Source organism: Streptomyces pinistramenti, assembly GCF_020564935.1.
GTDB lineage: Bacteria > Actinomycetota > Actinomycetes > Streptomycetales > Streptomycetaceae > Streptomyces > Streptomyces pinistramenti.
The window spans coordinates 112,479-168,308 of the sequence record NZ_JAJCXB010000006.1; the positions used below are offsets into that span (position 1 = coordinate 112,479).

52 protein-coding genes, 1 other RNA gene and 1 pseudogene (2 of these 54 running past the window's edge) are annotated in these 55,830 nt (G+C 72.6%); 31 read left to right on the forward strand and 23 right to left on the reverse strand.

What is annotated here, in order from left to right; all coding sequences use genetic code 11:
• A protein-coding gene (locus LIU39_RS06675) for a Strvi_7410 family MBL fold metallo-hydrolase (RefSeq protein WP_227045625.1) crosses the window boundary here: on the reverse strand, positions 1-212 show its 5' end (the start). It extends 883 nt beyond the left edge of the window; only the first 212 of its 1,095 coding nucleotides appear in the window; its start codon is at positions 210-212; its stop codon lies beyond the left edge, outside the window.
• Positions 213-471: 259 nt separating this feature from the next.
• On the opposite strand from LIU39_RS06675, the gene LIU39_RS06680 reads away from it, so the two are divergent.
• Both LIU39_RS06680 and LIU39_RS06685 read left to right on the forward strand, forming a co-directional pair.
• Positions 472-1,923, forward strand: coding sequence for an aldehyde dehydrogenase (locus LIU39_RS06680; RefSeq protein WP_227045626.1), 1,452 nt, complete (start codon positions 472-474; stop codon positions 1,921-1,923).
• Positions 1,923-2,156: a ferredoxin gene (locus tag LIU39_RS06685; protein WP_227045627.1), complete on the forward strand. Its 234-nt coding sequence runs from the start codon at positions 1,923-1,925 to the stop codon at positions 2,154-2,156. Before LIU39_RS06680 ends, LIU39_RS06685 begins: the two co-directional genes overlap by 1 nt.
• A gap of 93 nt (positions 2,157-2,249) precedes the next feature.
• Here LIU39_RS06685 and LIU39_RS06690 read toward each other — a convergent pair whose 3' ends face one another.
• On the reverse strand, positions 2,250-3,032 hold the full coding sequence (locus tag LIU39_RS06690) for a TetR family transcriptional regulator (RefSeq protein WP_227045628.1): 783 nt from the start codon (positions 3,030-3,032) through the stop codon (positions 2,250-2,252).
• Between the two features lie 239 nt (positions 3,033-3,271).
• Between LIU39_RS06690 and LIU39_RS06695 the strand changes: the two genes are divergently transcribed.
• The 5 genes from LIU39_RS06695 (at position 3,272) to LIU39_RS06715 (ending at position 8,155) form a co-directional block, all read left to right on the forward strand.
• Entirely contained in the window at positions 3,272-4,642 is a 1,371-nt protein-coding gene (locus LIU39_RS06695; RefSeq protein ID WP_227045629.1) for a glycosyltransferase family 4 protein, read from the forward strand.
• A gap of 95 nt (positions 4,643-4,737) precedes the next feature.
• Positions 4,738-5,472, forward strand: a complete 735-nt coding sequence (locus tag LIU39_RS06700; RefSeq protein WP_227045630.1) for a class I SAM-dependent methyltransferase — start codon at positions 4,738-4,740, stop codon at positions 5,470-5,472.
• Positions 5,469-6,539, forward strand: coding sequence for a prenyltransferase/squalene oxidase repeat-containing protein (locus LIU39_RS06705; protein WP_227045631.1), 1,071 nt, complete (start codon positions 5,469-5,471; stop codon positions 6,537-6,539). The genes LIU39_RS06700 and LIU39_RS06705 overlap by 4 nt, the downstream gene beginning before the upstream one ends.
• A gap of 97 nt (positions 6,540-6,636) precedes the next feature.
• Positions 6,637-7,167, forward strand: coding sequence for a hypothetical protein (locus LIU39_RS06710; RefSeq protein WP_227045632.1), 531 nt, complete (start codon positions 6,637-6,639; stop codon positions 7,165-7,167).
• A 184-nt stretch (positions 7,168-7,351) separates the two neighbouring features.
• Positions 7,352-8,155: a maleylpyruvate isomerase family mycothiol-dependent enzyme gene (locus LIU39_RS06715; protein WP_227045633.1), complete on the forward strand. Its 804-nt coding sequence runs from the start codon at positions 7,352-7,354 to the stop codon at positions 8,153-8,155.
• Between the two features lie 29 nt (positions 8,156-8,184).
• On the opposite strand, the gene LIU39_RS06720 is transcribed toward LIU39_RS06715, so the two are convergent.
• The 4 genes from LIU39_RS06720 to LIU39_RS06735 all read right to left on the reverse strand — a co-directional run bounded on the left by LIU39_RS06720 (position 8,185) and on the right by LIU39_RS06735 (position 12,051).
• Positions 8,185-9,195, reverse strand: coding sequence for an LLM class F420-dependent oxidoreductase (locus tag LIU39_RS06720; RefSeq protein ID WP_227045634.1), 1,011 nt, complete (start codon positions 9,193-9,195; stop codon positions 8,185-8,187).
• Between the two features lie 171 nt (positions 9,196-9,366).
• On the reverse strand, positions 9,367-10,233 hold the full coding sequence (locus LIU39_RS06725) for a hypothetical protein (RefSeq protein WP_227045635.1): 867 nt from the start codon (positions 10,231-10,233) through the stop codon (positions 9,367-9,369).
• A gap of 188 nt (positions 10,234-10,421) precedes the next feature.
• Positions 10,422-11,348, reverse strand: coding sequence for an N-acetylmuramoyl-L-alanine amidase (locus LIU39_RS06730; protein ID WP_227045636.1), 927 nt, complete (start codon positions 11,346-11,348; stop codon positions 10,422-10,424).
• 19 nt (positions 11,349-11,367) lie between these two features.
• Entirely contained in the window at positions 11,368-12,051 is a 684-nt protein-coding gene (locus LIU39_RS06735; protein ID WP_227045637.1) for a class I SAM-dependent methyltransferase, read from the reverse strand.
• 609 nt (positions 12,052-12,660) lie between these two features.
• Here LIU39_RS06735 and LIU39_RS06740 point away from each other — a divergent pair.
• From LIU39_RS06740 to LIU39_RS06750, 3 genes are all read left to right on the forward strand, one after another.
• Entirely contained in the window at positions 12,661-14,895 is a 2,235-nt protein-coding gene (locus LIU39_RS06740) for an acyl-CoA dehydrogenase family protein (RefSeq protein WP_227045638.1), read from the forward strand.
• 47 nt (positions 14,896-14,942) lie between these two features.
• The gene (locus LIU39_RS06745) at positions 14,943-16,136 is read left to right on the forward strand and encodes a lipid-transfer protein (protein ID WP_227045639.1); all 1,194 of its coding nucleotides are present in this window, start codon (positions 14,943-14,945) and stop codon (positions 16,134-16,136) included.
• A gap of 132 nt (positions 16,137-16,268) precedes the next feature.
• Positions 16,269-17,714: an MFS transporter gene (locus LIU39_RS06750; protein ID WP_372463818.1), complete on the forward strand. Its 1,446-nt coding sequence runs from the start codon at positions 16,269-16,271 to the stop codon at positions 17,712-17,714.
• A 34-nt stretch (positions 17,715-17,748) separates the two neighbouring features.
• Here LIU39_RS06750 and LIU39_RS06755 read toward each other — a convergent pair whose 3' ends face one another.
• The gene (locus tag LIU39_RS06755) at positions 17,749-18,387 is read right to left on the reverse strand and encodes a response regulator transcription factor (RefSeq protein ID WP_227045641.1); all 639 of its coding nucleotides are present in this window, start codon (positions 18,385-18,387) and stop codon (positions 17,749-17,751) included.
• Positions 18,388-18,630: 243 nt separating this feature from the next.
• Entirely contained in the window at positions 18,631-18,801 is a 171-nt protein-coding gene (locus LIU39_RS06760) for a hypothetical protein (protein ID WP_227045642.1), read from the reverse strand.
• 1,644 nt (positions 18,802-20,445) lie between these two features.
• On the opposite strand from LIU39_RS06760, the gene LIU39_RS34840 reads away from it, so the two are divergent.
• From LIU39_RS34840 to LIU39_RS06770, 3 genes are all read left to right on the forward strand, one after another.
• A complete protein-coding gene (locus LIU39_RS34840; protein WP_264482470.1) occupies positions 20,446-20,568 on the forward strand; it encodes a hypothetical protein in 123 nt (40 codons plus the stop codon).
• A 563-nt stretch (positions 20,569-21,131) separates the two neighbouring features.
• Positions 21,132-21,476 (forward strand): hypothetical protein, encoded by a 345-nt coding sequence (locus LIU39_RS06765; RefSeq protein WP_227045643.1) that lies wholly within the window; start codon positions 21,132-21,134, stop codon positions 21,474-21,476.
• 527 nt (positions 21,477-22,003) lie between these two features.
• Positions 22,004-23,161 carry a Cmx/CmrA family chloramphenicol efflux MFS transporter gene (locus tag LIU39_RS06770; protein WP_227045644.1) on the forward strand — a complete coding sequence of 386 codons (1,158 nt, stop codon included), beginning with the start codon at positions 22,004-22,006 and terminating at the stop codon, positions 23,159-23,161.
• Between the two features lie 34 nt (positions 23,162-23,195).
• On the opposite strand, the gene LIU39_RS06775 is transcribed toward LIU39_RS06770, so the two are convergent.
• Positions 23,196-24,476, reverse strand: coding sequence for a sensor histidine kinase (locus LIU39_RS06775; protein WP_227045645.1), 1,281 nt, complete (start codon positions 24,474-24,476; stop codon positions 23,196-23,198).
• A 480-nt stretch (positions 24,477-24,956) separates the two neighbouring features.
• Between LIU39_RS06775 and chsH3 the strand changes: the two genes are divergently transcribed.
• The 3 genes from chsH3 to LIU39_RS06790 all read left to right on the forward strand — a co-directional run bounded on the left by chsH3 (position 24,957) and on the right by LIU39_RS06790 (position 28,003).
• Positions 24,957-25,841, forward strand: a complete 885-nt coding sequence (gene chsH3, locus LIU39_RS06780; RefSeq protein ID WP_227045646.1) for an enoyl-CoA hydratase ChsH3 — start codon at positions 24,957-24,959, stop codon at positions 25,839-25,841.
• A gap of 63 nt (positions 25,842-25,904) precedes the next feature.
• Complete coding sequence (locus LIU39_RS06785) at positions 25,905-26,981, forward strand: Zn-dependent alcohol dehydrogenase (protein WP_227045647.1); 1,077 nt, start codon at positions 25,905-25,907, stop codon at positions 26,979-26,981.
• 80 nt (positions 26,982-27,061) lie between these two features.
• Positions 27,062-28,003: a 3-oxoacyl-ACP reductase gene (locus LIU39_RS06790; RefSeq protein ID WP_227045648.1), complete on the forward strand. Its 942-nt coding sequence runs from the start codon at positions 27,062-27,064 to the stop codon at positions 28,001-28,003.
• Positions 28,004-28,180: 177 nt separating this feature from the next.
• On the opposite strand, the gene LIU39_RS06795 is transcribed toward LIU39_RS06790, so the two are convergent.
• Both LIU39_RS06795 and LIU39_RS06800 read right to left on the reverse strand, forming a co-directional pair.
• Entirely contained in the window at positions 28,181-28,348 is a 168-nt protein-coding gene (locus LIU39_RS06795) for a hypothetical protein (RefSeq protein WP_227045649.1), read from the reverse strand.
• Positions 28,349-28,500: 152 nt separating this feature from the next.
• Positions 28,501-30,042, reverse strand: coding sequence for a hypothetical protein (locus LIU39_RS06800; protein ID WP_308409351.1), 1,542 nt, complete (start codon positions 30,040-30,042; stop codon positions 28,501-28,503).
• Between the two features lie 247 nt (positions 30,043-30,289).
• Here LIU39_RS06800 and LIU39_RS06805 point away from each other — a divergent pair, with 247 nt between their 5' ends.
• The 4 genes from LIU39_RS06805 (at position 30,290) to LIU39_RS06820 (ending at position 34,233) form a co-directional block, all read left to right on the forward strand.
• The gene (locus LIU39_RS06805; protein WP_227045650.1) at positions 30,290-31,324 is read left to right on the forward strand and encodes an ABC transporter substrate-binding protein; all 1,035 of its coding nucleotides are present in this window, start codon (positions 30,290-30,292) and stop codon (positions 31,322-31,324) included.
• Positions 31,325-31,423: 99 nt separating this feature from the next.
• Positions 31,424-32,299, forward strand: a complete 876-nt coding sequence (locus LIU39_RS06810) for a Nif3-like dinuclear metal center hexameric protein (protein WP_227045651.1) — start codon at positions 31,424-31,426, stop codon at positions 32,297-32,299.
• Positions 32,296-33,039, forward strand: a complete 744-nt coding sequence (locus LIU39_RS35220; protein WP_308409352.1) for a zinc ribbon domain-containing protein — start codon at positions 32,296-32,298, stop codon at positions 33,037-33,039. Before LIU39_RS06810 ends, LIU39_RS35220 begins: the two co-directional genes overlap by 4 nt.
• Positions 33,040-33,042: 3 nt before the next feature.
• Positions 33,043-34,233 carry a bifunctional RNase H/acid phosphatase gene (locus LIU39_RS06820; protein WP_227045653.1) on the forward strand — a complete coding sequence of 397 codons (1,191 nt, stop codon included), beginning with the start codon at positions 33,043-33,045 and terminating at the stop codon, positions 34,231-34,233.
• Positions 34,234-34,328: 95 nt separating this feature from the next.
• Here LIU39_RS06820 and eda read toward each other — a convergent pair whose 3' ends face one another.
• The gene (gene eda, locus LIU39_RS06825) at positions 34,329-34,991 is read right to left on the reverse strand and encodes a bifunctional 4-hydroxy-2-oxoglutarate aldolase/2-dehydro-3-deoxy-phosphogluconate aldolase (protein ID WP_227045654.1); all 663 of its coding nucleotides are present in this window, start codon (positions 34,989-34,991) and stop codon (positions 34,329-34,331) included.
• Positions 34,992-35,069: 78 nt separating this feature from the next.
• The gene (yaaA, locus tag LIU39_RS06830) at positions 35,070-35,867 is read right to left on the reverse strand and encodes a peroxide stress protein YaaA (RefSeq protein WP_227045655.1); all 798 of its coding nucleotides are present in this window, start codon (positions 35,865-35,867) and stop codon (positions 35,070-35,072) included.
• Positions 35,868-36,042: 175 nt separating this feature from the next.
• On the opposite strand from yaaA, the gene LIU39_RS06835 reads away from it, so the two are divergent.
• From LIU39_RS06835 to LIU39_RS06845, 3 genes are all read left to right on the forward strand, one after another.
• A complete protein-coding gene (locus LIU39_RS06835) occupies positions 36,043-37,554 on the forward strand; it encodes an RNB domain-containing ribonuclease (protein WP_227045656.1) in 1,512 nt (503 codons plus the stop codon).
• Positions 37,555-37,616: 62 nt separating this feature from the next.
• Positions 37,617-38,043: RNase P RNA component class A (gene rnpB / locus LIU39_RS06840), an RNA gene on the forward strand.
• Positions 38,044-38,406: 363 nt separating this feature from the next.
• Complete coding sequence (locus LIU39_RS06845) at positions 38,407-38,730, forward strand: histone-like nucleoid-structuring protein Lsr2 (protein WP_227045657.1); 324 nt, start codon at positions 38,407-38,409, stop codon at positions 38,728-38,730.
• A gap of 278 nt (positions 38,731-39,008) precedes the next feature.
• Here the strand turns inward: LIU39_RS06845 and LIU39_RS06850 are convergent, their stop codons facing one another.
• From LIU39_RS06850 to LIU39_RS06860, 3 genes and pseudogenes are all read right to left on the reverse strand, one after another.
• On the reverse strand, positions 39,009-39,893 hold the full coding sequence (locus tag LIU39_RS06850; RefSeq protein WP_227045658.1) for a PhzF family phenazine biosynthesis protein: 885 nt from the start codon (positions 39,891-39,893) through the stop codon (positions 39,009-39,011).
• Between the two features lie 53 nt (positions 39,894-39,946).
• Positions 39,947-40,761, reverse strand: a pseudogene (locus LIU39_RS06855) (SDR family oxidoreductase).
• A gap of 43 nt (positions 40,762-40,804) precedes the next feature.
• Entirely contained in the window at positions 40,805-41,716 is a 912-nt protein-coding gene (locus tag LIU39_RS06860) for a DUF4429 domain-containing protein (RefSeq protein WP_227045659.1), read from the reverse strand.
• 170 nt (positions 41,717-41,886) lie between these two features.
• Here LIU39_RS06860 and LIU39_RS06865 point away from each other — a divergent pair, with 170 nt between their 5' ends.
• The 5 genes from LIU39_RS06865 to LIU39_RS06885 all read left to right on the forward strand — a co-directional run bounded on the left by LIU39_RS06865 (position 41,887) and on the right by LIU39_RS06885 (position 46,947).
• Positions 41,887-43,209 carry a multidrug effflux MFS transporter gene (locus tag LIU39_RS06865; RefSeq protein ID WP_227045660.1) on the forward strand — a complete coding sequence of 441 codons (1,323 nt, stop codon included), beginning with the start codon at positions 41,887-41,889 and terminating at the stop codon, positions 43,207-43,209.
• 50 nt (positions 43,210-43,259) lie between these two features.
• Positions 43,260-44,342 (forward strand): serine hydrolase domain-containing protein, encoded by a 1,083-nt coding sequence (locus LIU39_RS06870; protein WP_227045661.1) that lies wholly within the window; start codon positions 43,260-43,262, stop codon positions 44,340-44,342.
• A 73-nt stretch (positions 44,343-44,415) separates the two neighbouring features.
• Positions 44,416-45,366 carry a small ribosomal subunit Rsm22 family protein gene (locus tag LIU39_RS06875; protein ID WP_227045662.1) on the forward strand — a complete coding sequence of 317 codons (951 nt, stop codon included), beginning with the start codon at positions 44,416-44,418 and terminating at the stop codon, positions 45,364-45,366.
• Between the two features lie 75 nt (positions 45,367-45,441).
• The gene (locus LIU39_RS06880; protein ID WP_227045663.1) at positions 45,442-46,038 is read left to right on the forward strand and encodes a TetR/AcrR family transcriptional regulator; all 597 of its coding nucleotides are present in this window, start codon (positions 45,442-45,444) and stop codon (positions 46,036-46,038) included.
• Between the two features lie 165 nt (positions 46,039-46,203).
• Positions 46,204-46,947, forward strand: coding sequence for a bifunctional DNA primase/polymerase (locus tag LIU39_RS06885; RefSeq protein WP_227045664.1), 744 nt, complete (start codon positions 46,204-46,206; stop codon positions 46,945-46,947).
• A gap of 42 nt (positions 46,948-46,989) precedes the next feature.
• On the opposite strand, the gene LIU39_RS06890 is transcribed toward LIU39_RS06885, so the two are convergent.
• The 5 genes from LIU39_RS06890 to LIU39_RS06910 all read right to left on the reverse strand — a co-directional run bounded on the left by LIU39_RS06890 (position 46,990) and on the right by LIU39_RS06910 (position 52,244).
• Positions 46,990-47,925, reverse strand: a complete 936-nt coding sequence (locus LIU39_RS06890) for an SCO2278 family lipoprotein (protein WP_264482471.1) — start codon at positions 47,923-47,925, stop codon at positions 46,990-46,992.
• On the reverse strand, positions 47,855-48,847 hold the full coding sequence (efeU, locus tag LIU39_RS06895) for an iron uptake transporter permease EfeU (RefSeq protein ID WP_227045666.1): 993 nt from the start codon (positions 48,845-48,847) through the stop codon (positions 47,855-47,857). Before efeU ends, LIU39_RS06890 begins: the two co-directional genes overlap by 71 nt.
• A gap of 59 nt (positions 48,848-48,906) precedes the next feature.
• Positions 48,907-50,247 (reverse strand): iron uptake transporter deferrochelatase/peroxidase subunit, encoded by a 1,341-nt coding sequence (gene efeB / locus LIU39_RS06900; protein WP_372463820.1) that lies wholly within the window; start codon positions 50,245-50,247, stop codon positions 48,907-48,909.
• Positions 50,248-50,312: 65 nt separating this feature from the next.
• The gene (gene efeO, locus LIU39_RS06905; protein WP_227045668.1) at positions 50,313-51,464 is read right to left on the reverse strand and encodes an iron uptake system protein EfeO; all 1,152 of its coding nucleotides are present in this window, start codon (positions 51,462-51,464) and stop codon (positions 50,313-50,315) included.
• Between the two features lie 471 nt (positions 51,465-51,935).
• On the reverse strand, positions 51,936-52,244 hold the full coding sequence (locus LIU39_RS06910) for a hypothetical protein (RefSeq protein WP_227045669.1): 309 nt from the start codon (positions 52,242-52,244) through the stop codon (positions 51,936-51,938).
• 175 nt (positions 52,245-52,419) lie between these two features.
• On the opposite strand from LIU39_RS06910, the gene LIU39_RS06915 reads away from it, so the two are divergent.
• Positions 52,420-53,115, forward strand: coding sequence for a PhzF family phenazine biosynthesis protein (locus tag LIU39_RS06915; protein WP_227045670.1), 696 nt, complete (start codon positions 52,420-52,422; stop codon positions 53,113-53,115).
• Between the two features lie 60 nt (positions 53,116-53,175).
• Here LIU39_RS06915 and LIU39_RS06920 read toward each other — a convergent pair whose 3' ends face one another.
• Positions 53,176-53,847, reverse strand: a complete 672-nt coding sequence (locus LIU39_RS06920; protein WP_227045671.1) for a biliverdin-producing heme oxygenase — start codon at positions 53,845-53,847, stop codon at positions 53,176-53,178.
• Positions 53,848-53,974: 127 nt separating this feature from the next.
• Positions 53,975-54,832, reverse strand: coding sequence for a type I methionyl aminopeptidase (map, locus tag LIU39_RS06925; RefSeq protein WP_227045672.1), 858 nt, complete (start codon positions 54,830-54,832; stop codon positions 53,975-53,977).
• 67 nt (positions 54,833-54,899) lie between these two features.
• Between map and LIU39_RS06930 the strand changes: the two genes are divergently transcribed.
• Positions 54,900-55,157: a hypothetical protein gene (locus tag LIU39_RS06930; protein WP_227045673.1), complete on the forward strand. Its 258-nt coding sequence runs from the start codon at positions 54,900-54,902 to the stop codon at positions 55,155-55,157.
• Positions 55,158-55,338: 181 nt separating this feature from the next.
• Positions 55,339-55,830: the beginning of a sugar ABC transporter substrate-binding protein gene (locus LIU39_RS06935; RefSeq protein WP_227045674.1), read on the forward strand. 591 nt of this gene lie beyond the right edge of the window; 492 of the gene's 1,083 nt are visible here — the first part of the coding sequence; the start codon lies at positions 55,339-55,341; the stop codon falls past the right edge of the window.

Here is a 55,830-nt window from a genome sequence, read left to right on the forward strand (position 1 = left end):
AGGACGCCGTACAGGTCCGTGACGGCGAAGCCGCAGGCCGCGATGCCGGCGACGAGGGTGTCCCAGGAGTCCGGGTCGTCCCAGCCGGTGTCGATGAGGACCGGGCCGCGGCCGGTCTCCAGGAGGTGGACGAGGGTGTGCCCGAGCGGGTTGTCGGGGATGGGGACGGCGATGCTCCACACGCCGCCCTTGTGGTCGGTCACCTGCGTCATCCCGGTCCCCTCTCGGTGTGGCCCGCCGGCCACTATAACTAGAACCGGTTCCAGCGCGGAGTGAAGTGACCTTCCCCGGGGCGGCAGTTGGCGGCCGCGGGGTGGAACGGCCGGGCGGGGTGGAGGGATTCGGCCCTCGCCGTGGACTCCTCCCGGGGGAACTGGTATCAGTTTCTGATGCAGCGTCAGGAACCGGCGGGAGCGGCAGTTCCGGTCGGCCAAGGCGGCCAAGGCGGCCCATCCGCGGAAGGCGGCAGCGATGAGCGACCTCGTCGAGTACGGAAAGCTCTACATCGGTGGTGAGCTGGTCGATCCGGCAGGACGCGACACGATCGAGGTGGTCTCACCCCACACCGAACAGGTCATCGGCCGCGTCCCGCACGCCTCGCGGGCCGACGTCGACCGTGCGGTGACCGCGGCCCGCACCTCCTTCGACTCAGGAGTCTGGGCGCACACCCCGCTCGCCGACCGGATCGCCGTGGTGACCCGGATCAAGGACGCCTTCGCGGTCCGCAGCGAAGAGATCGCCAAGGTCATCAGCGCCGAGAACGGCACCCCCCTCACCTCCGGGATCATGGTGCAGTCGCTGGCCGCGATGCTGGTCTGGGACGCGGCCCTGAAGGTCGCCGCCGACCACCCCTTCGAGGAACGCCGCGACGGCATACTCGGGCCGCTGCTGATCCGCCGGGAGCCCGCCGGAGTGGTCGCCGCCGTGGTCCCCTGGAACGTCCCGCAGTTCACCGCCGCCGCCAAACTCGCGCCCGCCCTGCTGGCCGGCTGCTCGGTGATCCTCAAGGTCTCGCCCGAGACGCCGCTGGACGCCTACCTGCTCGCCGAGATCGCCACCGATGCCGGACTGCCGGACGGCGTGCTGTCGATCCTGCCCGCCGACCGCGAGGTCAGCGAATACCTGGTCGGGCACCCCGGCGTGGACAAGGTGTCCTTCACCGGGTCGGTCGCCGCCGGCCGCCGCGTCATGGAGGTCGCCGCCCGCAACCTCAGCCGCGTCACGCTGGAGCTGGGCGGCAAATCCGCCGCGGTGATCCTGCCGGACGCCGACCTGGACGCGGCGGTGTCCGGCATCGTGCCGTTCGCCTGGATGATCAACGGCCAGGCGTGCGTGGCCCAGACGCGGATCCTCGCGCCACGCTCCCGCTACGACGAGATCGCCGAACGGTTCGCCGCCGCCGCCGACGCGCTGACCGTCGGCGACCCGCTGGACCCGGCCACCGAACTCGGCCCGCTGGTCGCCCGCCGCCAGCAACAGCGCTCGCTGGACTACATCGCGCTCGGACAGCGGGAAGGCGCCAAAATCCTTGCGGGCGGCGGGAAACCGGCCGGACAGCCGACGGGCTGGTACGTCGAGCCGACGCTCTTCGGCGACGTCGCCAACTCCATGCGGATCGCCCGCGAGGAGATCTTCGGCCCGGTCATCTGCCTGCTGCCGTACGAGGACGAGGCGGAGGCGGTACGCATCGCCAACGACTCCGAATACGGCCTGTCGGGCTCGGTATGGACCGCCGACACCGAACGCGGCATCGACATCGCACGGCAGGTGCGCACCGGCACGTACTCGGTGAACACCTTCAGCATCGACATGCTCGGGCCCTTCGGCGGCTACAAGAACTCCGGGATCGGCCGGGAGTTCGGCCCCGAGGGCTTCGACGCGTACCTGGAACACAAGATGATCCACCTGCCGGCGGGCGCGTGATGGGGGACCGCTGGCGGGTGGAGGTGGACCGGAGCGTGTGCATCGGGTCCGGGATGTGCGCCGGGACGGCGCCGGACGGCTTCCGGCTGGACGCGGCCCGGCAGTCGCACCCCGTGGCACCGGAGACGGACGCGGCCGAGAACGTACTGGCGGCGGCCGAGAGCTGCCCCGTCGAGGCGATCACCCTGACCCTGGCCGACAGCGGGGAGGTGGTCTTTCCGCCGGAGGAATGAGCGGGGTGGGGGGTGCCGTAGGGGGTGGGGGAGGTGATCCCGTAGGGGACGTGCGGGCCCCTTGCGGGCCAACTACCCGGGGTGGGAGCGGAGTTAACGCTTCGCGCCCGGCTCCGTCGCCGCCTCCACCGTCTCCGCCTCCGTCTCCGAGGCCGGATTCACCCCCGAGGCCACCTCCGACGCCGGTTTCGCTCCCGACTCCGCACCCGCCACCGCCCCCGGAGCCGTCAGATCGATCAGCCGGCAGACCGTCTCGATGTCGATCTTCACCTGGGCGATCGACGCCCGGCCCGACAGCCAGGTGATCAGGGCCGAGTGCCAGGTGTGCTCGATGACCCGGACCGCGGAGAGCTGGGCGGGAGTGGGGGAGGCGGCGGTGCCCGCCTGGCCCTGGGGCCGACGGTGGGCGGCGGGCGGTCCCATCGCGTCCAGGATGATCGCCGTCGTCAGCCGCGAGACGGTGTCCACCTCGGGGCTCACGGACCGGTCGGCGAAGGTCAGCGCGCGCACCATCGCATCCGCCAGATGCGGCTCGCGCTGGAGGGCCCGGAACGCCCGCATCAGCGTCTGCGCCACCCGCGCGCCCGGGTCCTCCTCCGACGGCGGACGCTTGCGCAGCGTCTCGTGCATGTGCTGGAGCTGGTCCTGCATGGTCGCGACCAGCAGGTGAACCTTGGAGGGGAAGTAGCGGTAGAGCGTGCCGAGCGCGACGCCGGAGGACTCGGCGACCTCGCGCATCTGGACGGCGTCGAAGCCGCCGCGGCTCGCCAGCCGGGCGCTGGTGTGCAGGATGCGGCGGCGCCGCGCCTCCTGACGCTCGGTCAGGGGAGGACTCGCGGGAAGCGCCGGCCTGGCCGCCTTGGATTCCGTAGTCATATGTCCCATTCCGTGGCATCCCGTCCGCGATGCGGTGAGTACCGGTGGTGTGATCGGCACAGCATGGCAGGGGCTCCGGTCGTGGCGCGAATCACCTGATGCGGCTCTTCGCGCCCCGTCCTCGGCCGGTAGATTCGCAGCTCCGTGAACTGATGAGTAGCCCAGCAGTTCTGAAACTTGTTCTAGATTACCGCCAGCGGTTACGCTCCGGCGAAAGTCCAGTGAGAAGGGGGCCGCGCGTGACCGCAGAGGCCGTCCAGGCAGCCGCGCCTCGCTCCGCCGAGGCCCCCTCTGCCGCCGCCCAGCCACCTGGCGACCGCCCGCTGCGCATCGCGATGCTCACGTACAAGGGGAACCCGTTCTGCGGCGGGCAGGGCGTCTACGTACGCCACCTCTCGCGCGAACTCGCCCGCCTCGGGCACGCCGTCGAAGTGATCGGCGCCCAGCCCTACCCCGTACTCGACGAAGGCGTGCCGCTCACCGAACTCGCCAGCCTCGACCTCTACCGCCAGCCCGACCCGTTCCGCACCCCAGGGCGCGGCGAGTACCGCGACTGGATCGACGCACTCGAAGTCGCCACGATGTGGACCGGCGGCTTCCCCGAACCGCTGACCTTCTCGCTGCGGGCCCGGCGCCATCTCGCCGCCCGCCGCGGCCGGTTCGACGTCGTGCACGACAACCAGACGCTCGGCTACGGCCTGCTCGGCGGCCCCCGCGCCCTCGGCGCCCCGCTGGTCACCACCATCCACCACCCCATCACCGTCGACCGCCGCCTGGACCTCGCGGCGGCCGACGGCGTCAAGCGCCGCGCCTCGGTCCGCCGCTGGTACGGCTTCACCCGTATGCAGAAGCGCGTCGCCCGCCGGCTGCCCTCCGTGCTGACCGTCTCCGGCTCCTCCCGCCAGGAGATCTCCGACGACCTCGGCGTGCCCGACGACCGGATCCACGTCGTGCCCATCGGCGCCGACACCGACCTCTTCGCGCCCGACCCTTCCGTCCCCGAGGTGCCCGGCCGGATCGTCACCACCTCCAGCGCCGACGTGCCCCTCAAGGGCCTGATCCACCTCGTCGAAGCGCTCGCCAAGGTGCGCACCGAGAACCCCGAGGCGCATCTCGTCGTGGTCGGCAAGCGCGCCGACGACGGCCCGGTCGCCGCCGCCATCGAACGGCACGGCCTGTCCGGCGCCATCGAGTTCGTCAAGGGCATCAGCGACGCCGAACTCGTCGACCTCGTGCGCAGCGCCCAGATCGCCTGCGTCCCCTCGCTCTACGAGGGCTTCTCGCTGCCGGCCGCCGAGGCGATGGCCACCGGCACCCCGCTGCTCGCCACCACCGGCGGCGCCATCCCCGAGGTCGCGGGGCCCGACGGTGAGACCTGCCTCGCGGTGCCGCCGGGCGACGCGCAGGCGCTGGCCGCCGGACTTCTGCGGCTCCTGGGCGACGCCCCGCTGCGCGCCCGCCTCGGCGCGGCAGGCCGCGCCCGCGTGCTGGCCCGCTTCACCTGGCGGCAGGCCGCCATCGGCACCGCCGAGCGCTACCGCGAGGCCATCGCCCTCCAAGGGGACCGGGCCGCGGCCGCAGGACGCCGCACCGCACTCGCGCCGAGCTAGCCGCACCGGCCGCACCGCACACCCCCGCCACCACCCCAGCCCCACCCGCGACCACCATCGACCCGCCCCGACCCGCCGGACGAAAGCAGAACGCCGTGCTGACCGTCGACTTTTCCCGCTTCCCGCTCGCCCCGGGCGACCGCGTGCTCGACCTGGGCTGCGGCGCCGGCCGGCACGCCTTCGAGTGCTACCGGCGCGGCGCGCAGGTCGTCGCCCTCGACCAGAACGGCGAGGAGATCCGTGAGGTCGCCAAGTGGTTCGCCGCCATGAAGGAGGCCGGCGAGGCCCCGGAGGGCGCCACCGCCACCGCCATGGAGGGCGACGCGCTGGCCCTGCCCTTCCCCGACGACAGCTTCGACGTCGTCATCATCTCCGAGGTCATGGAGCACATCCCGGACGACAAGGGCGTACTCGCCGAAATGGTGCGGGTGCTGCGCCCCGGCGGACGGATAGCGGTCACCGTCCCGCGCTACGGCCCGGAGAAGGTCTGCTGGGCGCTGAGCGACGCCTACCACGAGGTCGAGGGCGGCCACATCCGCATCTACCGCGGCGACGAACTGCTCACCAAGATGCGCGCCGCGGGACTCAAGCCCTACGGCACCCACCACGCCCACGGACTGCACAGCCCCTACTGGTGGCTGAAGTGCGCCTTCGGCGTCGACAACGACCAGGCCCTGCCGGTCAAGGCGTACCACAAGCTGCTGGTCTGGGACATCATGAAGAAGCCGCTGGCCACCCGGCTCGCCGAGCAGGCGCTCAACCCCCTCATCGGCAAGAGCTTCGTCGCCTACGCCACCAAGCCGCACCTCCCCGAGGCGGCCGCCAAGTGACGAGTCCCGGACGTACCGAACGCCTCGTCCTGCCGGGCGTGCTCACCGCCGAGCAGGCGGCCCGCACCGTCGCCGGCATCATCGCCGCCCAGCGCGAGGACGGCGCCATCCCGTGGTTCCGCGGCCACCACCTCGACCCGTGGGACCACACCGAGGCCGCCATGGCCCTGGACGCGGCCGGCGAACACGAGCGCGCCGAGGCCGCGTACGACTGGCTCGTCCGCACCCAGAACTCCGACGGCTCCTGGTACGCGGCCTACGCCGACGGCGACGCCGACGCCCCCACCGACCGCGGCCGCGAGACCAACTTCTGCGCCTACATCGCCGTCGGCGTCTGGCACCACTTCCTGTCCACCGGCGACGAGACCTTCCTCGACCGGATGTGGCCCGCCGTCTACGCGGCCGTCGAGTTCGTACTCGAACTCCAGCAGCCCGGCGGTCAGATCGGCTGGAAGCGCGAGGACGACGGCACCCCCGTCGCCGACGCGCTGCTGACCGGCTCGTCCTCCGTCCACCAGGCACTGCGCTGCGCGCTGGCCCTCGCCGAACAGCGCGAGGAGCCGCAGCCCGACTGGGAACTGGCGCTCGGCCGCCTGGGCCACGCGATACGCAGCCACCCGGAACGGTTCCTGGACAAGTCCCGCTACTCGATGGACTGGTACTACCCGGTGCTCGGCGGCGCGCTGCGCGGCGCGGCAGCCAGGGCCAGGATCGACGACGCCTGGGAACAGTTCGTCGTGCCGGGGCTCGGCGTGCGCTGCGTGCTGCCCAACCCCTGGGTCACCGGCGGCGAGAGCGCCGAACTGGCCCTCGCCCTCTGGGCGATGGGCGAGTCCGACCGCGCGGTGCAGATCCTCAAGTGGATGCAGCACCTGCGGGCGGACGACGGCCTCTACTGGACCGGCTACGTCTTCGACGACGACGCGATCTGGCCCGCCGAACTGACCTCCTGGACCGCCGGATCGCTGCTCCTCGCGGTGGCCGCGCTGGGCGGCGACGAGGCGACCACCTCGGTCTTCGGCGGCGACCGGCTGCCGACCGGCCTCGCCCCGGACTGCTGCCGCTGACCCACGTCCCGGCACGTACGGCCTGCCGCCCCGCCTGCCCCGGGCGCACCCCGGATGCCCCGGAGGGTGCGCCCCGGCGGCACATACCATGACAGCCATGAGCAAAAGCCCCCTCGCCGCCGTTGTCCTCCTCAGCGCTGCCGCGGTCGGCGGGTGCGTCTCACCGGCGGATCAGGACCCGCGGGGCGGCGCGTCCGCCTCGACCGCCGACGACGACGCCTGGGGCAAGGGCGACCACGAGAAGGCGATGAAGCGCCTCTCCCGCGCCGCCCGCGACCCGGACGCCGAACTCGTCGACGACGGCTACGCGTACGGCAAGGAGGGCCTCGACCGGACCTTCCGCACCCCGGGCGAGCGGCCCTACCGCCTCGACATCGGCTGCGAAGCCCCCGGAACCCGCGAACTCACCCTCCGTCTACGGCGCGGCAGTACGACGCAGGAGTGGGCGGTGGCCTGCAACGACCGGCTGCCGGACGCGTTCAACATCCCCGCTGCCGACCAGCCGTTCACCGCCACCCTGCACACACCCGGCAGCATGACCAACGGCCTGATCCACTGGCGGCTGAGCACCCTCGGCAAGGAAGACGTCGAGGACTGCCCCGACGACATCGAGGGCTGCGACGCCTGAGCGGCAGCGATGACGGCCGGCGAAACGGGCGGCATTTCCCTGTCCGGGGCCCGATCAGGGAAACCGGAAAGAGGGCGGGACCATCCTGCCGATGGACGACCGGCGCCGTACGACGCGGCGGCCGGCCGGCTGCGCGGCACAAAGGACGAGCCGGCCGGCCGCCACCTGCATTACCGTGCGGCCCATGACTTTTGAGGGCTCGCTCACCCACGAGCGCTACTGCACCGAACTCCTCGCCGAGACCGCGGCGTTGCGCGCCATCCTGCACAAGAGCGACCTGTCGGCCACGGTGCCCACCTGTCCCGACTGGTCCCTGACCGACCTCGTCCTGCACGTCGGCGGCGCGCACCGCTGGGCGGGCGCCCTGGTAGCCGCCCGCGCCACCGAGAACATCGACATGGCGACCCTCCCCGGGATCGAAGGGCCTGCCGACGTCACCCCTGACACGCTCGACGCCTGGCTCGCCGAGGGAGTCGACGAGACCGTTCGGGAACTGCGCGCGGCGGGCCCCGACGCGGCGGTGTGGACGTGGTCGCCGGTGCAACGGGCCGGGTTCTGGGCGCGGCGGATGACCCACGAGACGCTGATCCACCGCGCCGACGCCGCACTGACCGCCGGCGTGGACTTCGCGGCGGATCCCGAGGTCGCCGCCGACTGCGTGGAGGAGTGGCTCCAGCTGTGCGCCATGCCGGCCCTCGCCGAACGCCTGGCGGCCAAGGGCGAGCCGCTGTTCGGGCCCGGCCGCAGCATCCATCTGCACGCCACCGATACGTCGCCCGAGCTGAACGCCGAGTGGTTCCTCGACCTGAGCGGCGACCGGCTGGTCCACCGCAGGGGGCACGAAAAGGCCGCCGTCGCCCTGCGCGGCCCGCTCACCGAGGTGCTGCGGGTCTTCTACCGCAGGCTGCCGGCCGACAGCGAACTGGTCGAGATCGTGGGCGACCGCGCGCTCCTCGACCTGTGGCTGGAGTACGCGACCTTCGGCTGAGGCGGAGGCCGGGCCGCGCGCACCGGCCGTCAGCTCGTCAGTTCGGCCAGGACCCGCAGGGTGTGCGGGTCCGGGGCCGTGACGAGCAGGTCGGTGACCGGGCCCGCGCGCCACAACTCCAGCCGCTCCGCGATCCGCTCCCGCGGCCCCACCAGCGAGATCTCATCGGCGAACGCGTCCGGCACGGCGTGCACCGCCTCCTGCCTGCGGCCCTGGAGGAACAGCTCCTGCACCCGCCCGGCCGCCTCCGCGAAGCCCATCCGCGCCATCAGGTCCGCGTGGAAATTCTTCGCCGCATGTCCCATCCCGCCGATGTAGAAGCCCAGCATCGCCTTGACCGGCAGCAGCCCTTCGGCGATGTCCTCGCAGACCACCGCCCGCGCCATCGGGGCGATGCGGAAGCCCTCGGGTGCGTCCTCAAGTGACGTCCGGTAGACGTCGGTACGCAGCGGCGACCAGTACAACGGCAGCCAGCCGTCCGCGATCCGGGTCGTCTGGGCGATGTTCCTGGGGCCCTCGGCGCCCAGCAGGACGGGCAGCTCGGACCGCAGCGGATGGGTGATCGGCTTGAGCGGCTTGCCGAGGCCGGTGCCGTCCGCGCCGCGGTAGGGGAGCGGATGGAAGCGTCCGTCCACCTCCACCGGGCCCTGCCGGCGCAGGACTTGGCGGATCGCGTCGACGTACTCGCGGGTCGCGGTCAGCGGGCTCTTCGGGAACGGCCGTCCGTACCAGCCCTCGACGACCTGCGGCCCCGACAGGCCGAGGCCGAGCAGCATCCGGCCGCCGGAGAGGTGGTCGAGGGTCAGCGCGTGCATCGCGGTGGCCGTCGGGGTGCGGGCGGCCATCTGGGCGATGCCGGTGCCCAGTTCGATGCGGGAGGTGTGCGCGGCGATCCAGGTGAGCGCGGTGAACGCGTCCGAGCCCCAGGCTTCCGCCGTCCACACAGATCCGTAGCCAAGGCGTTCCGCCTCGCGGGCGAGTTCGAGATGCCGGGGATCGGGGCCGCGCCCCCAGTAGCCGAGTGCCAGACCCAGTCGCATGCCCGCCCCTCCCGGATGCCCCGCAGCCCGTGCGCCTTCCGGCGGCCCGCCAGTCGCAAAACTGACGACGCGTCAGAATAACTGTCGGCGCACTGTACGGCCCGGCGCCCGGCAGCGCAACGGCCCCCCGCCCGAAGGCGAGGGGCCGTGCGGACCGCTGTGTGTGCCGGGTCAGCCGCGCTGGATCCCGGTGGTGTCCTGCAGGACGCCGCGACGGCCGTCCTGGGTCTGCGCGATCAGGGCCTGGCCGCGCTGCTCCACCGCGAGATACCAGGTGCCGGGCGCCAGTTCCGCGATCGGCGACGGCGAACCGTCCTCGCCGTACAGCGGGCGCGCGACGGGCACCGCGAACCAGAACGGCGCGAAGTCCGCGGGCGCACCGGCCGCCGGGGACGCGCCCTGCGGGCCGCCCGCGGTGGCATCCGCCGGGGCCTGCTGCCCGCCGAAGCTCTGCCCCTGCTGAGGCTGGCCGGGCTGCGGCTGCTGCTGGCCGCCGGGGTAGCCGTAGCCGTGCCCCTGCGGCTGCTGCTGCGCGCCCGGGTAGCCGTAACCGGGCTGCGGGCCCGCGCCGTACGGCGCCGCGGCCTGCGGCTTGGGCGCGCCGATCAGGGCGGCCTTCAGGGCGGGCACGAGCGGGGTGGCGATGGCGCCGCCGGCCAGCGCCAGGGAGGCGAGCAGGCCGAGGATCAGGCCGATCGACGGGCCGCCGCCATTGACGATCCACCAGAAGGCGGTCCAGACGACGAACGCCGACAGTGTGACACCCACCTGGTTCAGCTCCAGGCCGACGACCTTGGGCGGCTCCGGCAGGGCACGCGCGAGGACGATCAGGACCGCCGCGATCACACCTGCCAGGTACACGCTCATCAGCAGCGGCAGTGCGTCCCAGGCGATCGGGCTCGCGGCGGGCGCCGGGCAGAACTTGCCGACGCAGTTGGACGCGCTCGTCGAGTAGAGAGGCAGGAACGAGGCGATGAACAGCAACACCGCTGCTCCGATCACCACGCCGTCGCCTCGAGTGAGGGAGCGGATGTTCACGTAAAAGTCCTTTGTCGGTTTCGAGGTTCTGGTCGTCGCTGTCACTGGTGTGCGCGGTGCGAGGCACGGCGGTGGGCCCCCATCGTAAAGGGGAACCTGTCGCCCGGGTGGTCGGGTCGTCCTGCTGGTGGGGAACTGGTGGGGAAGCGGTATCGGCACGGTATCGAGCCCGCGACCCGCGCCCGTGTTCATCGCGTCAAGAAGTCCGTAATGCCCTCGGTGATCCCGCGCGCCGCCTTTTGCCGCCATTGCGGATCGGTCAATTGCGCCGCATCCTTCGGGTCGCGCATATTGCCGCACTCGATGAACACCTTCGGCACCTTCGAGAGGTTGAGACCGCCGAGATCGGAACGCACGTCGAGGCCCGTTCCCTTGCCGACGTAATTCGACGGTGCGCTGCCGGTCACCGCGACGAACCGGCCGGCCAGCCGCTTCCCCAGGTCCCTGGACGGTCCGACGATCGTGGAGGTGTCGGCGCCGCCCGCCGTGACCCGCGCGGGAAGGATGACGTGGAAACCGCGGTTGCCGGCCGCCGATCCGTCGGCATGGACGGAGACCGCGGCATCGGCGCCCGCCGCGTTGCCCGCCGCGGCCCGCTCGTCCACGCACGGCCCGAACGCCCGGTCACCGTCCTGCGTGAACACCACCTTCGCGCCCTCCTCCCGGAGCAGGGCGCGGGCCCGGCGGGCGACGTCCAGGGTGAAGGACGCCTCGGCGTAGCCGTCGTCCGTGGAGGTGCCGGTGGTGTCGCACTCCTTGCGGGCGTTGCCGACGTCCACCGTTCGGGCGATCTGCTCCGTGTGGTCGCGATTGCGCGGATTGTGGCCGGGGTCGATGACGACGACCTTGCCTCGCAACGTGCCGCGCCCGCCGTCATCCCGGCCTGCGCCGCCCCCCTGCCCGTCGCTCCCCTCGCCGCCGTGCGCGTCCGCGCCGGACGAGGCGCCGCCGGACGGTGTGCCGGACGCGGGCGGCGCGGCCCGCGGCGGCTCGCTCCTGCCCGCCGGGCGCCAGATCAGCCAGCTCGCGACCCCGGCGGCGACCAGGGCCACCAGCGTGACGACGAGGGCGCCGCGCGGGCGCCGGGGTGCGGGACGAGGGCTGCCGTTGAACACGTCGGCGATGGTAGCCCGCTCAGATGCCGGGACCGGTGCGTTGCAGTACGTGCAGCGAACGGTGGGCCGACACCTCGGTGAACGCGCCGGATTCCAGGGCCCTGCGGTAGATCCGGTACGGCGCCTGGCCGCCGTCCGCCGGGTCGGCGAAGACGTCGTGGATGACGAGCAGCCCGCCGTCCGCGAGGTGCGGCGCCCAGCCCTCGTAGTCGGCGCCGGCGTGCTCGTCGGTGTGCCCGCCGTCGATGAAGACCAGGCCGGCCGGCGCCCGCCAGACCGCCGCGGCCTGCGGCGACCGGCCGACCAGCGCGATGACGTGGTCCTCCAGGCCGGCCGCGTGCAGAGTGCGCCGGAAGGTGGGCAGGGTGTCCATCCGGCCCACCTCCGGGTCGACGACCGCCGGATCGTGGTACTCCCAGCCCGGCTGCTGCTCCTCGCTGCCCCGGTGGTGATCGACGGTGACCGTGACGACCCCGGCGGCGCGGGCGGCGTCGGCGAGCAGGATCGTGGAACGCCCGCAGTAGGTGCCGACCTCCACCAGAGGAAGCCCGAGCGCCGCCGCCCGGACCGCGGCGGCGTACAGCGCGAGGCCCTCGTCCACCGGCATGAAGCCCTTGGCCGCCTCGAAGGCGGCGAGGACCTCCGGTCCTGGCCGGGCACCCGCCGGCTGCTGCTCGGGCGGGGGAGCGGTGGGAGCGGCCATGGGCTTCCTCCTGGTCGTGCGGGTCCGGCGGCCGTGCGGTCCGGTGCGCCGTGCGGTCCGGTGGCTCATCGTGCCGTACGGGGCGGGCGGGGCGATGTGCGGGTGGTGTGCTGTGAGGTGTGTGCGGGGCCAGTGGGTTGATGGAGGCGCCTGCACGAAAAGAGGAAACCGGAGTTCGCATTCCGGAGAGCACGGCCGGTTCCCCGCCCTTCTGCTGCCTTCTTCCGTCTTCTCCCGCCTTCTCCCCGCGCAGCGACGCCGCCCGCGATTCTCACGGTTCTCCGTCCCGGGCCTCCGCTATCTCTCTCGCCTCTCTCCTCCCGTTCCTTCCGGGGGCGGAGGTGGAATTCGTCGACGTGATGGGGCGACGTGATGTCTCGACGCGATGGACGCGACGGGCCGGTAAGGCCGGATGCGGAAATGCGGGGTGCCGGGCCGGAATTCACCGGAGTGTTCTCGCCGTTCGCCGCCGCGGCGTTTCCGGCGGAATGCGTCCGGGCGGCCGTGCGGCACGGACCGGCAGGGGCGAGCCCCGCCCCGCCTCCCCAGCCGTCCCCGCCCCTCCCGCCGACCTTCCGTCATAGTGAAACGTGTTCTACTCTGCGCGCCATGGGCATCGGAATCACGCAAGAGCAACGTGACTTGGCCGAGGCGGCGCGCGGCTGGGTCGCGCGGTCCGTGCCACCCGAAGAGGTGCGCAAGCTGCTCGACACCGCGCCGCCGCCCCACGGCAGGCCCGCCCACTGGGACGCGCTCGCCGCCCAGGGGCTGCTGGGCCCGCACCTGCCCGAGGCCGCGGGCGGAGGCGGCGGCACCCTCCTGGACCTGGCAGTCGTCCTGGAGGAGCTGGGCGCCGCCGCGTTCCCCGGCCCGTACCTGCCCAGCGCGCTGGCCGCCGAACTGCTGCGCCGCGGCGGCCTCCACGGCCTCGTGTCCGACCTGGCGGGCGGCGGCCTGATCGGCGCCGTCGCACTCGGCACCGGCTCGCTCACCGCCGTCGAAACGGCCGACGGCTACGTCCTGGACGGCACCGCGCCGCCCGTCCTGGCAGGCGGCGACGCGGACCTGATCGTGCTGGCCGCCGAAACCCGGCCGCAGGGCCCGGAGCCGGACACCGCGGGCCCGGGCGGCGGCGACCCGCGGCCGCCCGGGGCCGTCTGGCTCGCGGTCGACGCCGCCGCGCTGTCCGTACGCGTCCAGGAGAGCGCCGACCCGACCCGGCACACCGCCGAGGTGCGCGCCGACGGCGTGCCGGTGCCTGCGGACCGGCTGCTCGCCGTCGACAGTGCGCTGGTCCGCGACCTGGCCGGAGTGCTGTTCGCCGCCGAGGGCTGCGGCGCGGCCGGGCACAGCCTGCGGACCGCGGCCGAACACGCCGCCGTACGCGAGCAGTTCGGGCGCCCCATCGGCCAGTTCCAGGCGGTCAAGCACCTCTGCGCCGACATGCTGGTCCGCTGCGAACAGGCCCGCGCGCTGGTCTGGGACGCGGCCCAGGCCCTCGACGCCGACCCCGGCGTCCGCGGCCTGGTCTGCGCGCTGGCCACCGCCACGGCCCTGGACGCCGCCTTCAGCTGCGCCAAGGACACCGTCCAGATCCTCGGCGGCATCGGCTTCACCTGGGAACACGATGCACACCTCTACCTCCGGCGGGCCACCGTCGCCCGCCAGCTGCTCGGCGGCGGCGACACCCACCGGATGCGGGCCGCCCGGCACGGCGCCGACGGCGCCCGCCGCGCCCTGCGGCTCGAACTCCCCGGCGAGGCCGCCGCGCACCGCGCCCGCGCCCGTACCGTCATCGACGGCGTACGCGGCCTCGACCCGGCGGCCGCCCGCCGCGCGCTGGCCCCCACCGGCTACGCCGCCCCGCACCTCCCCGAGCCCTACGGACTGGGCGCGGGCCCCGTCGAACAGCTCGCCATCCAGCAGGAGTTGGCCGCCGCCGGTGTCAAGGTCGGCGACCTGGGCATTGCCACCTGGGTGGTCCCCTCGCTGCTCGCGCACGGCACCGACGCACAGCGCGCGCGGTACCTGCCGCCCACGCTCCGCGGCGACCTGCTGTGGTGCCAGCTGTTCTCCGAACCGGAAGCCGGATCGGACCTGGCCGCGCTGCGCACCAGGGCGGAGCGCACCCCGGACGGCTGGCGGGTCAACGGCCAGAAGGTGTGGACCTCGGCCGCCCAGTGGGCGGGATACGGCATCCTGCTCGCCCGCACGAACCCGGACGCGCCCAAGCACCGGGGCCTGACGTTCTTCGTCGTCGACATGAAGAGCCCCGGCATCGACATCAGGCCGCTGACGGAGATCACCGGCGACGCACTGTTCAACGAGGTCTACTTCGACGACGTACTGCTGCCCGCCGACGCGGTGGTCGGCGAGGTCGACGACGGCTGGAAGGTCGCCCGCACCACGCTCGGCAACGAACGGGTGCACATGGCCGACCAGATGACGTTCGACACCGGCCTCCAGACGCTCATCGACCGCGCGGCCGGGCTCGACGCCACGGTCAGGGCACGGGTCGGCGCCCTGGCGGCCGAGGCGCACGCGCTGGGCTGCATCGCCCTGCGCACCACCCTCCAGCAGGTCGCGGGGCAGGAGCCGGGCGCAGGCGCCAGCATCCGCAAGCTCGTCCAGACCGCACACCAGCAGAAGACCGCCGAACTCGCGCTGGAACTCCTCGGCCCGGACGGCGCGGTGCGCGAGGGGCCGGGCGAACGGGCGCTGCACGGCTTCCTGATGTCGCGCTGCCTGACCATCGCGGGCGGCACCACGCAGGTGCAGCTGAACGTCGTCGCCGAACGGCTGCTCGGCCTGCCGCGCGACCCGGAGCCCCGCCCCCTGACCTGACCCGCCCCGGGATCCGAAGAGCCCGGTGACTCTCCAGGAGGACACGTATGACTGGCAAGGCGTACATCGTCGGCGTCGGGATGACGAAGTTCGAGAAGCCCGAGAGCCGCGACCGGCAGTACTGGGACATGGCGAAGGAGGCCGGCGGCAAGGCGCTCGCGGACGCCGGGATCGGCTACGGGGCGGTCGAGCAGGTGCCGGTCGGCTACTGCTACCAGGCATCGACCGCAGGGCAGCGCGCCGCCTACGAGCTGGGCCTGACCGGCGTCCCCGTCTACAACGTCAACAACAACTGCGCGACCGGCGCCACCGCGCTCATGATGGCGCGGCAGTTCGTCGAGGCCGGCGTCAACGACTGTGTGCTGGCGCTCGGTTTCGAGAAGATGCAGCGCGGCGCGCTCGGCGGCGGCGCGGACAGCAAGGACTTCGCGACCTCCCCGGTCGCCCGGCACTACGGCGTGATGGCGCAGGCGCACGGCTTTGAGACGACCCCGCCCACCGCCCAGATCTTCGGCAACGCCGCACGCGAGCACATGGACCGGTACGGCACCACGGCGGAGCAGCTCGCCGCGGTCGGCGCCAAGAACCACCGGCACTCCGCGCACAACCCGAACGCCCAGTTCCAGGACGTCTACACGGTCGATGAGATCCTCGCCGCCAGGACCATCCACCGCCCGCTGACCAAGCTCCAGTGCTCCCCGACGTCGGACGGCGCGGCGGCCGCCGTCATCGCGTCCGAACGGTTCGTGCGCGCGCACGGCCTCCAGGAACAGGCGGTGGAGATCGCCGGGCAGGCCATGACGACCGACACCGAGGAGAGCTTCGCCTCCGGTTCCTGCATCGACGTCGTCGGCAAGCCGGTCTCCCGCGCCGCGGCCCGGCAGGCGTACGAGGCGAGCGGCCTGGGCATCGAGGACGTGGACGTCATCGAGCTGCACGACTGCTTTTCGGTCAACGAACTGTTGACGTATGAGGCGTTGGGGATGTGTGGGGACGGCGAGTCCGGGAAGCTGGTCGCCGACGGCGCCACCACCTACGGCGGGCGCTGGGTGGTCAACCCGTCGGGCGGCCTGATCTCCAAGGGGCATCCGTTGGGCGCCACCGGCCTGGCGCAGGCCGCGGAACTGGTGTGGCAGCTGCGTGGCACGGCCGGGGATCGGCAGGTCGCCGGGGCCAGGACCGGGCTCGCGCACAACATCGGCCTGGGCGGCGCCGCGGTGGTGACCCTGCTCCGCAAGTGAGCTTGTGGGTGTGGGAGTTGGGGGCCGGGTGCGGGATGGTCCGGGCCGCGCCTCCGCCGGAAGTCCTCCTTCCCGGGGAGGGTGGCGGATGCCCCGATATCCCGATGCGGGATCCGGCGGCCCGGTGCGAATATGGGGCCCATGCCCCCGATTGCCGCTGCCATCGACCTGTCCGCACCACCGCGCCGTTCGGTGGCACCCGCGTGGCTCGTGACGCTGCTGGTCTGCGCGGGTCAGTTCCTCGTCGTCCTGGACGTCTCCGTCGTCAACGTGGCGCTGCCCGCCGTACGGACCGGACTCGGCCTGAGCGAACTGGGCCAGCAATGGATCGTCAACGCCTACCTCATCACCTTCGCCGGCTTCATGCTGCTGGGCGGCCGGGTCGCCGACATCTTCGGACGCAAGCGCATATTCGTCGTCGGCCTGGCGCTGTTCACCCTGGCAAGCCTGGCCGGCGGCCTCGCGCAGGAACCCTGGCAGCTGATCGCGGCCCGCACGATCCAGGGCGTCGGAGCGGCAGTACTCTCCCCGGCCACCCTCACCATCCTCACCACCTCCTTCCCCACCGGCCCCGCCCGCACCCGCGCCATCGCCACCTGGACGGCGGTCGGCGCCGGCGGCGGCGCGGTGGGCGGCCTGGTCGGCGGGGTGCTCACGCAGTACCTGTCCTGGCGCTGGGTGCTGCTGATCAACGTCCCCATCGGGGCGCTCGTGCTGGCCGGCGCGGCGCTCTGGCTCACCGAGAGCCGGCGCGAATCGGCCCGACGGCTCGACGTGCCGGGCGCGGTGCTGGCGACCAGCGGGCTCGGCCTCGTCGCGTACGGCATCGTGCAGACCGAGTCGGCCGGCTGGGGCTCGGCCGAAGCGCTGCTGCCGCTGGCCGCCGGACTCCTCGTGATCGCCGCGTTCACGGCCGTCGAGGCGCGCGCCAAGGCCCCGCTGATGCCGCTCGGCCTGTTCCGGCTGCGGACGGTCTCGTCGGCCAACGCCGCGATGGTGCTGTCCGGCGCCGCCATGTTCTCGATGTGGTACTTCCTCTCCCTCTACATGCAGAACGTGCTGTCCTACACGCCGCTGCAAACCGGCATCTCCTTCATCCCGCACTCGCTGAGCATCGTCATCGGCTCGAAGATCGCACCGCGGCTGATGAGCCGCACGGGCGCCAAGGCCCTCGCCATCACCGGCGCGACGGTCTCCGCGTGCGGCATGGCCTGGCAGGGCGCGATGGGCGCCGACGGCAGCTACCTCGGCACGATCCTGGGCCCCGGCATCCTGATGGCGCTCGGCGCCGGCCTGGCCGCCACCCCGACCGCTGCCATCGCCACCTCCGGCGCCGCCCCCGGCAACCAGGGCCTGGTCTCCGGACTCGTCAACACCTCACGCCAGATGGGCGGCGCCCTGGGGCTCTCCATCCTCTCCACCGTCGCCGCCGCCCGCGCGCTGACGGGGCACGGGCCCGAGGCCCTGGCGAGCGGCTACGGCCTGGCGTTCCACGTCGGCGCCCTGGTCCTGCTGGCCGCCATCGTCCTGATGGCCGTCGCACTGCCCCGCCGCCGGGCGGACATGTCCCACGGATGAGCCGGGCGGGCCGGTGCTGCGCCCAACCCCTCCGCTACAGCCAGCCGTTGCGCCGGGCCGCCCGTACCGCCTCCATGCGGTTACGGGTACCGGTCTTGCCGATCGCCGCGGACAGGTAGTTGCGCACCGTCGCCTGCGACAGATGCACCCGGCCCGCGATATCGGCGACGGTCGCCCCGTCCACGGCCGCGGTGAGCACATCGCGCTCGCGCGGCGTGAGCGGATTGGGCCCGGCGCTCAGCGCCGCGGCGGCCAGGGCCGGATCGATCACCCGCTCCCCGGCCAGCACCCGCCGGATCGCCGCCGCCAATTCCTCCACCGGCCCGTCCTTCACCAGGAACCCCGACGCCCCGGCCTCCATCGCCCGGCGCAGATACCCCGGCCGCCCGAACGTCGTCACGATCAGGACCTTGCAGGACGGCAACCGGTCCCGCAGGTCCGCCGCCGCGTCAAGACCGCTGCGGCCGGGCAGTTCGATGTCCAGCAACGCGACATCCGGCCGGGTCTCCAGCGCGGCCCCGACGATCAGATCACCCGCCGCGACCTGCGCGACGACCTCCATGTCCTCCTCCAGCCCGAGCAACAGCGCCAGCGCACCGCGCATCATCCCCTGATCCTCGGCGAGAAGGATTTTCGTGGCGCTCACGGGGGGCTCGCCGGACACGTCGGTCATGGGGCCAGACTAGCCAGCAGGAAGCCCCGTCCGGCGCGAGCCGAACGGGGCTGTCCTGCGGGTTGGTCAGCCACAGAACGACGACTTCGCGACGGTCACGTCACGTTGTGCGCGGCTCGGCCGCCGGACATGTCTTCACCGTGCCGCAGCGGGTCAGCCAGGAGGGCCCCGACGACGCGCGAAGACCCCGCCACGGGAGGGGTGTTGGCGGGGCCTGTGCGTACTCCTTGACGTTTCCGTCCGTCAGAGAGGCGGTCCTTTACCGGTGTCGCTGTTGGGTCTGGCGTCGGGGGCGATGAACCCGCGGCCGGCGAAGATGGTCCCCTCGATCGGGGCGACTTCCTGCCGCTGCTCTTGGGTGTCACGCCACGACTGGACGAGCGCGGCGTACCGGGGGTTGATCCACTCGGTCATGTGGCCTCCAATCCGACGGTCAGCCTGCGCCCGGCAACGTCACTTACGGGGATCCTGCGGAGTGGGCATCGGTTTGATGGCGCACTCTGTGGAGTGCTGGCACTTCGCGGTAACAGAGATGAGCGGTTCGCCGACGGGCGGACCCCACAGGTCCTCATCCACCGCGTAGCCGCATCTCGAATCAGCGAGGCGGTGCCCTTCCGCTCAGGGGGCGAGAAACGGTTCCACCAGTGCCGAATAGGTGGTGTCTGAGATCAGTCCGAAGAGGCGGGGAAATTTTACACGCAGGGTGATCGCCCCGTACGTCAGCCTGAAAAGCTCGATCCCATCAACGCAAACAGTGGTGAAGAAAGCGCACCGTAGGGCTAGGTGCGGGAGGCGTTGACCCAGGGGCCCCGGTGTGCGCTTCCATTACGCGAATGGATACCCATCTCCATAAACCTTTTATGGGGGCCGCCACCATGACCGTCCACAACGTGGTGCCGAAATCGGCACAGTGCAGGTTCGCGTGTCGATTGACGCGGAACAGGATCTGGACTCCAGGATCTCGCTCTTCTGCTTCATCAAGGTGGCCTGAGCCCCAGGCGGGGCGTCGCGGAGCGGACGGGCTCGAACCGCCTCTGCCGCCGTGTTCGGCCCCCGTCGTCCATGCCCCAAGAGTGAACAGGGGGACCTGGCACGCTGATTGTCGTTCGCAAGGCATGGCCGCTCGTAGGACAGTCACAGCACTTGCCGCCACCGCAGCGGCCATCGGAACCGGGCTCGCTACAGCGGCACCGGCAGCAGCCGGCGGGATCATCGTCATCGCGTCCCCGTCGCACGACAACGCCTGCGTCAACGGGCACAGCAGCGGCGCATCCGGGCCCACCACACACGGTGCCGGAGGAATCAGCGGGCTGGTCGGGCAAATCCCAACCGAAGGCGCTGAGCCGGCGAGTACAAGAAGTCTCAAGACCGGGCACGGATCGCCCCGAACTCCGTATTCGTCTTGATCCGGTGGCGCCCGTGGCGCAGCACCTGAACGTTCCCGTCCACGTCCTCACCGCCGAGTGACAACGGCCGCACGTGGTCTATGTCCACAGCCCACGCGGCGCACGTGCTCAGGAACCGGTCACGCCATCCGTGCCCCCGCTCGTCCACGCGTCGCCGGAGCCGAGCAGCAGCGTGTCGGTCAGCGCAAGGTGTCCAAGGGTTCACTTCTCTCCTCGGCGAGGAGAACTTTCACGGGGCTCATGGGGCTCACGGGGGGGGCTCGCCGGGGACGTCAGCCATGGGGTCAGGGTGGCCGGCGACCGGTCCGAGTCGGCCCCTGTCGCCTCGCCGCCTTTGTGATCCCCCGATGAAACGGAAGGCAACGCCCTCCCGGGACGTACCGTCTCGTCAGTCGACAGAGCGCCGATCACCGGGCAATTCCGATAGTGGGCACGGGAGTTGAAGATCCGTGAAAGGGAAGGAACATGACGCTCGACATGAAGAGGCGTTCCCTGCGCATGGCCACCATCGGCGCGATGGGAGCGACCGTGGTCGCCCTGGCCACGGCTCCCGCCTTCGCCAAGGGCGGCATCGGCCTCGCCGTGCACGTGGCACACCGTCACCTTCGGCAAGCTGTCCGGCGCCTGGGAGTATGCGAAGGCCAACGCGTCGGTGAAGGCGGCGCACCGTGGCGCCCTTCAGTTCCGTGCCGTGCTGTACGGGTCCGACACCCCGCAGGCCAAGCACCCGGTCGTGGAGCGGACCTCGCCCGTCAAGACGGTCACCGTTCGCTGATACGCGGTACGCAGTGGGCCCGACGCGTCCGTCACACGCGGCGGGCCCCGGCAATGGGGGATGCATACTCGGGCCGCTCCTGTCAGTTGCGATCACCCGTACATTTTGAACTGGATCTGCTCGGAGGCTCCACCGCGAGGCCCAGCACGACGAATTTTCGGGTATTTGCCTCCATCACGGAATATCCGCCCACCACGCCGGGTGCACCCAAGTGCTGAACGCCGCCGTCGATTTCCTGGTCATCGACGACTGAATTCGGCGATAGCGGTTCGGCTGCCGTACGGAGCGCGTCACCGGTACCCGGTTCGCCGGCCGGTGGTGCGCCGTGTGCTGTTGGGGCGGGGTGGGCTGACGGGGGGCGCGGGGGTGGCGTAGCCCCTTCATCGCGGTCGGGGTGTGACGGTCCTTTGCGTAATACCTGGTGCCTGGAGATGACAGGAGGATCGATTCTCCCTTCCCGATCGGGTGACCGGGAGGATTGCCGACGGCGGGCGGGGAAGCTTGTTTCTCGTCACTGTCGCGGCAAGCGTGAGGTGGAAATGAAGCGAGCCAGATTCTTATGGGTGCCGGTCATCGTGGCGCTCACCGCCGGTACGGGTTTCGCCTTTGCTCAGAACGGGCCTGACGAGCCCAATGCGCCGGGGAAGAAGATCCAGCAAACCGTCTACCGCCAGGTATTCGGCCCCAACGTGACACTCCAGCCCGGACAGGAAGGGGGAGTGACGGTCGAGTGCCCCGCGGGGCAGGTCCCCACCGGGGGCGGCGGTGGTACCGGCACCACGGGAAATCTCAACTTCGACTTCTCCTATGCTTCCGGCAGGTCATGGATCATCCGTGGCAAGAATTTCGGAAACGCCGCTGAAGACCTGAGGGCTTTCGCGGTCTGTACGCCGGGCGTTGCCGCCTAGGGCTGGATCGCGTCACAGCCGCACCGTTTCGCGCCGTTCGTGCCGTTCGCTCCGTGCGGGTCAGGACCGGGCCCGTGCGGAGCGTCGCGTCATGGTGTGGTGGCGGTCTCGTCCTGCGCCTCAGCCGAAAAGGGTTGGACGCCGACCTCCGGGCACTCGTACGCTGCGGCCATGTCCAGTCCCGAGGCGTCAAGACTCTAGCCACCGCGTCCGGTGGCCCCTGCTCGCCTCAGCCGCAGAGTTCTGTCCTGCGTGAGTGCCGGGCTGTTTTCCCCGCTTCCGCCACCGGAGCGCCGTAGTACGGGAGTTGCGGTCCGTGCCGGTGCCGATGTGCCTTTCTGGCACCGCCGGACCTCTCCCGCGGTGGTTGCGTGTCTTGCCGCTCACGGTGACGAACTGCCCGATGTGCCCGTCCGGTTGCGGTCCGGGTGCCGGGGTTCCGGCGGGGCGCTGCCTGGCGCCGTGACCACCGCTGCCAGTCGATCCCTTTCCGGTCGATCCACGCCGTGGTTGCGGAGTTCTCTGTCATGCCCTTTGTCATCCATTTGTTGTCCCTCGCCGTCTTCGCCATGGGGACATCGGAGTTCATGTTGTCCGGCTTGGTGCCGGACATCGCCCATGACCTCCGGGTCTCCGTACCGGCTGCGGGCTCGCTGACCGCCGCGTTCGCGGTGGGAATGATCATCGGCGCGCCGCTGATGGCGGCCATCGGCCGCCGCTGGCCCCGGCGCCGCGCGCTGTTCGCCTTCCTCGTCACGTTCCTGCTCGCGCACGTTGTCGCCGCCGTCACCACCAGCTACCCGGTGCTGCTCGCCACCCGGATCGTCGCCGCGCTGGCCAACGCCGGGTTCCTGGCCGTGGCGCTGGTGGCGGCGACCGCGATGGTGGCGGCCGACGCCAAGGGCCGGGCCACCTCCGCCCTGCTCGGTGGTGTCACCCTGGCTTGCGTCGCCGGGGTGCCGGCCGGGGCCCTGCTCGGCCAGCACTGGGGCTGGCGGGCGGCGTTCTGGGCGGTGGCCGCCCTCTCCGTGCCGGCCCTGATCGCCCTGCGGTCGGTGCCGGCCGGTGCGCCCGACGCCGCGGCCCCGGCGCTGCGCGGCGAACTGCGGGCGCTCGGTGCCCCGCGGCTGCGGGTGACGCTGCTGCTGGGCGCCCTGGTGAACGGCGCGACGTTCTGCTCCTTCACCTACCTCGCGCCGCTGGTCACCACCGTCACCGGATACGGCGCGGGCGGGGTGCCGGTGATGCTGGCGCTGTTCGGCGCGGGGTCCTTCGTCGGTGTCCGGGTGAGCGGCCGGTTCGCCGATGTGCGTCCGGTGCCCTTCCTGGTGGCGGGCGGCGCGGCGCTGCTCGCCGGCTGGCTGCTCCTCGCGCTGACGGCCGGCAGCCCGGTGGTCGCGCCGGTCCTGGTCTTCGTCCAGGGCGCCCTTTCGTTCGGCGTCGGCTCCACCCTGATCTCGCAGGCCCTCTACGCGGCGGCCGGGGCGCCGACGCTGGCCGGCGGCTTCGCCACGGCGGCCTTCAACGTCGGGGGCGCACTGGGCCCTTGGTGCGGCGGCCTGGTCATCGGCGCGGGCCTCGGCTACCGCTCCCCGCTGGGGGTGAGCGCCGTGCTGGTGGCGCTCGCGCTGCTCGTCGCGGCGGTGGCGGCCGGCGTACGGGGCCGGGCGGCCGTGGCGGGCTGAGCCGTACGCGTCCGGGGGCGCGCGCCGGGGCCCGTCACGTCTCGACGTCCGCCGCCCGGACCGTCTCGTCCGCCGCGTCCGCCTCGTCCGTCCCTGCCGGCAGTTCGGCGGTCAGGCGGAAGCCGCGGCGGCCGTCAGGGCCGGTCTCCAGGGTGCCGCCGGCCGTGGCCAGGCGTTCGCCGAGGCCCTTCAGGCCGCTGCCGCCGGGCGGGCCGTCCGCCCCGGTGCCGGGTTGCGCCGGGCCGCGCCCGTCGTCGGTGACGGTCAGGCGCGCCCGGTCCCCGTCGGTCCGCACCTCGATCTCGCAGTGGGTGGCGCCGCTGTGCCGCACGGTGTTGGTGACGCCCTCGCGTACCACCCAGCCCAGGAGCGCACCGGTCTGCGGGGGCAGCGGCGGGCCCGACTGCCGTACGGACGGGGCGATGCCTGCGGCCTCCAGCATCGAGCGGGCGCGGTCGAGTTCGGTGGTCAGGCTGCCCTCGCGGTAGCCGCTGACCGCCTCGCGGATCTCGGTCAGCGCCTGCCGGCCCACCGCCTCGATGTCGGCGGCCTGGACGAGCGCGGCGTCCAGGTTGCGCGGCGCCAGCCTGCGGACCGCCTCCGCCTTGACGACCACCACGGACAGGGTGTGGCCCAGCAGGTCGTGCAGATCGCGGGAGAACCGCAGCCGTTCCTTCTCCACGGCGCTGCGGGCGAGTTCCTGGCGGGTGGCGTCCAGTTCGTTGATGGTGTCGAAGAGGCTGAGGACCGCCGCCGTCACCATGCCGGACAGGAACGTGCCGTAGCCGATGCCGAACGCGTCGCCCGGAGCGCCGCCGTGGTGGCCGCTCAGATATCCGGCCGAGCCGCTGAGCGTGATCAGCCACAGGGCCAGCTTGCGCCCGCGCAGTTTCCGTACGGTGCCGGAGGCCAGCGACAGCAGCGGGAAGAACAGGAACCAGTTGCCGCCGAAGCCGAGGGCGACGGCGTAGGTGACCGCGGCCAGCCCGCCGAGCGCGTAGAGCGGGTAACGGGAGTCGCGCCGCCGCGGGTCGAAGGAGGAGAAGACGACGCTGATGTAGAGGGAGTTGAAGGCGAGCAGCCCGGCGCCGGCCAGCCAGGGGTTGCCGGACCTGCCCTGGATGATGTTGGAGAAGGCGCCGAGGCCCATCAGGAGCCAGGGCAGGAAGGTGTATCTGCCGGGCCCCTTGGCGCGGCCGGTGCCGGCTGCCGCCGTGGAGCCGTCCTGGCCCGGCGGCAAGGAGCGGACGGGCCACTCGCCGTTGCCTGACCGGCAGCCGGCCGTGCGCCGCCGTTGCGTGTTCTGCACTGTCATTCCCCCAGGTCAGGTCCGTGCCGCCGATGACGGCTCCGGGACGGTCCCACCACCCGTGCCGGGCGGCGGCGGGCGTGGATGACGCAGCCGCCGAAGAGCGGCAGGGTGACGGCCACCGCCGTCCGGCACGCCGCGCCCTGAGTCCTCCTGGCCGCTGCCGCGTGACCGTTCCGCCGGTGGTCCTCATGTCCAGGAGACTACGGAGCGTGCCCGCGAAAGGGGCAGGGGCGGATGTGGGGGAAGACCCCTGACAAATGTCACGGGGCGGGCCGCGGCGTTGAATCTGACGCTACGTCAGAGGTCTTTCGGGTGTCGGACGGATCGGCTATACATGAGAGCCATCGGCTAGAACGCGTTCTAGAAGTGTGCCTGTAGCGCACCTCGGACGCGGCCCGGCTGAGACCGGTACGACCCCGGCCCCGCCGACGGTGCGGACGGCGGGCCGGGGTCTTCACAGCGTGGTGAAGGAGCAACAGCCCCATGCCCATCGACGCCGCCAAGGCCACCTCCGCCGAGCCGCGGACCTGCGAACTCGCCTGGGACCACAAGGACGTCCAGCTCTACCACCTCGGCATCGGCGCCGGCGCCGCCACCCCGGAGAAGGCGCACCCCGCCACCGACCCCGACGAGCTGCGCTACACCCTGGAGAGCGCGCTGCACGTCCTGCCCAGCTTCGCCACCGTCGCCGGCGGAGGCATGGCGGTGGCCGGCGGGCTGTCCGCCCCGGGCATCGACGTCGACCTCGCGGCCGTCCTGCACGGCGGCCAGAGTGTCACCGTGCACCGCCCCCTCCCGGTACGCGGCCGCGCCACCCAGACCTCCACCGTCCCCGCCGTCCATGACAAGACCAAGGCAGCCGTCATCGTGCTGCGCTCCGAAGTCGCCGATGACGACGGTCCGTTGTGGACCTGCGACACCCAGATCTTCGTCCGTGGCGAGGGCGGTTTCGGCGGCGACCGCGGCCCCTCCGCCCGCATCGACCTGCCCGACCGGGCCCCCGACCTGACCTGCGAGCGGCACATCCGCGAGGACCAGGCCCTGCTCTACCGCCTCTCCGGCGACTGGAACCCGTTGCACGCCGACCCCGGGTTCGCCAAGCTCGCCGGCTTCGACCGGCCGATCCTGCACGGCCTGTGCAGTTACGGAGTCACCCTCAAGGCCGTCGTCGACACCGCGCTCGACGGCGACGTCTCCCGGGTGCGCGCCTACACCACCCGGTTCGCCGGGGTCGTCTTCCCCGGCGAGACGCTGCGCCTGCGCATGTGGCGCGAGGCACCGGAGCCCGGCCGCATCCAGGTCGCGGTCACCGCCGCCGACCGCGACGACGCCCCGGTGCTCGCCGACACCGTCATCGAGCACAGCTGACCCACCGGGCTCTCCCCGGGGCCCGCACCCCGCACCGTCCGTACGTACGAGAGGAGCCGCACCGTGCGCGCAGCCGTACAGCACGAGACAGGACAGGACACGCTCGAAGTCCTCGACGACATCGAGGCGGTGGGGTTCGGCCCCGGCAAGGTCAGGATGCGGGTCCGGGCGACCGGGCTGTGCCACTCCGACCTGTCCGCGATGAACGGGGTGCTGCCGCAGCCCGCGCCGTTCGTCCCCGGGCACGAGGGCGCGGGCGAGCTCCTCGACGTCGGCGACGGCGTCACAGGGCTGGCGCAGGGCGACCGCGTCCTGATGTGCTGGCTGCCCGCCTGCGGCGGCTGTCCCTCCTGCAAGCGCGGCCAGACGCACCTGTGCCTGGCCGGCTTCATGAACGCCGGCACCCCCAACTTCCGGCGCCCCGGAGGAGACGTCTTCGGCTTTGCCGGGACCGGCACCTTCGCCGAAGAGGTCGTGGTGTCCGCCGACTGCGCGGTGCCCATCCCGGACGACGTGCCGTACGAGATCGCCGCGCTCATCGGCTGCGGCGTCACCACCGGCATCGGCGCCGCGGTCAACACCGCCAAGGTGGAGGCCGGGTCATCGGTCGCGGTCATCGGCTGTGGCGGCGTCGGCATCTCCGTCATCCAGGGCGCACGGGCCTGCGGCGCGGCCCGGATCGTCGCCGTCGACCCGGTGGCCGCACGGCGCGAGGCCGCCCTGCGGTTCGGCGCCACCGACGCCGTCGAACCCGCCGAACTCGCCGGCGCCAAGGCCGAGATCACCTCGGGCGAGGGCTTCGACTACGTCTTCGAAGTGGTCGGCAAGTCCGCCACCGCACGGACCGCGTACGAGACGACCCGGCGCGGCGGCACCCTGTGCGTGGTCGGCGCGGGCGCGATGGACGACACCTTCCAGGTCAACATGTTCGAGCTGTTCTTCGACGAGAAGCGGATCCTGCCGTCGCTCTACGGCGGCGGCGACGTCCTGCGGTCCTACGAGCGGGCCATCGCCCTGTGGCGGGCAGGACGGATCGACCTCGAAGGGCTCATCACCCACCGCGTCCCGCTCGCCGACATCAACGACGCCCTCGACCAGATGCGCACCGGCACCTCCCTGCGCACCTGCATCGAGATCTGACACCCGGCACCGGGGCCCGGCCTGGTGCACCGCCGACCGGCAGCCCGTACCGCACTCCGAGAGGAATGGCATTGACTGGCATGGCACTGCCCCTGGACGGCCTGGCCGCCGTCGTCACCGGCGCCGGCCGCGGCCTGGGCCGCGTCGAGGCCCTGGAACTCGCCCGCCTCGGCGCGGCCGTCGTCGTCAACGACTTCGGCAGGCCCGGCCGCGACGGCTCGGGCGAGGCGTCCGCGGCCCCCGCGCAGCAGACCGCGGCCGAGATCACCGCGGCCGGCGGCCGGGCCGTGGCCCACATCGGCGACGTGGCCGACCACGAACAGGCCCGCGAACTGGTCGAGTTGGCGATCAGCAGTTACGGCAAGCTCGACATCCTGGTCAACAACGCGGGCATCCTGCGCGACCGTATGGTCTTCTCGATGACCGAGGACGAGTGGGACTCGGTCATCCGCGTTCACCTCAAGGGCCACTTCAACACCACCCACTTCGCCGCCGCCCACTGGCGCGCCCGCGCCAAGGCGTCCGGGGGCCCGGTACACGGCCGGATCGTCAACACCTCGTCCGAGGCGTTCCTGGCCGGTTCTGCGGGCCAGCCCAACTACGCGGCGGCCAAGGGCGGCATCGTCGGCCTGACCACCTCCACGGCGCTCGCGCTCGCCAAGTACGGCGTCACCGCCAACGCCATCTGCCCGCGCGCCCGCACCCGGATGACCGAGGACGTCTTCGCGGGCTTCGCCGAGCCGGACGACGGACAGCTCGACCCGCTGGCGCCCGAGCACGTCGCGCCGCTCGTCGGCTATCTGGCCTCCCCGGCCGCCGCGGGCGTCAACGGCCAGCTCCTGGTGGTGCACGGCGGCATGGTCGCCATCGCCGAACGCCCGCGGATCGCCGCCCAGTTCAACAGCGCGAAGGACACCTTCAGCTACGCGGAACTGGACGGGCTGCTCACGCCGTACTACGCCGAGCGGCCACCGAACGAGACCTTCGCCGCCGCCGAGGTGCTGGGCCTCAAACGCGGCTGACGACGCGGGTCGGCGCGGCCGGGCGGCGAACGCACCGGCGTGCGCGCACCGTAGGACGGCGGCCGGGCCCGCCGCCGCGGGGGGAAGTCGCCGCGGGGAAAGCCGAGCCGGGAAAACCGACGGCCCCCACGGCCTTCGGATGAAGGCGGCAGGGGCCGTGGACGGGCTCTGGTGCGCTTACGCGTTCTGGGTCTGCTTGCCGCGGCGGTGGCGGCCGTTGGCGGCCGCTTTGGCCTCCTCCGTCGCTGCCGGGCCGCGGTGCCTCCCGGAGCCGGTGGCCTCGGCGGCCTGGGCGGAACCCTCTTGGGGGTGCGCCTCGGTCGTGTCGGTTCGGGCTTCGGACATGAAAAGAGTCACTCCGTCAGTTCGCTTACAGCTGTACGCGTCGGGACCGCCGCGGCGTCACCGTCGGTGGCCGGGTCAACCGGCTGCGCAGGGCGTGTCCGATGGCTCGCCGTGGCGTCGCGGCGACCCATCCGACATGCCGTAGCCCCCGCTCAAATTCTAACGGGGCGGGTGATCACGCTCCACCGGGCCTCCCCGGCCGCGAGCGGTGCCTGCTGCAACGGAACCGGCCTGCACGAAGGGGGATGCGCGGGCGCCGCGAACGGTTCCCATGGTGCGCTGTCCGGTTGTGAGGATGCTGTGCAGCCGTTGTCAGGATCCGGGGGAGTGGGGGCGATCTCCGTGGCGAACCGGGCGATCTTGCCGAAGTCCCGCAAGGGGCGCATGTCGTGTATGCCGGATGTGTCATCGGGATCGCGCAGGCTGCGCAGGCCCTGCATGTTCCGTACGTTCCGCAGGTGTTGGACGTGCTGCAGGTTCCGCAGCTTTCCGGTGTCCCGGGCGGCGGTGCGGGCCTCGGGCGGAACGTCGGGCGGCGGCGCGCCGGTCCGCAGGGGTGCGGTGGTGCCGGTCGTGCGCGCGGTGGGAGGGAGCGCGGGCCGGAGCGTGCCGGGCGGCGCGGGGTGCGGCCGGGCGGCCACCGGCAGCGGCGCGGAGCTGCGGACCCAGTGGCCGCGGGCCGGCTCCAGCGGCACGGCCATCCGGGCCACCCCGCAGGGCACCGCGTCCGTGACGTACGGCAGCAGCAGTTCGCCGCCTGCTGTCCAGCGGCCGGCGCCGGACAGCCACCCCTCGGGCGCGGGCAGCTGCCGCAGCCGCCTGCCCGCGGGCCGCCAGACGCCGAGCGTGCCGCCCTGCGCCGCGTCGAGCCGGAAGGCCACCGCGCAGTTCTCGGGCGTCAGCATCTGCCCCGGCTGCACGGCGAACGGCATCGGCGCGGGATCCGCGGTGTGCAGGGACTCCGGGAAGCGCACCGGACGCGCGCTGCCCAGTACGCCCCAGCCCAGCCGGTCCTGGCCCGGTGCGTCGGACCGCACGATCAGCAGCCCGCTGTCCGGATCGGCAAGCAGCAGCCGGTCGTTGCTCTCCTCGGTGATCGCCAGCAGCAGAGTCGTTTCGCCACCGCGCTCCAGATTGATGGCGACCGTCTTCGTCCGGCCGTCCAACTCCTGGTCGACGGCGAGCAGTCGGCCGTAGTGGTCGAGCCAGACGCCGCCCGTGCAGCGCCCCGGCACCTCGGCCAGGTGCTCGGGGCCGCGGCGGCCGCCGTGCACCAGCCACAGCGACGTCGAATCCTCGCCGGGTGTCAGCGCGTAGCCGTGCCGGCCGCCGGGCGCCGGCGGCAGCAGGGTCAGCTCGGGCGCTTCGATGGTGCCGAGCGGGAGTTCACCGGTCCCCGGTCCTGTCGGGTACAGCAGGGAGAGGGCGAACCGCTCGGCGATCCGCCGCCGGATCAGCACCCGGCCGTCGGCCAGCGGCAGCAGCTCGCTGTCCGGCTCCTCCGGCTGGTTGCCCGGCAGCGGCACGGCATAAGGCTCCGGGCCGTTCATCGTCCAGCGCTCCGGATACCAGCTGCCTGCGGCGTCGTTGTGACGTGCGAGCCGGGCGGCGTACGAGCCGTCGGCGGCGATCGTCAGCGCCGCGCGGTGCTGATGTCCGAGCGCCGTCACGTCCTCCATGACACAGACCGTCATCGGATGGTCACCTCCAGTCAGGAACCGAAGGTAGTTTTCGCACTTCCAGTCGATCAACGAGTGGTGCCGCACTTCACGCGTAAGGATGGCAAAGGTCCGATTCGCCGGTATCGGCAGGGGTGGCTGTGCTGGGTGTTTCACGTATGCGTAAAGTTAGGTCTGCCTAAGTTGTGCACACCGTGCGCTGCAGGTGCGGCTCCGCGCAGCGCGGCGCCGCCCGGCAGCCCGATCTCCCCTGGAGTACGCGATGTCCCTTCGCCGCCGCGGCGCCGCCGCCACCGCACTCGCCGCCGCAGGCGCCCTCGCGCTCGCGGCCTGTGGCTCGTCCGGAGCGGACGAGGGCAAGAGCGGCAACGGCGCGGGCTCCAAGTCCGTTGCGCAGGGCGGCAAGGACTTCGCCAAGGCCGCCGAGGAAGCCGCGAAGATGGGCACCGACGCCAAGCCCGGCGAGTTCCCGCGCACCATCAAGCACGCGATGGGCAGCACCCCGATCGAGTCCGCGCCCAAGCGCGTGGTCGTCCTCGACGTCGGCGAACTCGACAACGTCGTCTCGCTCGGCATCAAGCCGGTCGGCTACGCCCCCACCGAGGGCGACGAGGCGATCCCGGACTATCTCAAGAAGGACGCGGGCCACCCCAAGAGCGTCGGCACCATCAACGGCCTCAACCTGGAGGCCATCAACAAGCTCAAGCCCGACCTGATCCTCGGCAGCAAGCTCCGCGCGGAGAAGCAGTACCAGCAGCTCGCCAAGATCGCCCCGACCGTCTTCTCCATCCGCCCCGGCTTCACGTGGAAGGAGAACTACCTCCTCAACGCCGCGGCCCTGGACAAGACCGCCGAGGCCAAGAGCAAGCTCGCCGCGTACGACGCCAAGGCGAAGAAGCTCGGCGAGGACATCGGCCCGAAGAAGCCGACCGTCACGATGCTGCGCTACATGCCGCAGTTCACCCGCCTCTACGCCCAGCAGTCCTTCATCGGCACCGTCCTCAAGGACGTCGGCCTGCCGCGGCCCGAGAACCAGCAGGTGCAGGACCTGGCCACCGAGGTCAGCCCGGAGAACATCAACCAGGCCGACGCGGACTGGATCTTCACCGGCGTCTACGGCGACCCCAAGTCCACCAAGCGCGACACCGCCGAGAGCAACCCGCTGTGGAAGAAGCTCAAGGCGGTCAAGGACGGTCACGCCAAGAACGTCAAGGACGAGACCTGGTACCTCGGCCTCGGTGTCACCGCGGCCGACAGCGTCCTGGACGACCTGCGCGGCTTCCTCGTCACCAAGTAGCCGACCGGTTCCGGCGGCCCGGCGCACGGATCCGGCCGCCGGTGCCACCGCCCGGGGACGACGGGGCGCAGGGGCACGGGCGGAGGGTAACCTTCCCCCGTGCCCGCACTGTCTGAAGTCCTCACCGCGCTCGACGCCCTCTGGCCCCCGGAGCGGGCCGAGCAGTGGGACGCCGTCGGCACGGTCTGCGGCGCCCCCGAAGCCGAGGTCGGACGCGTCCTGTTCGCCGTCGACCCGGTCCAGGAGATCGTCGACGAGGCCGTCACGCTCGGCGCCGACCTGCTCGTCACCCACCACCCGCTCTACCTGCGCGGGACGACGACGGTCGCCGCCTCGACCTTCAAGGGCAAGGTCGTGCACACGCTCATCAAGCACGACATCGCCCTGCACGTCGCGCACACCAACGCCGACACCGCCGACCCCGGGGTGTCGGACGCCCTGGCCGGCGCCCTGGACCTGCGGATCACCGGCCCGCTGGTGCCGGACCCGACCGACCCGCACGGCCGCCGCGGCCTGGGCCGGATCTGCGAACTGGGCCACCCCATGACGCTCGCCGACCTCACCGCGTACGCCGCCGCGCACCTGCCGGCCACCGCGCAGGGCGTCCGCGCGGCCGGCGACCCGGACCGCATGATCCGCACCCTCGCGGTCTCCGGCGGCTCGGGCGACAGCCTCTTCGACGCGGTGAGGGCCGCCGGTGTGGACGCGTTCCTCACCGCCGACCTGCGCCACCACCCGGCATCCGAAGCCACCCAGAACAGCCCGCTGGCGCTGCTCGACGCCGCCCACTGGGCCACCGAATGGCCGTGGTGCGAGCAGGCCGCGGCCCAGCTCGACGCGGTCTCCGACCGGCACGGCTGGGGCCTGCGCACGCACGTCTCCCGCACGGTCACCGACCCCTGGACCGCCCACGCGGCGTCCGCCCAGCTCTCCAGCCACCCTGAAACAACGCACACCACAGGAGCCCCACGCTGAACGCCGCGCCCGCCGACCAGATCCGCCTTCTCGACGTCCAAGCCCTGGATGTCCGGCTCACCCAGCTCGCGCACAAGCGCAAGAACCTCCCCGAGCTGGCCGAGCTCCAGGCACTGGAGGCCGACCTCATCCAGCAGCGCGACCTGCTCGTCGCCGCCCAGACCGAGGAGAGCGACACCGCTCGCGAGCAGACCAAGGCGGAGCAGGACGTGGACCAGGTGCGCCGGCGCGCCGCCCGCGACCAGCAGCGCCTGGACTCCGGCGCCGTCACCTCCCCCAAGGACCTGGAGAACCTCCAGCGCGAACTGACCTCGCTCGCCAAGCGCCAGGCCGCCCTGGAAGACGTCGTCCTGGAGGTCATGGAGCGCCGTGAGGCCGCCCAGGAGCGGGTCGCCGAACTGACCGGCCGGGCCGACTCCGTCCAGGCCAAGGCCGACGACGCCACCGCCCGCCGGGACGCCGCCTGCGGCGAGATCGACGCCGAGGTCGAGACGGTCAACAAGGAGCGCGAGCTGACCGTCGCCGACATCCCGGCCGACCTCCTGGGGCTCTACGACCGGCTGCGCGCGAAGCAGGGCGGCGTCGGTGCCGCCCGGCTCTTCCAGCGGCGCTGCGAGGGCTGCCGCCTTGAGCTGGACATCACCGAGCTGAACGACGTACGGGCCGCGGCCGCCGACACGGTCGTGCGCTGCGAGAACTGCAGCCGCATCCTGGTGCGCACCCCCGACTCGGGTCTGTAGGCCGTGCCGCGCAGGTTCATCGTCGAGGCGGACGGCGGCTCCCGGGGCAACCCGGGCCCGGCCGGATACGGCGCCGTCGTCATCGACCCGGCGACCGGCGAGACGCTGGCCGAGGCCGCCGAGTACATCGGCACCGCGACCAACAACGTCGCCGAATACAAGGGCCTGGTCGCCGGGTTGCGGGCGGCGCACGCGCTCGACCCGCAGGCGCTGATCCAGGTGCGGATGGACTCCAAGCTCGTCGTGGAGCAGATGTCGGGGCGCTGGAAGATCAAGCACCCGGACATGCGGCCGCTCGCCGCCGAGGCTGCCGCGGTCCACCCGGCCGGCCAGGTCTCGTACGAGTGGATCCCGCGCGAGAAGAACAAGCACGCCGACCGGCTCGCCAACGAGGCGATGGACGCAGGGAAGATCGGCAAGCAGTGGCAGCCGGGCGACTCCCGCGCCGCCCTCGCCACCGCCCGCAGCGGCGCCGTCCGCGCCGCGGACGCGGCGGCCGAAGCGGCGGACAGCGCGACGGCCGCCGCTGCGCCGAGCACCCCGGCGGTCGGCTGGGGCACCGCCGATCTCGGCGCGCCCGCCACGTTCGTGCTGCTGCGGCACGGCGAGACCGCGCTGACCCCGGAGAAGCGGTTCTCCGGCAGCGGCGGCACCGACCCGGAGCTGTCACCCGCAGGACTGCGGCAGGCCGAAGCGGCCGCGGCCGCCCTGGCCGCCCGCGGCACCGTCCAGGCCGTCGTCAGCTCCCCGCTGCGGCGCTGCCGGCAGACCGCAGGCACGGTCGCCGCCCGGCTCGGCCTGGACGTCCGCATCGAGGACGGGCTGCGCGAGACGGACTTCGGCGCCTGGGAGGGGCTGACCTTCGCCGAGGTGCGCGAGCGGCACCCCGAGGACCTCACGGCCTGGCTGCACTCCGCCAAGGCGGCACCCACCGGCGGCGGCGAGTCGTTCGCGGCGGTCGCCCGCCGGGTGGCCGTGGCCCGCGACAAGCTGATCGCCCGGTACGCGGGCCGGACCGTGCTCGTGGTCACCCACGTCACGCCCATCAAGACCCTGGCCAGGCTGGCACTCGGCGCACCGCCGGAGTCGCTGTTCAAGATGGAGCTGTCCGCCGCCTCGCTGTCCGCCGTCGCCTACTACGCGGACGGCAACGCCTCGCTGCGGCTGCTGAACGACACCTCGCACCTGCGCTGAACGACACCCTGCGCGGCCCCGTAAGGCAACGGGCCCGGCGCTCCGCCTCGTACGGGCGGGGCGCCGGGCCCTTCGGCATCCCTGCCGCGCCGCGGTCAGACCGCCAACGCCGCGGCTTCCCTGGCGAGTTCGGTGACCCGGCCCCAGTCCTTCGCGGCCAGTGCGTCGGCCGGGAGCATCCAGGTGCCGCCGACGCAGCCGACGTTCGGCAGTGCCAGGTACGAGGGCGCGCTCGCCAGGCCGATGCCGCCGGTCGGGCAGAACCGGGCCTGCGGCAGCGGCGCGGACAGCGACTTCAGGTAGGCCGTGCCGCCCGCTGCCTCGGCAGGGAAGAACTTCAGCTCGGTGACGCCCTCGTCCAGCAGCGTCACCACCTCCGACGCCGTCGAGACGCCGGGCAGGAACGGCACTCCTGAGTCCCGCATGGCGCCCAGCAGCCGGGGCGACCAGCCGGGGCTCACCAGGAACCGGGATCCGGCCGCGCGGGCCGCGGTCACGTGCTCGGGCGTCAGCAGGGTGCCGGCGCCGACCACGGCATCCGGGACCTCGTCGGCGATGGCCCGGATGGCGTCCAGCGCGGCGGGGGTCCGCAGGGTCACCTCGATCGCGGGCAGGCCGCCGGCGACGAGGGCGCGGGCGAGCGGAACGGCGTCGGCGGCGTCCTGCACGACGACGACCGGGATGACGGGGGCGAGCCCGAGGACCGAGGAGGTCTCGGCGGGCGCGGGGGAGGAGGCGGCGCTAGTCACGCCGCCCATAGTGCGCCCTCGCCCCACTCTCCGCAACGGTCATTGCGCATGTTGCAATGACGAAATAATGGCCGCCCGCGGCACATCTCACAGCTCCGTGACGATCACATCCACCGCCCACGCCCTGCCGCCCTTCGCCGGAGCCTCGGCCTCCACCGCATACCCCAGCCCGCGCAGCGCCTCCACCAGCTCCGCCGGTCCGTCCGGCGCCGCCCCCGCCGTCAGCAGATCGCGCACCAGCCGACCCTTCGTCGCCTTGTTGAAGTGGCTGACCACCGACCGCTTCTCGACCCCGTCCACGATCTTCGACTGGAGCACCCGCACCGTCGCCGTACGCCCGGCGACCTCGCCCTTCGGCTTCCACGCCGTCGCGTACGCCGCCGACCGCAGATCGAGCACCAGATGGTCACCGGCCACCGCGGGCAGCACCTCGGCCATCGGCGCCCGCCAGTACGCACCCAGCGCGCCCAGCGCCGGCAGCTTCACCCCCATCGAGCAGCGGTACGACGGGATCCGGTCACCGATCCGCACCGCGCCCCACAGCCCCGAGAACACCAGCAGCGACCGCTCGGCGCGCTCCCGCGCCGCCGCATCCAGGGTCGCCAGGCCCAGCGCGTCGTACAGCACCCCGGTGTAGATCTCCCCGGCCGGCCGCGCCCCGGCGGTGCGCAGCCCCGCGTTCTTCGCGATCTCGCCCCGCAGCCCGTCGCTGAGCCCCAGCACCTCCTGGGCCTTGGCCTCGTCCGCGGCACACAGCTCGACCAGCTCCGCCAGCACCGCCTCGCGCGGCGCGGCCAGGCCCGGCAGTGACAGCGACGCGAGATCCAGCGGCGCCCCGGCCTTCCCCGCGGCCTTCCCTTCGGACGGCGGCAACAGCACGAGCACGGCGTTCTCCTTCACGGCGGTACGGCCGGGCCCGCCCGTTCGGCACGGCCCCGGAAAAGGGTAGGGCGGGGCGGCACCCGCCGGGAAACCGCCGCCGGCGCCCTTACCGGCCGGCGTTCGCCCGCCCCGCCGTCACGCCGCGCCGCGACGGCCCCGCCGCCATACGCTCGGTGCCATGCCCCGTCGCCATATGCATGTGACCGACGCAGCGGAGGCACCGCTGCGTGCCGCGCTGCGTGAGCTGCGCTGGAAGCTGGAGATCCCGGAGCATTTCCCGCCCACCGCCCAGGCCGAGGCGGACAGCGCGGCCCTCGCCCCGCGCATCCCGACGGCCACCGGCGACGTGGTCACGGTCGACACCCTCACCGACGTCACGGACCTGCCGCTCTTCACCATCGACCCGCCCGGATCCCAGGACCTCGACCAGGCGATGTTCCTGAGCCGGCGGACCGCGGCCGGAGCCGCCCGCCCCACCGCCCGCAGCGGCTTCCGCATCCACTACGCCATCGCCGACGCCGCCGCCTTCGTCACCCCGGGCGGTGCCCTCGACGCCGAGGCACACCACCGCGTCACCACCCTCTACGTCCCCGACGAACGCGTCCCGCTGCACCCGTACGCGATCAGCGAGCGCGCCGCCAGCCTGCTGCCCGACCAGGACCGCCCGGCCGTCCTGTGGGAGCTGGACCTCGACGCCGACGGCACCCTCACCGCGGTATCCGTCCGCCGCGCCCTGGTCCGCTCCCGTGCCCGGCTCGACTACGCCGGCGTCCAGCGGACCCTCGACGACGGCACCGCAGAGGAACCGCTCGCCCTGCTCCGCGACATCGGCCTCCTGCGGGAGGAGCGGGAGGCCGCACGGGGCGCGATCTCGCTGCACGTCCCCGAGCAGGAGATCGTCGAGCGGGACGGCAGCTACACCCTCGCCTACCGCGCCCCGCTCCCCGCCGAAGCCTGGAACGCCCAGATCTCCCTGCTCACCGGCATGGCGGCGGCCGACCTGATGCTCGCGTCCGGCACCGGCATCCTGCGCACACTGCCCACTGCACCGGACGGCTCGGTCGCCCGGCTGCGGCTGACCGCCCGCGCCCTCGGCGTCGACTGGCCGCACCACACCTCCTACGCCGCCCTCATCCGCGCCCTCGACCCGCACCGCACCACGCACGCCGCCTTCCTCCAGGAGTGCACCACCCTGCTCCGCGGCGCCGGATACACCGCCTTCGACGGCACCGCGCCGGACCCGGCCGACGCGGTGCACTCCGCCGTCGCCGCGCCCTACGCGCACGTCACCGCCCCGCTGCGCAGGCTCGTCGACCGCTACGCGTCCGAACTGTGCCTGGCCGCGTCGGCCGGAACCGGCGCGCCCGACTGGGTCCGCGGCGCGCTGCCCGCCCTCCCGGCCACCATGGACACCGGCAACCGGCGCGCCAATCAGGTCGAGCGGGAGTGCGTCGACCTCGTCGAGGCCGCGCTGATGCGGGGGCGGCTCGGCGAGACCTTCGACGCCCTCGTCGTCGAGGTGCAGGAGAACGACCGCACCCAGGGCACCGTGCACCTCTACGACCCGGCCGTGATCGGACGGGTCGCCGCCCCGCCCGACGGCCCCGGCCTCCCGCTGGGCGACCGCATCCGGGTCCGCCTCGCGGACGCCGACCCGGGCCGCGACCCGGTCCGCTTCACCCCGGTGTGACGGCTCACGGACCGGCCGTCCGGTACGTGCCGCCGGCCGGGTAGCATGGTCGGCACGGCGGACGAGCCGGCCGGGCGGCCGCGTGGGGATCGGGTGTCTTCGGACATTCCGCTCCTCCCGAGGAACGTCCGGGCTCCACAGGGCAGGGTGGTGGGTAACACCCACCCGGGGTGACCCGCGGGACAGTGCCACAGAAAACAGACCGCCGGGGCCGCGAGGCCCAGGTAAGGGTGAAACGGTGGTGTAAGAGACCACCAGCCTCCGAGGTGACTCGGAGGGCTCGGTAAACCCCACCCGGAGCAAGGTCAAGAGGGGCCGACGTCCTGAAGAGGCGCCGGTCCTGCGCGGACGATCGAGGGCTGCCCGCCCGAGTCCGCGGGTAGACCGCACGAGGCTGCCGGCAACGGCAGTCCTAGATGGATGGCCGCCTCCCCTCGGCCCGCCAGGACCGGGGGAGACAAAACCCGGCGTACAGGCCGGTCTCGTCCGCCGGTCTGCTCACTCAAGGCCCCTTGGCCCGGCACTTCGCCAGGTCAGGGGGCCTTTGCGCGGGGCAGTGCGGCCGGCCCGCAGCCCGGCCGGGGTGCCGCGCGGATCCGGGCGGCCGGAAAGTCCCGGCCCGCCGATAACCCGAAACCCGGATATGCGGTGGACCGAGATGATCTGCCGGATGACAGAAGAAGACGGACTCGGACAACTCCGAAGCCATCGGGAAGTCTGTGAGCGAAGTCCGTGCGCGAAGTCCGTGAACGCAGACGGTGAACGAGGTCGTGAACGGAGCCGGGTGAAGGCCATCGGCGGTGCTTTTCCCCTGGTGTTGTAGGGGGCCCATTCGGCCGTACAATCACGCTCATGGCACAGAAAGTAATCACCATCTACACGGACGACCTCACGGGCGAAGAGTCTTCGGAGGCCGCGACCCACACCCTCTCCCTGGACGGTGTGACGTACGAACTGGATTTGGGTCCTGACAGCTACGACCGACTGCTGGAGGCCATGGCGCCTTTCACGAAGGTCGGCCGGCGGACCGGGAAGGCCCGTAAGCCGCGCAATGCGTCGGCGAGCAGTGAGGACACCGCGGCCATCAGGGCGTGGGCCAAGGAGAACGGCTACAACGTCAACGACCGCGGTCGCGTTCCCGCCGACATTCGCGAGGCATACGCAAAGGCGAAGTAGCGGCGTGCACAACCGTCGTTCCCGCGGAGAGTGCGACCGTCCGCGGCCGGCGTTCCGTCCGTTCCCGGGCTCAGGAATTCCGGGCAGAACGGGTAATGACAACGTAAAGCGGAGCGGCTGCGGAAATCGTGAAGGCGGCTTCGTGAAGCCCCGGCGGGTGGTATTGCGGATACCGAACCCGGCCGGACCGGCATTCCTTCACACGTCGCGGACTTACCGCCCATGGGCCCCCTTCCGGTCACCGGAAGGGGGCCCATGGCGGTAATGGCGGGGCGGTGTCAGGCGGGGATGGCCGTCGCCGTGCCGCCGACGTGCGAGCGGGGGTCGCCGTCGCGCAGCCCGACGGTCAGCACACCGGGGCGGCCCAGGTCATGGCCCTGGTGGAGGGTGAGGGTGACCGGGGCGGTGACCACGCCGAGGGTGCGGGCGTAGGCGCCGAACGCGGCGGCCGCGGCGCCCGTCGCCGGGTCCTCGACGACGCCGCCGACGGGGAACGGGTCGCGCACGTGGAAGACGGACTCGCTCTCCCGCCAGACCAGCTGGAGGGTGGTCAGGTCCAGGCGCCGCATGAGGGCGGCCAGCCGCTCGAAGTCGTAGTCAAGGCGCGCCAGGCGGTCGCGGGTGGCGGCGGCGAGCACGAGGTGGCGGGCGCCCGCGTAGGCGATGCGGGGCGGCAGGCCCGGGTCCAGGTCGGAAGCGGGCCAGTCCAGCGCCGCCAGGGCCTCGGCGACGTCCTCGTCGGCGACCCTCGTCACCTGCGGCTCGACGCTGGTGAGGGTGGCGTGCAGGGCGCCGTCCTGCTCGCGGACCGTGACCGGTACGGGGCCGGCCTGGGTGGCGAAGAGCAGGTCGCCCGCGCCGATGCGTTCGGCGAGCGCGACGGAGGCGGCGACCGTCGCGTGCCCGCAGAACGGCACCTCGGCGAGCGGGCTGAAGTAGCGGACGGTGAAGGCGCGGCCCGCCTCGCCCAGGCCCTCGGGCGGCGCGGTGAGGAAGGCGGTCTCGGAGTAGCCGAGTTCAGCGGCGACGGCGAGTTGCGCGGTGTCGTCCAGGCCGCTCGCGTCCAGGACGACACCGGCCGGATTGCCGCCCTCGGGGTCGTCGGAGAAGGCGGTGTAGCGCAGGATCCCGGGGGTGGCCCCGGCGTCGTCGTCGCGTGTCATGGCGGGGAGAACCCGGCTGCCCTGCGGGCTATTCCCGTGCCGGGCCCGCGCCGTCAACCCCGCCCGATGTACGGCATGTTCGTCGCCATCACCGTCGCGAACTGGACGTTGGCCTCCAGCGGCAGGGCGGCCATGTGGACGACGGTGCGGGCGACGTCGGCCGCGTCCATCACCGGCTCGGGCGCGGTCCGCCCGTCGGCCTGGAGGATGCCGCTGCGCATCCGGCCGGTCATCTCGGTCGCCGCGTTGCCGATGTCGAGCTGGCCGCAGGCGATCCGGTACGGACGGCCTTCCAGGGAAAGGGACTTGGTCAGGCCGGTCATGGCGTGCTTGGTCGCGGTGTAGGCGAGGGACTGCGGGCGCGGCACATGGGCGGAGAGCGAGCCGTTGTTGATGATCCGGCCGCCCTGCGGGTCCTGGGCCTTCATCGCACGGAAGGCGGCCTGTGCGCAGAGGAAGGCGCCGGTGAGGTTGACGTCGACGACCGCCCGCCAGGCGTCGTAGGACAGTGCGTCCAGGGCCACCGGGGGGCCGAAGGTGCCGGCGTTGTTGTGAACAGCAGGTCGAGGCGGCCGAAGCGGTCGTGGACGGCGGCGAAGAGGGCATCGACGTCTCCGGGGCGGGTGACGTCGGTGGGGACGGTGAGGGTGGCGGGCGCGCCGGTGCGGCCCGTGCCCGCGGCGGTTTCCGCCAGCGCGTCGGCGCGCCGGCCGGCCAGCGCGACCTGCCAGCCGGCCGCGGTCAGGGCCTGTGCGACGGCCCGTCCGATGCCGGATCCGGCGCCGGTGACCACCGCGACGCGTGCGCCGTCCGCCGTCCCGTCCCCCTGCCGGGCGGGCCGGCCCGATGCCTGGGTGTGCTCAGTCATGGCGGCAGGGTAGGCGCCGCGCGGGGCCCGGCGCCGCCCCGTCTCATCCTGCGGAGTCGAAGCTCCGGAGCACGGCGGCCTTCGCGGTGGCGAATTCCTCGTCGGTGAGGACGCCGTCGCGGTGCAGCTCGCCCAGTTCGCGCAGGCGGCGCAGCAGCGCGTCGTGGTCGTTGCCGGGGGCGGTGGCGTTGTCGGCCGGCTCCGGTGCGGGCAGGGGTGCGGCGGTGGCCCTGGGGAGGGGGGCGGGGCCCGCCGACGGGTGGGGGAGCCGGGCCGCAACCGCCGCCGCCAGCAGGGCCGTTCGCCCGCTCTCCTTCTTGAAGCCCCACAGCTCGATGGCGTTGGGGTCCTGCTCGGGCTTGATGTGCGGGGTCGTGCCGCGCGGGCGGAAGCGCAGGAAGCCGGACTCCAGGCCGACGGCGGCGCGCCACTCCACCGCCTCCAGGTCGGCCAGGGCGAAGTCCCTGGGGCCCGCGTGCTTCTTGTTCTCGCTGGTGTTCCAGCGCCATTCGACGCGTACCCGCTCGCCGTCGAAGGTGGCGAGGCCGTCCACACCGGCCGCCGACAGGGGCACGGCGGGGCCGGGCAGCAGGTAGTGGTCGGCGGGCCCTTCCGGGACCTGTTCGAGGGTCAGTGCCTGCCGCACCTCGTGGACGAAGTACTCCGCGACGTCGGTCCTGCCCGCGTCGACCGTCAGCTGGTACGGGTTCGCGTCGGCCGGCAGCCCGCCGCCGGTCACCTGGAGCAGCGGATCGGCGCCGTCCCGGAGCCGCAGCCGCAGCCGGCCGCCCTTGCGGGCCGGTTCGTAGGCGATGCCGGCCAGGGCCGTCAGCGGAACGGTGTACTCGCCGAGATCCTGCCGGAGCTGGTGCACCCCGCGCTCGCGCCCCGGCACCATCCGTACCGCATCGCCGTCGAAGGTCCACGTGCCGTCGCGCACCATCAGTTCAGCCATGTACCGGATCCTACGGGGGAGCCCGTACGGGCCGGGCCGGCGGCGACGGATGCAGCGACCCGGCGTTCGGCCGGCCGGGGCGTAGGTCCAACGGCCCAGGGCGGAGCGGCCGGTGTTCCCGGGGGTGCGTGACACCATGGTGCGGCCCTCAACACAAGACGGAGACGCTCATGACGGACGCCGGCACCGGCACGGCCGAGAACCAGGACATTCCCCCCATAGCCGAGCGGGGCGCGGTGGCAGCACCGTCCGCGTCCCGCCGCACCGGACTCCTCGTCACCCTCGTACTCGGCGGCCTCACAGCGGTCCCGCCGCTCTCCATGGACATGTACCTGCCGGCCCTGCCGGAGGTCACCACCGCGCTGCACAGCCCGGCCGCCACCGTCCAGCTCACCCTCACCACCTGCCTCGCGGGCATGGCGCTCGGCCAGATGATCGTCGGCCCGATGAGCGACAAGTGGGGCCGCCGCCGCCCGCTGCTCGCCGGCATGGTGATCTACGTGCTGGCCACCGCCCTGTGCGCCATCGCCACCAACGTCGAGATCCTCATCGCCTTCCGCCTGCTCCAGGGCCTGGCGGGCGCGGCCGGCATCGTCATCGCGCGGGCGGTGGTCCGTGACCTGTACGACGGCGTGGCGATGGCCAGGTTCTTCTCCACGCTGATGCTGATCTCCGGGGTGGCGCCGGTCGTCGCCCCGCTGATCGGCGGCCAGATCCTCCAAGTCACCGACTGGCGCGGGGTCTTCGCCGTGCTGACCGTCGTCGGCGTGGTGCTGACCACCGTCGTCTGGCGCACGCTCCACGAGACGCTGCCGCCCGAGCGGCGCCATTCCGGCGGCCTGGGCCAGACCCTGCGCACCATGCGCGACCTCCTCGCCGACCGGGCGTTCTCCGGCTACCTCATGGTCGGCGCCTTCGCCTTCGCCGCCCTCTTCGCGTACATCTCCGCCTCGCCGTTCGTCATCCAGGAGATCTACGGCGCGTCCCCGCAGACCTTCAGCCTGCTGTTCGGCGTCAACTCCGTGGGCCTGGTCCTGGTCGGCCAGCTCAACGGCAAGGTGCTGGTCGGCCGGGTCAGCCTGAACCGCGTGCTGGGGGTGGGCCTGTCGCTGGTCGCCGTCGCCGGGGCCGCGCTGCTGCTGATGTCATCCGGAGTCTTCGGCACCGTCGGGCTGTGGCCGATGGCCGCCGGACTCTTCGTGCTGATGTCCGCCATGGGCCTGGTCATGCCCAGCACCAACACCCTGGCCCTGCTGCGCACCCCGCACGCGGCCGGATCCGCCTCCGCGCTGCTGGGCACCTCGACCTTCCTGCTCGGCTCGGTCGCCTCCCCGCTGGTGGGCATCGCGGGCGAGCGCACCGCCGTGCCGATGGCCGTCGTCCAGCTCGGATGCGCCGTATTGGCGCTCGTGAGCTTCCTGGGAATGTGCCGTCCGTGGCAGCGTAGGGAGGTGACCGACGGGGGCACCGCAGGGGAGAGGACCGCGCTCTGAACGCACCGATACTCAGACCCGGCACGCCGGCCGAGGCGCAGCTCGCGGCCGTGTGGACGGACCGGCTGGTCAGTGGCGTACGGGCACTGCCCGACGGGCGCCCCGCGTGGTGCGCGGGCGCCGTCGTCATCGCCGGGCGCGGCCCGGTCGTCGCCGCGGAGGCCGCGGCGGGCTGGGCGGTCCGCTACCGCGCGTACGACCCCGTGGCGGACCGTGGCGTGGACCTGCCCCGTGACCTGTGGGAGCGGATGCGGGTCGGCACCGTCTTCGACCTCGCCTCGCTCACCAAGCTCTTCACCGCACTCGCCACCCTCCAGCAGGCCGAGTGCGGCCGGCTGGCACTCGACGAGGAGGTACGCAGCCGGCTGCCCGCCTTCGCGCCCGGCATCACCGTCCGGCAGCTGCTCACCCACACCTCCGGACTCCGCCCCGAACTGCCGCTGTACGAACGGCGCGGGCGGGCCGCCCAGCTGGAGCTGCTGTGGGACCAGGCCGCCGCGCCCGACGGCCGCCCCGGCAGCGGCCACCGCTACTCCGACCTCAACCTGATCGCCCTCCAGCTGCTCCTCGAACAGTGCACAGGGCAGCGCCTCGACGTCCTGGTGCGCGAGGGCATCACCGGGCCGCTGGGTATGCGCAGCACGTCCTTCGGGCCGCTGGCGCCGCAGGGGGTGGCGGCGACCGAGGACCAGCGGCGGCCGTGGGCGAAGGCGGACCGCGGCATGGTGCGCGGCGAGGTGCACGACGAGAACGCCTGGGCGCTGGGCGGAGTGGCAGGACACGCGGGGCTCTTCTCGACCGCCCAGGACCTGGCGGTGCTGTGCCGGACGCTGCTCAACGGCGGCGCGTACGGCGCCGCGCGGATCCTGCGGCCCGCCACGGTCGCGGCCCTGCTGGAGCCGCCGGGCCTCGGCTTCGCCGTCGACCAGCCGTACTTCATGGGCGAGCTGGCCGGCCGCGGCGCCGCGGGCCACACCGGCTTCACCGGCACCAGCCTGGTCCTGGACCGTGTCACCGACACGTTCCTCGTGCTGCTCGCCAACACCGTCCCCCCGCGGCGCCGCGACGGCGGCAGCGCACCACGGGCGGCGGCCGCGACCTGCCTGGCCCGCGCGGCGTCGCGACGGCGCTGAGGCGGGGGCCTGAGCAGGGGCGGGCCCGGCGGCGCGGGCCAGGGGTGCCCGCGCGGGCCGTAAACTTGGCCGAATGCACGAGGAACTGCGCGCCGCCCTGGCCGGCCTGCTCGACGGCCTGCCGCCCAAGCAGGCCGCGCGGGCCACCGCACGGCTGATCACCCACTACCGCGGCACCACCCCCACCGACGCCCCGGTACTCAGGGACCGCGCGGACGTCGCCGCGTACGCCGCCTACCGGATGCCCGCGACGTTCGAGGCGGTGCGCGCCGCGCTGACCGCCTTCGCCGGCCGGCTGCCGGACTGGTCGCCCGCCACCCATGTGGACATCGGCGGCGGCACCGGCGCCGCGACCTGGGCCGCGGCCGCCACCTGGCAGGGCCACCGCAGCACCGTCCTGGACTGGGCGCAGCCCGCCCTCGACCTGGGCCGCGAGCTGGCGGCGGGGACGCTGCCGGACACCGAGTGGCGCCGGCAGGTGATCGGCGAAGAGCTCACCGTCCCGGCAGGTACGGACCTGGTGACCGTCTCCTACGTGCTGGGCGAGCTGCGCCCGGAGGTCCGCCGTTCGGTGGTGGCCGCGGCGAGCGCCGCCCCGGCCGTCGTCCTGATCGAACCGGGCACGCCGGCCGGGTACCTCCGCATCCGTGAGGCCCGCGAGCAGCTGGCCGCGGCCGGGCTGCGGATCGTCGCGCCCTGCCCGCACGGCGAGCGCTGCCCGATCGTCCCGGGCGAGGACTGGTGCCACTTCTCGGCCCGGGTGAGCCGCTCCTCCCTCCACCGCCAGGTGAAGGGCGGCACGCTGCCGTACGAGGACGAGAAGTTCAGCTATGTCGCGGCGACCCGGCTGCCCGCGTCCGCCGCGCCTTCCCGCATCGTCCGCAAGCCCCAACTCCGCAAGGGGCAGGTGCTGTTGGACCTGTGCACGGCGGACGAGGGGCTGCGCCGCACCACCGTCACCAAGCGGCAGGGCGACGGCTACCGCGCGGCCCGGGACGCGTCCTGGGGCGACGCCTGGTCCTGAGCGGGCGTCGGCCGCCCCGTCCGGGGCCCCCATGAAGACGATACGTCTCGCCTCATGCGTCGCTAGGATCGGACCATGGCCCCCAAGACGGCACCCGACGCTTCCCGCCGCAGCGAACGCTCCCGCCGGGCGATCTTCGACGCGGCCCTCGCCCTGGTCGGCGAGGTCGGCTACACCCGGCTCACCGTCGAGGGCATCGCCGCCCGCGCCGGGGTCGGCAAACAGACCATCTACCGCTGGTGGCCGTCGAAGGCAGCCGTCCTGCTGGACGCGTTCACCGACGGCGTCGACGACTACGGCGCCGGCCTGCCGGACACCGGCGACCTGGAGGCGGACCTCAAGCACGTCCTGCGGGCGACCGCCGACGAATTCAACGACCCCGCCTTCCAGGCCCCCTACCGCGCCCTCGCGGCGGCCGGCGCGGGCGATGAGGAACTGTCCCGCACCTACGTCTCCCGGCTCCTCGAACCCGGCATCGCCGTCTACGTCAACCGGCTGCGGGCGGCCCAGGAGGCCGGTCAGATGGACCCGGACGCCGACCCGCGGATCGCCGCCGAGCTGCTCCTGAGTCCCTTCTCACAGCGCTGGCTGATGCGCACAGGCGAACTGACCCACGCCTACACCGACACCCTGGTCGACCTGGTGATGCGCGCGGTGCGGCCACCGGAATGACCGGGCCGGCGGGCGGCGGCGCGGCCCGGCCGGCCCTGTCGGTGATGAACGGGAATCGACCGTAATCGCCGGGTGTTCTCCCACCCCGGATCCCGACACCGGTCACCCGGAGCGCAGGATGGTGGCAGCATTGATCCCAGACCACCGCTCGAAGTGAGGGGATAGATGGAACGCAAGAGCAGGTTCTCCCAGTGGCTGCGCCGGCCGAAGAGCGGATCGGACGGCGAGGATACGGACACGGGATCGGCGGCCGCCCGCGGCCGCGAGGACCTGCTGCTGGCGGCGGCCGACGCGGGATTCCCGGTCGCCCCCGCCGCGCACCCGTCCGGCTACGGCTGTTCCTGTGAACGCATCGGTTGTCCCACCCCCGGACGCCATCCCGTCTCCTTCGGCTGGCAGACCGTCGCCAGCACCGACCGCGACAAGGTCGCCGCCTGGGTCCGCACCCTCACCGAGGCCAACTTCATCACCGCCACCGGCATCGCCCACGACGTGCTGGACGTCCCCGTCGAAGCGGGCCGCAGCGCACTCGGCCGGCTGGACGCGGCCGGCGTCGACGTCGGCCCCGTCACCCTCAGCGGCGCCGGCTTCGGCGACGGCCGGATGCTCTTCTTCACCGCCACCCGCGGCACCCCGGACGACGAGGACGAGTGGTGGCCCTGCGAGCTGGACTGCCACCCCGAGACCCTGGACGAGCACCCCGGACTGCGCTGGCACTGCCGCGGCAGCTACGTCCTGCTGCCGCCCTCGCGACTGCCCGGTGACCAGCCGGACGTGAGCTGGCTGCGCGGGCCCGAGCTGCCGCTGCCCGACCCGCTGACGCTGCTGGAATCCCTGACCGACGCCTGCGCCGAGTTCATCGACCGCACCCCCGACCACGAGACGGCGGCCTGGCCGATCGGCCGCTGAACCCCGGCCCGCCGGACACCGGCGGGCCCGTGCGACTGCCGCCTACGGCACCCGCGCCGACGTCCGCGCCTCGATGAGGTTGAGCACCTCGACCTTGCCGGACGAGCCCTTCGCCGGGACCTTGACCGCCTGCCCCGTCAGATACGTCAGGGTGATTTTGCTCGCCTGCTTCACGGGCTTGGCCATGACGCCCTGGACCGCAAGCGACACCGACATCGGCGAGCCCTCGAACACCGTCTTCTGCTGGTGGTAGTAGGCCGCGAAGAACACCAGCGCCCCGCCGTCCTTCGTCCGCAGCGCCACCGGCGGGAAGTCCGCGGGCTGGTCCTCCCACTGGATCCGGGCGCCGAGCGCATGGGACTTGGCGGCCCGGTCGCGGCGCCGCAGGTCGGTGCTGGGTCCGGAGGCGAACAGGTCGCCCTCGCCGGTCTTGAGGTAGTTCGCGTAACTCCGGCTGAGCTTGCCCGGATCCACCGTCAGACCGGACGCACCGTCCCCCGCGGGCACCGCCTCGGCGTAGCCGTCGGCGTCCCGCGCCAGCTCCGGCACCTTGTTGCCCGGGAGCGTCGACAGGTACACCGCCCGCCACGGCGCATCGACGGCGTCCCGGCTGAACACCACGAACCAGCGGGTGTAGTTGCCGCCGCGGTCCTTGCGGTTGCTGACCGCGTCGGCCAGGAACGACTTCGGCCAGCCCGCCTGCGTGGGCACCGTGAAGTGCGCGTCCTTGAGCGTCAGCGCGGGAAAGGTGGGGTTGCCCTGCGGGCGGACGGCGTGGGCGGCCTTGATGCCCGCCTCGTCGATGCTGAGCAACGCCCCCGACTCGTAGGAGGCGTTGGCCTTCGCATCGAGGGTGCGGTTGGCCTTGTTGAAGCCGTCGGTGAAGCGCTGGAGCGCCTTGGCGGCCTCAGTCTCCGACACCGCCGGGACGATCTCCCGCTCGCCGTGCACCGTCATGCAGCCGCTCAGTATCACCATCGCCGCCGCTGCCGACGTCAGTGTGGCGGGCACCCGGAACGGCGACCTGCGTGTCATGGGGCTCGGGCTCCTTCGGGGCGACCGGGGCGGGCACGGAGGCCGCCGGGGTGGCACGATTCGGCGCCACCCTACCGGGGGCGAGGAACAGCGCGAGCGTGGGGACCAGATACAGCAGCCACACCGTGACCTGAAGGACCGTCGGATCCGGCTGGAAGTTGAAGATGCCCTTGAGCAGCGTCCCGTACCAGCTGTCCGCCGGAATCTGCGCGCTGATGTCGAACGCCTGGCTGTTCAGCCCCGGCAGCAGGCCCGCCTCCTGAAGGTCGTGGAAGCCGTACGCGAGGACACCGGCGGCGACCACCACCAGCATCCCGCCGGTCCAGGTGAAGAACTTCGCCAGATTGATCCGCACCGCGCCGCGGTAGAACAGCCAGCCCAGCACCACCGACGTCAACAGGCCCAGCAGCGCGCCGATCAGCGGCCGCACACCGTCCTGCGCCGACTGCGCCGCGGTCCACACGAACAGCGCCGTCTCCAGGCCCTCGCGGCCCACCGACAGGAACGCGGTGATCACCAGCGCCGTCGTGCCCATCGCCAGGGCGGCGTCCAGCTTGCCGTGCAGCTCCTTCTTCAGATGCCGCGCGGTACGCCGCATCCAGAAGACCATCCACGTCACCAGGCACACCGCGACGACCGACAGCGAGCCGCCGAGCGCCTCCTGCGCCTGGAACGTCAGCGTCTGCGAGCCGAACTGCAGCGCGGCACCGAACGCGAACGACAGCACCACCGCCAGTCCGATGCCCAGCCACACCGGGCGCAGCGCCTCCCGCCGGCCGGTCTTGACGAGATAGGCGATGAGGATGCAGACGACGAGGCTGGCTTCCAGGCCCTCGCGCAGCCCGATCAGGTAGTTGCCGAACACGTCGGTCCCTTCTCTTCCTTCATGGTGTGACGGACGGATCCGTCACGGAGTTGACGTGGTCAGGCGGACGCGGTGAACAGTTCCCTGCCCCACCAGTCGGCGGCTCCCCGCACACCGGGCGGCACCGCGAAGACCGCGGAACCCACGTGCTGGATGTACTCGTTGAGCGCGTCGTGCCGCGCCAGCTTCCGCTGGAGCGGCACGAACCCGTGCCGGACGTCCCGCTGGTAGGCGAGGAAGAACAGCCCCGCGTCCAGCCGCCCCAGGCCGTCCGTGCCGTCCGTGAAGGAGTAGCCGCGGCGCAGGATCCGCACCCCGCCGTTGCTGTCCGGATGCGCCAGCCGTACGTGCGCGGTGGGCAGCATCGACGGCAGGTGCGGGGTGTCCCGCTCGTTCTTTTTGCCGGCCGGCGCGCCCTCGCCCTTGTCCCGGCCGAAGACGTCCTGCTGCTCCTTGAGCGAGGTGCGGTCCCAGGTCTCGATGTGCATCCGGATCCGCCGCGCGACGAGGTACGAGCCGCCGGCCATCCAGGAGGCGCTGCCCTTCGCGTCGGACCCGGACACCCAGACGTGCGCGTCCAGCGCCTTCGGGTCGGCGCCCGAGACGTTGTCGGTGCCGTCCTTGAAGCCGAACATGTTGCGCGGGGTCTGCGCGTCCGGTGTGGTCGACGAGGTCTTGCCGAAGCCGAGCTGGGACCAGCGGATGGCGACCTTGCCGAAGCCGATCCTGGCCAGGTTGCGGATCGCGTGCACCGCCACCTGCGGATCGTCCGCGCACGCCTGCACGCACAGATCGCCGCCGCTGCGCGCCGCGTCGAGGTTGTCGCCGGGGAACTTCGGCAGGTCGGTCAGCGCGTCCGGGCGCCGTGACCTGATGCCGAACCGGTCCTTGCCGTCCTTCTCGAACAGCGTCGGGCCGATGCCGAAGGTCAGTGTCAGGCGGGACGGCGGCAGGCCGAGCGCCTCGCCGGTGTCGTCCGGCGGCGCCTCGACGAGCTGGCCGACCGCGCCGTCGCCGACCGCGTCACCCGCCGTCATCCTGGCCGCGGCCCGTGTCCACTCCTTGAGCAGGGCGATCAGTGCGTCGCGGTCGTCGGTGGTGACGTCGAAGGCGGCGAAGTGCAGCCGGTCCTGGACGGCGGTGGCGATGCCGGCCTGGTGCGTGCCGTGGAAGGGGACGGCCGCGCCGGCGGTGGCGTCCGCGGCGGCGGGCCCGGCATCGCCGCCGGTGCGGAGCGCCGCCGCGGTGCCGCCGGCCGCGACCGCGCCGAGCGCGAGGCCGGCGCCGCCCCAGCCGAGCAGCGAACGGCGGGACGGGGCCCGGCCGTTGGCGCTTTCGCCGCCCGTATCCGGCGCCTGGCCGTCCCGGCCCGCGCCACCCTGCTCCGCCCCGTCCGCCATGTCGCTCTCCTTGTCCGCCCTGCCCGTCCTGTCTGCCATGTCCGCCATGTCGCCCGTGCCGCCCGTCACTTGGCGGTGGCCACGGCGGCCGCCAGCTTCGACAGCGGCTCGGCGAGCGCGTTCACGCCGTCCGAGAGGACCTTGCGCTCACCCTTGCCGACGGTGTCGTACGGGGCGAAGCCGTCGTCCGAGCCGCTGTCGCGGTGCTTGTCCAGGCGGGCCTTGATCGACGCGAACTGCTTGTCCAGCTCCCGGGCCAGCTCCGGGTCGTTCTTGGCGGCGACCGGCTTCAGCAGCTCGTACGCCTTCTGCGCGCCCTCGACGTTGGCCTGGAAGTCGAGCAGGTCGGTGTGGCTGTAGCGCTCCTCCTCGCCGGTGACCTTGCCGGTGGCCACCTCGTCGAGGAGTTCCTTGGCGCCGTTGGCCATGCTGGTGGGCGTGATGTCGGCGGTGCCGACCCGCTTCTGCCAGTCCTTGAGGTCGGTGATCAGCCGGCCGGCCAGCTTCTTGTCGTCCCCGGAGATCTTCTGCTGCTGCCACAGGGACTTCTCCAGCCTGTGCCAGCCGGTCCACTTCTGGCCGTCCTCCAGGCCGTCCTCCCGCACGTCGACCTTCGGATCGATGTCGCCGAAGGACTCGGCCACGGGCTCGGTGCGCTCCCAGCCGACGCGGGAGAGCGCGTAGGTCTTCTTCGCCGCGTCGACGTCGCCGGCCCGGACCGCGTCGGCGAACTTCTGCGCGGCCGGCAGGGTCAGGTCGGCCTGCTGCTGGACGTACGTGCGGTAGGCGGCGACCGCGGCGTCCAGCCGGGGATCGCGCTCGGCGTCCGCGCCCTTGCCGCTCGCCGTGACCTTCTGCCGGATGCCGCTGCCCTTCATGCCGGGCTTGCAGGCGACCTCGTAGTGCCCCGGCTTGATCTCGGCGGTGATCTCGGCCCTGGTGCCGGGGCCGATGTTCTCCCGCTCGGTGACGATCCGGTCGCCGGGCGCGTACACGTACATCTCGGTGACCTGGGAGCCGGTGTTCCGCACCGCGAACCGGACGTGCCCGGCCGGGAATTCCTTCGCGGACAGCTCGCACGCCGAGTCGCTCGCCGTCACGTCGATCACGCCCTTGCCGCCGCCCTTGCCGTCGCTCTTCGCGGCACATCCGGAGACGACGGTCAGGGCCGCGGCCACGGCGGCTGCGGTGACGACGGAGGGGCGGAGGGCTCGCATGCGGGTCTCCAGAGGAGTGCGGGACGTTACGGGGACAACCGGGCATCAGGGGAGGCACCGGCACTAAGGCAGCCCTAAGTTATCCGAGCCTTACTTCATGCTGCCCCTGATTCCCCGTGATTCGGCTCTCACGGGCTACGGCCCGGTCACGGATCGGCGCGCGACAGGTCACGGGCGGGTCATGGGCAGGTCAAGGTAAGGGTCATGCCGGAGCGAGGGGCATGACCAGCGGAACCGGCGGTTCAGGCGCCCCCTCCGGCGCGGGGTGCGCCCGCCGGCGGCCGTCCGCACGCCCCGCACACGGAAGAAACCGGTGGAGCCCGGCCGCCCTCGGGCGACCGTCCGGCTCCACCGGTCGGGATGTTCGGTGGCAGCGCCCGCCCCGCACGGCCGCGGATCACGCGCGGGGGAGAGCGCCTGTTTCAGGGCCGCTGCGCGAGGGCCGTCACCCCCGGGCGGCTCGGCCGCGGTTTACAGCGGGCGCGCCCAGAGGTCGTACTGCAGGCCCCCGCCGTCGCAGAACGGGTCGGCCCACTTGCCGGAGCTGACCAGGTCGGTGCCGGCCGCCTGGCAGCCGCTGAGCGTCCAGAACTTCTTGCCGGTCCACACCGTTCCGGGAGGACCGTCCATCGGCTTCTGCTGCTTCTGCACGTGGACGGCGGCCGGAGCGCTCGCGGCGACCGGAGCGGCCGAAGCGGCGCCGGCCTGGGTCGTGCCGAGACCGGCGACCGCCAGGGCGACGGCGGCGAAGGCGCCGGTGATGATTCGCCTGTTACGCATTGGGTGGTTCCTTTCCCCGTGGATCAGGGCCCGTTGCGAGCCCTTCCCCCTGCACACGGCCGGGGCCCCCGCGCCGTATGACACCGCATCATGTGACCTGCGTCACATCATCGTTGGGGGTGGGTGAGGGCGGTGGCGTGCGTCGTCCCGGCGGTGCGCTGCGCACAATGGCCGGATGACCGCCTATGAAGTGCTCCGAGTGTTCTGCGGCCCCGACGGGTCCGGAGGCAACGCGCTGGGTGTCGTACGGGACGGCGCCGCCCTCCCCGACCCGGCGACGCGGGCCGCACTCGCCGCCGAACTCGGCTTCAGTGAAACGGTGTTCCTCGACGACGCCGAGCGCGGCACCGTCGACATCCACACCCCGAGCGTCCGCCTCCCGTTCGCCGGGCACCCGCTCGTCGGCCTCGCCTGGCTGCTGCGCGCCCTCGGCCGCCCGCCCCTGACCCTGCGCCCGCCGGCCGGCGAAGTGGCCGTCTTCTACGAGGGGACGGCGGATGAGGGCGAGGCGGCCGAGGCGGAGACGGTCTGGGTGCGCGGCCGCCCGGAGTGGGTGACGGGGCGCAGGACCGAGCGGTACGCGTCGGCCGCCGAGGTCGACGCGCTGCCCGCGCCGCCGCCGGGCGAGGGCTGGCTGTACGCCTGGGCCTGGCAGGACGAGGCCGCGGGGATCGTGCGGGCGCGGGGCTTCCCGCGCCGCGCGGGCGGCACCGCGGAGGACGAGGCGACGGGCGCGGCCGCGATACTGCTGACCCATCGGCTCGGCCGCCCGCTGGACGTCCGCCAGGGGGCCGCGTCGCAGATCCTCACCCGGTGCTACCCGGACGGCAGCGTCGCGGTCGGCGGGCGGGTACGCGCCGAGGCGCCGTAGGGCGGGCCCGCGGGGTTCCGTACGGCCTGCCGGTCCGTGCCCGCCCGGCTCCCGCCGCCGCTACGCGCTCAGCGGGAACTGCGTGCCCAGCTCCTGGAAGACCGCGCTGTTGAGGGTGAACGCGCGCTTGCACTCGTCGATCACCCGCTGCTTCTCCAGGTCGTCGACCGGCAGGGCGTCCAGCAGCTCGCGGTACTCGCGCTTGAACGCGGCGGGATTGGCGATGTCCTCGAAGACGTAGAACCGCACGCCGTCGCCCTTGCGGTCGAAGCCCCAGGTCTTCTCCGCGGTGCCGCGGATGATCTGGCCGCCGGAGAGGTCGCCGAGGTAGCGGGTGTAGTGGTGGGCGACGTAGCCCGCGGGCCAGTCGCGTGCGCACTGCCGTATGCGGGCGGCGTACGCGGCGGTGGCCGGCAGCGGCTCCAGATCTTCGGACCAGGACGGGCCGCCCAGGTGGGCGAGGTCGCGCTCCAGCTCGGCGGTGCGGGCCAGTTCGGGACGGATGAAGGGCCCTGCGACCGGGTCCTGGGCGAGCGTCCGGGGGGTGTCCTCCAGCGCGCGGTAGACGAACCACAGCTGCTCGGTGTAGCGGCGGTAGGCGGGTACGCCGAGCCGGCCGGCCAGGAGGCCGTTCATGAACGGGGGGCTCTGGGCCTCGGTGTGCAGCTCGTGCGTCGCGGCGCGGATGAGCGCGGAGAAGGGGGTGGGCGGGGTCGAGCTGGGTGCTTCCACGGCTGGCCTCCGGGGACCGAGGGGAGCGGAAAGGAACAGGTCGAGGTAGGCTCACCCAACTACTTAGGTTTACCTAAGTCAGCCTGTTCCCGACGCCCTGTCGGTAAAACTTTACCCCGGGCCGCCGTCAGGGAAGCGTGAGGATTTCCGCGCCCGTCTCCGTGACGACCAGGGTGTGCTCGAACTGCGCCGTGCGCTTGCGGTCCTTGGTCACGACCGTCCAGCCGTCGTCCCACATGTCGTACTCGTAGGAGCCCAGCGTCAGCATCGGCTCGATCGTGAAGGTCATGCCGGGCTTGATGTCGGTCGTGTGGTGCGGGCTGTCGTAGTGCGGGACGATCAGACCGGAGTGGAAGGACGAGTTCACGCCGTGGCCGGTGAAGTCACGGACCACGCCGTAGCCGAACCGCTTGGCGTACGACTCGATGACCCGGCCGATGATGTTGATCTGGCGGCCCGGCTTGACGGCCTTGATCGCGCGGTGGAGCGCCTCCCGGGTCCGCTCGACGAGCAGCGTGGACTCCTCGTCGACGTCGCCGCACAGGTACGTGGCGTTGTTGTCGCCGTGCACGCCGTGGAGGTACGCGGTCACGTCGAGGTTCACGATGTCGCCGTCCTTGAGGACGGTCGAATCGGGGATGCCGTGGCAGATGACCTCGTTGAGCGAGGAACACAGCGACTTGGGGAAGCCGCGGTAGCCGAGCGTGGAGGGATAGGCGCCGTGATCGCACATGAACTCGTGGGCGACCCGGTCCAGTTCATCCGTGGTCACACCAGGCGCGATGAGCTTGGCGGCCTCCTCCATCGCCTGCGCGGCGATCTTGCCGGCGATCCGCATCCGCTCGATGGTGTCGGCGTCCTGCACCTCGGGCCCCGTATAGGGCGTGGGCGCGGCCTTGCCGACGTACTCGGGGCGCGGGATCGAGGCGGGGACGGGGCGGGTGGGGGAGATGTCCCCCGGGACGAGAAGCGACTGGCCAGACATGCCAGCGAGTGTATCCGCGGGCCATCGGGCAGGATTGGCGGCACAGAACGGACCACAGGAGGCGGCAATGGCGCTGTTCAAGAGGCGTACGGAAGGCAAGCCCGGCGAATGGTTCTACTGCCTGCGGCACCAGAAGGTCGAAGAGGGCCCCGAATGCCGGGCCGCCGACCGCTTCGGCCCCTATGACAGCCGCGAGGCGGCCGCGCACGCGATGGAAACGGCCCGCGAGCGGAATCTGGAGTGGGAGACCGACCCGCGCTGGCACGAGCAGGACAAGAGCGGCGAGGACGGCGCGGGGCGCGACGGTGAGCGGGGTGCTCCGTAGCGGCATGCGGAACGCGTGGCGGCGTCGGGAACGCCCCCGTGGAACGGCCGGACCGGCTCGTTTATTTGTAGCGTCAATGTAAATCGCCGGTGTGTCTCGTTATCGTTTCGATTCTTGACGATGCGGGTGGCGGTGACGTTCACTTCAGCCGTTCCGGCGGCCCATGGGGGAGAAAACCGAAATGAACGCACCGCTACGTCGCATCCTCACCACCGCGATGGCGCTTTCCCTCGCGGTTCCCCTGGCCGCCTGCGGAAATGATCACCAGGAACCGGCGGCGGGCGAGAAGTCCATAGGTCTGCTCCTGCCGGAGAACAAGGCGTCGCGCTACGAGGATTTCGACCGCCGCATCATTTCGTCGAAGATCGCGTCCCGCTGCCTCGAATGCCGATTGGACTACCACAACGCCAAGTCGAGCGTGGACGCCCAGCGGCAGCAGTTCGACGCGCTGGTGAAAAAGGGCGTCAAGGTCATCATCCTGGACCCGGTCGACGCGCAGGCCGCCGGGAGCTGGGTGGACGCGGCGGCGAAGCAGGGCGTCAAGGTCGTCTCCTACGACCGGCTCACCGAGGGCAAGGCCGCCGCGTACGTCTCCTACGACAACGAGAAGATCGGCCGGCTTCAGGGTGAGGGCCTCGTGGCCGCACTCGGATCCCGCGCCGCCACCGCCGAC

What these genes read in the sequence shown, in the direction of transcription:
- LIU39_RS06690 (WP_227045628.1), bottom strand. Translation starts at nt 3,032, where the DNA reads ATGACTACGGAATCCAAGGCGGCCAGGCCGGCGCTTCCCGCGAGTCCT.
- LIU39_RS06770 (WP_227045644.1), top strand. Translation starts at nt 22,004, where the DNA reads ATGCCCTTTGTCATCCATTTGTTGTCCCTCGCCGTCTTCGCCATGGGG.
- eda (WP_227045654.1), bottom strand. Translation starts at nt 34,991, where the DNA reads ATGGGCGGCGTGACTAGCGCCGCCTCCTCCCCCGCGCCCGCCGAGACC.
- LIU39_RS06845 (WP_227045657.1), top strand. Translation starts at nt 38,407, where the DNA reads ATGGCACAGAAAGTAATCACCATCTACACGGACGACCTCACGGGCGAA.
- LIU39_RS06930 (WP_227045673.1), top strand. Translation starts at nt 54,900, where the DNA reads ATGGCGCTGTTCAAGAGGCGTACGGAAGGCAAGCCCGGCGAATGGTTC.
- LIU39_RS06850 (WP_227045658.1), bottom strand. Translation starts at nt 39,893, where the DNA reads ATGACACGCGACGACGACGCCGGGGCCACCCCCGGGATCCTGCGCTAC.
- LIU39_RS06805 (WP_227045650.1), top strand. Translation starts at nt 30,290, where the DNA reads ATGTCCCTTCGCCGCCGCGGCGCCGCCGCCACCGCACTCGCCGCCGCA.
- LIU39_RS06890 (WP_264482471.1), bottom strand. Translation starts at nt 47,925, where the DNA reads ATGGTGATACTGAGCGGCTGCATGACGGTGCACGGCGAGCGGGAGATC.
- LIU39_RS06795 (WP_227045649.1), bottom strand. Translation starts at nt 28,348, where the DNA reads ATGTCCGAAGCCCGAACCGACACGACCGAGGCGCACCCCCAAGAGGGT.
- LIU39_RS06755 (WP_227045641.1), bottom strand. Translation starts at nt 18,387, where the DNA reads ATGACCGACGTGTCCGGCGAGCCCCCCGTGAGCGCCACGAAAATCCTT.
- LIU39_RS06750 (WP_372463818.1), top strand. Translation starts at nt 16,269, where the DNA reads ATGGGGCCCATGCCCCCGATTGCCGCTGCCATCGACCTGTCCGCACCA.
- chsH3 (WP_227045646.1), top strand. Translation starts at nt 24,957, where the DNA reads ATGCCCATCGACGCCGCCAAGGCCACCTCCGCCGAGCCGCGGACCTGC.
- LIU39_RS06915 (WP_227045670.1), top strand. Translation starts at nt 52,420, where the DNA reads ATGACCGCCTATGAAGTGCTCCGAGTGTTCTGCGGCCCCGACGGGTCC.
- LIU39_RS06685 (WP_227045627.1), top strand. Translation starts at nt 1,923, where the DNA reads ATGGGGGACCGCTGGCGGGTGGAGGTGGACCGGAGCGTGTGCATCGGG.
- LIU39_RS06710 (WP_227045632.1), top strand. Translation starts at nt 6,637, where the DNA reads ATGAGCAAAAGCCCCCTCGCCGCCGTTGTCCTCCTCAGCGCTGCCGCG.
- efeB (WP_372463820.1), bottom strand. Translation starts at nt 50,247, where the DNA reads ATGGCGGACGGGGCGGAGCAGGGTGGCGCGGGCCGGGACGGCCAGGCG.
- LIU39_RS06760 (WP_227045642.1), bottom strand. Translation starts at nt 18,801, where the DNA reads ATGACCGAGTGGATCAACCCCCGGTACGCCGCGCTCGTCCAGTCGTGG.
- LIU39_RS06715 (WP_227045633.1), top strand. Translation starts at nt 7,352, where the DNA reads ATGACTTTTGAGGGCTCGCTCACCCACGAGCGCTACTGCACCGAACTC.
- LIU39_RS06800 (WP_308409351.1), bottom strand. Translation starts at nt 30,042, where the DNA reads ATGACGGTCTGTGTCATGGAGGACGTGACGGCGCTCGGACATCAGCAC.
- LIU39_RS06875 (WP_227045662.1), top strand. Translation starts at nt 44,416, where the DNA reads ATGCACGAGGAACTGCGCGCCGCCCTGGCCGGCCTGCTCGACGGCCTG.
- LIU39_RS06865 (WP_227045660.1), top strand. Translation starts at nt 41,887, where the DNA reads ATGACGGACGCCGGCACCGGCACGGCCGAGAACCAGGACATTCCCCCC.
- LIU39_RS06720 (WP_227045634.1), bottom strand. Translation starts at nt 9,195, where the DNA reads ATGCGACTGGGTCTGGCACTCGGCTACTGGGGGCGCGGCCCCGATCCC.
- LIU39_RS06790 (WP_227045648.1), top strand. Translation starts at nt 27,062, where the DNA reads ATGGCACTGCCCCTGGACGGCCTGGCCGCCGTCGTCACCGGCGCCGGC.
- LIU39_RS06680 (WP_227045626.1), top strand. Translation starts at nt 472, where the DNA reads ATGAGCGACCTCGTCGAGTACGGAAAGCTCTACATCGGTGGTGAGCTG.
- LIU39_RS06775 (WP_227045645.1), bottom strand. Translation starts at nt 24,476, where the DNA reads ATGACAGTGCAGAACACGCAACGGCGGCGCACGGCCGGCTGCCGGTCA.
- LIU39_RS06735 (WP_227045637.1), bottom strand. Translation starts at nt 12,051, where the DNA reads ATGGCCGCTCCCACCGCTCCCCCGCCCGAGCAGCAGCCGGCGGGTGCC.
- LIU39_RS06880 (WP_227045663.1), top strand. Translation starts at nt 45,442, where the DNA reads ATGGCCCCCAAGACGGCACCCGACGCTTCCCGCCGCAGCGAACGCTCC.
- LIU39_RS06740 (WP_227045638.1), top strand. Translation starts at nt 12,661, where the DNA reads ATGGGCATCGGAATCACGCAAGAGCAACGTGACTTGGCCGAGGCGGCG.
- LIU39_RS06860 (WP_227045659.1), bottom strand. Translation starts at nt 41,716, where the DNA reads ATGGCTGAACTGATGGTGCGCGACGGCACGTGGACCTTCGACGGCGAT.
- efeO (WP_227045668.1), bottom strand. Translation starts at nt 51,464, where the DNA reads ATGCGAGCCCTCCGCCCCTCCGTCGTCACCGCAGCCGCCGTGGCCGCG.
- map (WP_227045672.1), bottom strand. Translation starts at nt 54,832, where the DNA reads ATGTCTGGCCAGTCGCTTCTCGTCCCGGGGGACATCTCCCCCACCCGC.
- LIU39_RS06910 (WP_227045669.1), bottom strand. Translation starts at nt 52,244, where the DNA reads ATGCGTAACAGGCGAATCATCACCGGCGCCTTCGCCGCCGTCGCCCTG.
- LIU39_RS06835 (WP_227045656.1), top strand. Translation starts at nt 36,043, where the DNA reads ATGCCCCGTCGCCATATGCATGTGACCGACGCAGCGGAGGCACCGCTG.
- LIU39_RS06885 (WP_227045664.1), top strand. Translation starts at nt 46,204, where the DNA reads ATGGAACGCAAGAGCAGGTTCTCCCAGTGGCTGCGCCGGCCGAAGAGC.
- LIU39_RS06745 (WP_227045639.1), top strand. Translation starts at nt 14,943, where the DNA reads ATGACTGGCAAGGCGTACATCGTCGGCGTCGGGATGACGAAGTTCGAG.